Genomic DNA, 57,671 nt, shown 5'->3' with positions numbered 1-57,671 from the left:
GGTCAATACGCTTACCGTGACCGTCGTGCTAAGAAACGTACTTTCCGTCAACTATGGATTGCACGTATCAACGCAGCTTCACGTCAGAATGGTCTTTCTTACAGCCGTTTCATCAATGGCCTTAAAAAGTCATCTGTTGAGATCGATCGTAAGATCCTAGCTGATATCGCAGTATACGACCAAGTAGCTTTCGCAGCATTAGTTGCTAAAGCAAAAGAAGGTCTAGCTGCTTAATAAGTCTCGAACTTATTAATTTAAAAGGAGCCAATGGCTCCTTTTTTAGTTTTAACGATTCTTTATTAAAATTTTATCAAGTAATCTAGTACTTAATATTCTTCGCATCACGCCCATGAAATAGGTTGGGAATGTCACGTAGTAACGCGGCTTAGGTTTTACAGCATTCATTGCATGCAAAAGTTTTTCAAGAACAGCTTCAGGGCCTAGGGTAAATTTTTGTGGTGCAGTTTGACTTTCTAGTCTGTTTAGCTGTGCGCGATAATTATCACTATGTGCACTTTGTTCAATATCAATATTTTTTATAAACGCTTGTTTTGCATTATCTCTAAATTTAGAAGCAATCGGTCCTGGTTCAATTAAGCTAATGTGAATATTTGTATCTGCTAATTCCATTCGCAATGTATCTGTCAACCCTTCTAAAGCGAACTTGCTGGCATTGTAAGCACCTCGATAAGGTAGAGCTACAAAACCTAACACGGATGAATTGTGAATAATTCGACCATGTCCCGTTGAGCGCATATGTTTAATTGCTAAATTTGTGAGGTGGTGCCAAGCAAAAAAGTTGACTTCAAATTGTGCGCGTAAAGTATCTGTTGTTAAATCCTCTACTGCGCCGGGTTGTCCATAAGCACCATTGTTAAACAATATATCTAACTGTCCACCACACATATCAAGTGCTGTTTTAAAGCCTTGCTCTATACTAGTCTGGTCCGCTAGATCTAATTTAATACATGTTAAACCTTCTTCTGATAACCGCACAACATCTTCATTTTTACGGCAACTGGCTATAACTTTATAACCTGATTTATGTAGTTGTTTTGCACAGTGATAACCGATGCCGGTAGAGCAGCCCGTGATCAAGATTGATTTCATTTTGTTATTTCGCTGTATTAAAGTAGATAAAAAATGCCAAATATGTCATTTGCTGCATTTTTTTGTTGAATCACCGCACATTCTAAATTGGTTTGTAAAAGATTGATATAATTCATCTAACTTATAAATTATTAATGAGTCTTTTACATGTTTGCAAACGTTATAATGTTATCCACAGTGTTGAGTATGAATGGTCATTTACCACCATTAATACCTTGGCAAGGGAAGAGTTTGCAGCTAATTCAAAGTTCTGGCCCTTTAACAACAGACTTCGAACTAAGTGGTGGGGAAGTATCGCCAACTTATAAAGACACAATGAAATTCGTTGACAGATTAATTGCGGCAAACCCAACCCAGTTCAGCAGCATATCAATTGGTGAAAGTTTTGGTCAGCGTGAAATCAAAATGATTGTTGCCAGCGAAAATGGTCAATTTTCTTCAAACATGATCAAAAGTAATGGTAAGCCGACAATTTTAATTCAAGCTGGTATTCATTCTGGTGAAATTGACGGTAAAGATGCTGGCTTTATGTTGCTAAGAGATATCGCAACGGGCAAAAGAAGGGATCTGCTCACTAAAGTAAATATACTTTTTATACCAATTTTAAATGTTGATGGTCATGAGCGCCGAAGTGAGTTTAATCGTATTAACCAGCGTGGCCCAATTCAGATGGGGTTTAGAACGAATGGTAACAACCTAAACCTTAATCGTGATTACACTAAATTAGATACGCCAGAGGTAAAGGCTGTATTGAACGTAATAGACGAATTTGAGCCAGATTTGTACGTAGATGTTCATGTCACTGATGGTGCAGATTACCAATACGATGTCACTTATGGCTACACACCCGCATTCGCTAGTGAATCACCAAAAATTGCAACGGTGTTAGCTGAAAAGTTCCAGCCTCATATTGATAAAACATTAGCAAAATACGACCATATTCCTGGTCCGCTTGTATTTGTAATGGATAAAAGAGAGTTTAAGAGTGGCTTAGCAGGTTGGATTGCGGGACCACGCTTTTCAAATGGCTGGGGAGACCTTGCTAATGTACCAACGATTTTAGTAGAAAATCACTCACTTAAACCCTATAAGCAACGTGTACTTGGTACCTATGTATTTTTAGATGGCGTTATAGACGCTTTATCTATTCATTCTCAAGCCCTTGAAAGTGCAGTTAAAAAAGAGCAAGAAACGCCAGAGCGTCTGGTACTTAATAGAAAATATGCAACAGAGCCTGACTTTATCAGCTTCAAAGGGATTAAATATAAGAGATTTAACAGTGCGCTTTCTGGGCAACAAGAGGTTAAGTATCTTGGTGAGCCAGAGCACTACGAGAAGCTACCTATCTATTGGAAAAAAGAGGTTGTTTCTGAAGTTGATGTGCCTGAAGCATTTTATATACCTCAGTCATATAGTTTCATTGCAGATAAATTATCAATACACGGTATCAATGTTGAAACAGTCACCTCTACTGATTTAGTTTCTAACCTAAAACTAACAGAAGTTAATGATTATTCTTTCGACAAAATACCTTTTGAAGGACGTTTTAGAGTAACTGCACAGTTCACTTATAGCGAAATTGAACAAAAAAATTTAGCCGGGTGGTACAAAGTAACGACGCAACAAGCAAGAGGCAAGCTGGCAACTCATTTACTGCACCCTGAAGCCCCTGACTCTTTTTTCTCATGGGGAAGTTTTCATACAATATTCCAACGAACAGAATATGTTGAAAATTATGCATTAGTACCTTATGCCCGTTCAATGTTAAAAGATAATCCTAAACTTGCGCTAGAATTTGATAAGAAGTTAAGAGAAGACAAAAGCTTTGAATCAGATCCTAAAGCACGTTTAAATTGGTTGTATTCAAAAACGCCATATTATGATCAAGGCTACTTAAAATACCCAATTTTGATGCAATATAAACCAGAGCAAAAAGAAGTAGAGAAGTAATCAGTGAAAGTCGTTACCAAGCCTGTCACTGCATTTATGCAAAATACACGTTTCATTACTTGTGAAGAGACCGGCGATACAGCAATACTCGATCCCGGTGGAGATGCACATTTATTATTAGAGCACATAGCTAGTAATAATCTCACAGTTAAGTGTATTTTGTTAACCCATGGTCATCTAGATCATGTTGGTGCAAGTGTAGAAATAGCAAGCAAACTTGATATTCAAATTATTGGTCCAACCGAAGATGAGCGTTTTTGGTTTGATGCTTTGCCGATGCAATCGCAAATGTTTGGATTTGATCCTCATGAAGTGTTTTACCCCGACCGTTGGTTAGAACATGGTGAAGTTTTTAACTTAGGTAATTTAAACTTTGAAGTACGACATTGCCCAGGTCATACGCCTGGTCACATTGTTTTTTATGAGGCCAGTAAACAAGTTGTATTTGTAGGTGATGTTTTATTCAAAGGCTCAGTTGGCAGAACTGACTTTCCGAAAGGAAACAGTGACCAATTAAAAACATCAATCAAAACACAGCTTTTTACCTTACCAGATGACGTTGAAGTTTTTTCTGGGCATGGACCAAATACTTCAATTGGTTATGAGAAGGCACATAATCCTTTTATGAGTGGCCGATTCGGCTAAAACGCACTAAAATTTAATCTAAGAAAGAGAATAAAATTCTCATAATTTTAAGAGAACGTATTAAATATGTCTTTAAATCAAGTTGACAGGCAAATATTGGCCTTAATCCAACAGGATGCAAGTTTATCAACAGCAGAGATTGCAGATAAAGTAGGCCTTTCACAATCACCATGCTGGCGCAGAATTGCAAAGCTAGAGCAAGATGGCTATATCAAAGGTAAAGTCGCTTTGCTAGATGACAAAAAGTTGGGCTTTGATATGTTGGTTTACGCCAACGTTAGGTTGTCTAACCACGGGCGTAATAATCTTGCGGAGTTTGAAGAGCTAATTTTAAGCTATGACGAAGTGACAGAATGTTACACCATGGCTGGCACTATGGATTTCATGCTCAGAATCATTTCAAAAGGCATTGATGGCTACGAGCGCTTCGTCCGTGATAATTTATTGAATTTGGAATATGTTCAAGAAGTGCATTCAAATGTAACAATGACGTGTGTAAAGAGAACAACTGCTTTACCACTTTAAAACGCCTGTCACGTATTTCGACTATACTTAGCTGATGTAGTCAGTTTGTTAAAAGCGCTGGATTTCGCTATAATCCAGCGCTTTTCTGTTCATAATTATTATAAATACACATCTAACACATCGAGGAAATGAATGTTTAATCTGATGGGCAAAGCACCAAGCTCTGCTAAAAACGATATCCTTTCCGGCTTAACCGTTGCACTAGCACTGGTACCTGAAGCTGTAGCATTCGCATTTGTTGCGCATGTTGATCCCTTAGTTGGCCTATATGCGGCCTTTATCGTCGGCTTAATTACCTCTATTTTTGGTGGTCGTCCAGGCATGATTTCAGGTGCAACGGGTGCGTTAGCTGTTGTGATGGTCAGCTTGGTTATTGAGCATGGTGTCGAATATTTATTTGCTACCGTTTTATTAATGGGTGTGCTGCAAATATTGGCGGGCATATTTAAGCTTGGTAAATTCATTAGAATGGTTCCACACCCAGTGATGTTGGGTTTCGTTAATGGCTTGGCAATAGTTATCTTCTTAGCTCAATTAGGGCAGTTCAAAGTAATGGACGGCAATGGTCAGCTTCAATGGATGCAAGGCTCAGAGCTATATGTGATGGGTGGTCTCGTAGCTTTAACGATGGCAATCATTCATTTCTTACCGAAACTTACAACAGCCATTCCATCATCGCTTGCTGCTATATTGGTAGTGACAGGATTAGTGATTGGCTTAGATCTAGAATCTCGTACTGTACTTGATTACTTAAAAGATATGTCAGGCGATTTGAATGCAACAATTGCAGGCGGATTCCCTGAGTTCCATATTCCGGCTGTACCGTTCAATTTTGAGACTTTCAAAATCATCTTCCCTTATGCATTAGTTTTAGCTGCGATTGGCCTGATTGAATCGCTTCTAACTTTAACACTAATTGATGAAATCACTGAAACACGCGGTAACTCAAATAAAGAATGTATCGGCCAAGGTGCAGCTAACGTTACCTGTGGCGTATTTGGTGCAATGGGTGGTTGTGCCATGATTGGTCAATCAATGATCAACATTAATTCAGGTGGCCGTAGTCGTTTATCAGGGATTACAGCGGCTGTTTTATTACTTGGCTTTATCTTGTTTGCTGCAAGTCTAATTGAAATGATCCCTCTGGCGGCACTTGTTGGTGTGATGTTCATGGTTGTTTTAGGCACATTTGAATGGTCTAGCTTTAGATTAATGAAACGTATACCTAAGACGGATGCATTTGTGATTGTGCTAGTATCAGGCGTCACGGTAATAACCGATCTAGCAATAGCTGTGTGTGTTGGTGTGATTGTGTCTGCATTGGTATTTGCTTGGGAGCATGCAAAGCATATCTATACAAATAACTATATTGATGAACAGGGCTCAAAAGTGTATGAGCTTCATGGTCCATTATTCTTTGGTTCGGTTAAAAACTTTGCTGAATTGTTTGATATCAACAACGACCCAAATGATGTCATTATTGAGTTTAAATATAGTCGAGTTGCAGATCATAGTGCAATTGAAGCCATTGATAGCTTGGCGGAACGTTATAAAAAAGCAGGTAAAACAGTCCATTTACGTCACTTAAGTCCGGACTGCATTGAGTTACTTAATAAGGCAAAAGATTTAGTTGAAGTGAATGTTATCGAAGACCCTAATTATAAGGTTGCTTCAGATAAACTTGCATAAAAATCTAAGTTGATTGGATAAAGGGGCACATTTTTGTGCCCCTTTTCTTTGCGGTAAGCCGGTGAAATTATGAGATTGGTAGCAGTGCGATAAACAGATGCATTACGTATAATTTAGACATTAAATAGGAGTTATATAATCCATTGAAATGGCAAGCTTTAGTCGATAACCGACAACGATTCTTTTGGGTGCTTCAAATTGCAGGCTGGATTGGCTATGCGTTGGTCAATTATATTGGCTCAAAAGTTTTCGAAATGAGAGATATATATGTATTCGTCATTGTATTAAATGCCTATGCAGGGTGTTTAATGACAGTACCGTTACGTTACCTCTATAGAATTATATGGAACTCTAAACCTTGGGTTTTAATCGTTGTTGTTTTCAGTGCTTCATACATTACCGGTACCCTTTGGTCAGTCATTCAAAAGTTCAACTTGTGGGAGATATACCGTCATGGTTACAGGCCCACTGAGTGGTTTTATTATTTCCAACAAGGCTTAGATTCTGTCTATATCATTCTTTGTTGGAGCGGCCTGTACTTTGGTATTAAATACTATCAGTTATTGCAAAGTGAGCGTCAAAAAGCACTGAAAGCAAACACTATGGCGCATGAAGCGCAGTTAAAAATGCTTAGGTATCAATTAAACCCTCATTTTTTGTTCAACACACTTAATGCAATTTCTACACTTATACTTGTAGAAGAAAATAAAGATGCAAATCAGATGGTATCTAGGCTCAGTGACTTCCTTCGTTATACACTCAATACTGATCCCATAAAAAAAGTCCCATTAGAACAAGAAATTCATGCTTTAAACTTATACTTAGAAATTGAAAAAGTACGTTTTGATGAACGGCTATCAATTGATGTCAGCATGACAGAAGAAGCGAAGCATGCGTTAGTGCCAAGCTTGTTGTTGCAACCATTAATCGAAAACTCAATCAAATATGCCATCGCCCATATGACAGAAGGCGGCAAATTAGAGATAAAGGCGCAAGTCTTCGCCAATGAATTATTATTAGAAGTAGGGGACAATGGACCCGGTGCTGAAATAGAAAATGGCAAATTATTGAATGCATCAGGAGTGGGTATTGCCAACACTCAAGATAGGCTTAAAACTTTATACGAAAATAATTACTCGTTTGCTCTATCACATAACACACCAAACGGGCTAAAAGTAAATATTCGCGTTCCATACGAGAAGGCAGAAAGTAATGAGTAGAATTAAAACATTAATCGTTGATGACGAACCATTAGCAAGAAAAGGCCTTGCTGTACGTTTAAAAGAATTTGAACAATTAGAAGTAGTAGATTTATGCCCTACAGGCGAACAAGCTATTCAAGCTTGCAATGAAAACGACATTGATTTGCTATTTTTAGATATTCAAATGCCAGGAATGAATGGTTTTGAAGTTGCCAAAACGCTCAGTGAAAAGCCAGGCCCGATGCCTGCTGTTGTGTTTGTAACGGCGTTCGATCAATATGCGGTGCAAGCATTTGAGATCCACGCCCTCGATTATATTTTAAAACCCGTTGATGACAACCGATTAGAACAGGCGGTGGATAAAGTGCAAAGCTATTTAAAAACACAACAAGATAACGCCCATAAAAAGAAACTAGCTAGTTTCGTTGCTGGTATTACAGGTAATAACTGTGAGGAAATCTTGAAGAAATTAGCAACTGGTGATGCGTTAGAAGATAAAAAATATCCTGAATCTTTGGCTGTGAAAGAGCAGGGAGAGATAATTCGTGTCACTACATCATCAATACAATGGGTTGATGCTGCGGGAGATTATATGTGCCTGCACTGCAATGACGGAAAAACACATATTCTACGCAAAACAATGAAAGAACTTGAACAAGAACTGGACCCAGCATTATTTGTTCGTGTTCATCGTTCAGCTATCGTGAATACTAAACAGATTAGCAAATTAGTTACACAGACAAGTGGCGAGTATTTATTAGTACTAGACAACGGGCAAGAGTTAAAAGTGAGCCGTAGTTATAGAGATAAAGTAAAAGCAGCGCTGGCGAGTTAGTTTATTCTCTTTGCACGAAAAAAAGAGCAGCTTTTAAGCTGCTCCTTTTTTGCAATTAGTGCAGAGTTTATACAGTAATAATCTTCATTGTATTAGTCGCACCAACCGTTTCCATTTTGTCACCGTGTGTAAGAATAACGGTATCACCTTTCACTAGTGAGCCACGCTCAACGAGCGTATCTAGTGCGTCTTTAATCATGCATTCTTGATCATGCTTAGTTGAATCAAAGTATACTGGGTATACACCACGGTACAGCGCTGTTTGACCAAGTGTAGAAGCATGGCGAGAAAGTGAGTAAATAGGGTGACCTGAGCTAATACGTGACATTAGCTTTGCTGTTTTACCAGACTCTGTAAGCGTCACAATTGCTTTCACGCTGTCTAGATGATTTGCCGCATACATAGCAGAAAGTGCAAGTGTCTCTGAGGTATCTGAGAACATGCTATCTAGTCGATGCTTAGAAATATGTGCTTCTGGTTGTGACTCGGCGCCTAAACAAACTCGAGCCATTGTCGCGACCGTTTCTTCAGGATAATCACCAGCAGCGGTTTCTGCTGAAAGCATAACTGCATCTGTGCCATCTAATACCGCGTTAGCCACATCCATGACTTCTGCACGTGTAGGCATAGGGTTATCAATCATTGATTCCATCATTTGGGTCGCAGTTACAACAGTACGGTTTAAAGAGCGAGCACGACTGATAATTAACTTTTGCTTGCCAACTAAAGCAGCATCACCAATCTCAACACCTAAATCACCACGTGCAACCATCACTGCGTCAGAAGCAAGAACGATATCATCAATAGCTTCAACGGTTTCTACGGCTTCAGCACGCTCGATTTTTGCAAGAAGTTGAGCATTAGAACCAGCTTTTTCAGCTAGTGAACGCACATAACGCATATCGTCGCCACTGCGTGGGAACGAAACCGCAATATAGTCAACACCAATTTCAGCTGCAGTGATTAAGTCTTGTTCGTCTTTTTCAGTGAAAGCTGGTGCGGTTAAACCACCACCTAAACGGTTAATACCTTTATTATTTGATAACACACCACCAACTTTAACTGTGGTATGAACAAGTGCACCGTCTACCGAGTCTACTACAAGCTGAATTAAGCCGTCATTCAATAGAAGTAGGTCACCTTGTTTTACGTCTTGTGGTAGTTCTTTATAATCGATACCAACAGCTTCAACAGTACCTTCACCTTTCGGCATTTCAGCATCAAGAATAAATTTAGCGCCAACTTCAAGATTTACTTTACCATCTTTAAAAGTTGAAACACGGATCTTAGGGCCTTGAAGGTCAGCTAGGATTGCAACATGTTTGTTCAGTTTGGCTGCTATATCTCTAACAGCTTGCGCTCTGTCTTTATGATCTTGAGCAACGCCATGAGAAAAGTTTAGGCGAACTACATTTGCACCCGCTTTTATGATTTTTTCTAAGTTGTTATCGCGGTCAGTTGCAGGTCCAAGGGTTGCTACAATTTTTGTGCGTCTAAGCATCAGGTTCTCCTGTAGGCCTATTTAGATAGGTAGATATTAATGAATGCGAAGTTAAACAAACAAAATTAAGCAAAGATAGCTCAATATTTGATTAAAAACGCATTAGATGTTGAAAGAATTTGCATTAACTCTTTTTAACACCGTAATTAAGTTATATGATCTATATGACATCATTATGACACCGGTGTCAGGATGCGTCAATCACTAGATTCTGGTGTCTTTATATACAAATGAATCAAAAGAAACCGAGAGAATGGTGCTAAACCATTTTTCTTGGAGATTCTTTAACCCCATATAAAGTTTGTTTGTGTAAAAGATTTAAATAGTAGTAATTGGTATCTTACAAAGCTAAGACATATAATAGGCTACTGAAGTATTGCTCAAATTAGTTGTTACCGAGGAGGAACTTAATGCAAGTTGCATTAGTTGGTTTAGGTGTAATGGGTAAAAACCTTGCACTAAATCTCATTGAACAGGGTTTAACGTTAGTTGCCTACGATAGAAACCCGGACGCAGGTGCTGAGCTTTTAAGCTGTGCTCAGTCACTTGGCTTAGCTGAGCGCTTGCACATTGTTTCTGACCTTGGTGATATGATCCGCCGCTTAGAAACGCCTCGTTCAATTTTACTACTTGTTCCAGCCGGTGAGTTAGTAGATAGAGTGTGTTCTGATCTAGTAGAAGCGGGTGTAGATAAAGACGATATCATCATTGATTGCGGTAACAGTAATTATAAAGACGGTATTGCACGAAAACTTAAATATCAAAATAAATTTGAGTTCGCGACCATGGGGATCTCAGGCGGTGCAGAGGGTGCACGTCACGGCCCTGCGATGATGGCAAGTGGTTCAGAAGGAGGTTGGGAACGAATTATTCCTTGGTTCGAAAAAGTTGCTGCAAGCTATAACGGCGAATCTTGTTTTGCTCGTGTTGGTCAGTCTGCTTCTGGTCACTTTGTAAAAATGGTACACAACGGTATTGAGTATGCATTAATGCAACTGATTGCTGAAATGTACCAACTGCTTCGACATGGCACAGGTAGAACGCCAAAAGAAGTCGCAGAAGTATTCAAATCTTGGTCAGAAGGTCATTTAAATAGCTACTTATTATCGATTTCAAGTCATATTCTAGAGCTTGAAACGGATAATCAAGAGTCATTAGTTGATCTAATTGATAACAAAGTTGGTGCAAAAGGCACGGGTCTTTGGACTGCACAAAATGCATTAGAATTAGGTATTGCAGTACCTTCGTTAGTTGCTGCAGTTCAAGCGCGTCACTTAACCAATACCATCGATACACATGCAGCGAAAGAAATGACTTATGCATCGCAGCAGACGGCGAAAATCGATATTGATTTAGATGAGCTTAAATCAGCTTTCTATCTTGCAAGCCTACTATGTTACCGCCAAGGTTTAGCGTTAATCAAAGGTGCTTCACGTGCACATCAATGGAAGGTTGACCTTGGTAAAACACTACAAACTTGGCGTGCAGGCTGTATCATTAGAGCAGATTACCTTGATGATATTGCTGAAGGTGTCGAGTTTATCGATACGTTAAAAGCAGAATCGCTAGCACTTCGCAAGGTTACAGGTCTTGCAGTGTCTTCAGGCCTTGCTTTCCCAGTATTAAGTTCAACTCAAACTTACATTGCGACACTAAGCACACCTAGTAATGGTCACCTAGTTCAAGCGCAGCGTGATTACTTTGGTGAGCACGGTATTAAAACCCACTCTGGTGAAACGTGCCACCTAACCGACTTAGTCGAGATTGACGCAAAAGTCAGATAAAGCACGAGTCAAAGTTAAAAAGGTCAGCGTTGCTGACCTTTTTTGTATCCAAAAGAAAATAGCTTATTTTTATCGAGTTAATTCACCTCGTAAATTATCTTGCATAAGATGTCTAACAGTTTCTAGCTCTAAGTTTTGGCTAAATAAATAATGTAGCTTAGTTAGGCACGCCTCTAAGGTCATATCATAACCGCTCAACACTCCACAATTTAACAGCGCATTGCCTGTTGCATAGCCGCCCATATTCACTTGGCCTTGAATACATTGTGTAAGGTTTACAATCACGGTGCCATTGTCTGTGGCATTTTTAAGGATCTCAAGAAACTCATGTTGCTGTGGAGCATTACCAACACCAAAACTAAGCAATATTAAGCCCTTGACGTCTTCGGTGATGACATTTTTAACCATTTCAACCGAGATACCTGGGTACAAATATAAAATTGCTATTTTTTGAGACTGGATCGAAGTTACTTGCAGCGCTTGCTCAACATATGGGCTTAATTTTCCCTCAATTAACTGAATATTTATACCTGATTGTGCAAGAGGTGAAAGATTTGGAGAGGCAAAAGCATTGAAACCGTCCGCGTGTGCTTTTGTTGCTCTATTACCTCTGAAAAGCTGATTGTTAAAAAATAAGCTCACCTCAGCTATAGGGTAGTTTGCAGCTAAATACATTGCATTCAGTAAATTGACTTGACCGTCAGAGCGCAATTGTGAAAGTGGAATTTGTGAACCTGTGACAATGACAGGTTTTGTCAGGTTTTCAAACATGAATGATAAAGCTGAAGCCGTATAAGCCATGGTATCAGTGCCGTGAAGGACAACAAAACCATCGTATTGATCGTATTTAGACTTAATATCATCAGCGATTAATTGCCAATGATGAGGGGACATATCAGAAGAGTCTATTAACGGACAATATTCATGAATATCAAACAGGGGCATTTCTTCACGGGTAAACTCGGCATTGTTTTTAACGGTTTCTGTCAAATAACCAGCAACGGGTACATATCCACGAGACGACTGTTTCATACCGATTGTACCGCCAGTATAGGCGATGTAGATTTTTTTTCTTTTCATAAAAATAAGCCCAGATATCAATCTGGGCTTATTATATTCGTAAGCTTGAATTTATGACAGGGGATTAATAAGTCACTTCACACGATAAACAGCGTGTATAGATGTGATTTGGGTCATTAAACTCGTTAACAATATTTAGTTGCTCAACAACTTGCTCACCCATACCACCAAATAACTTTGACAGCTTAGCCATAATGTTGTCAGACGAGCCATCAGTTTCAATCAATGAACTGATCATTGCAGAGCCTAATAAGTCTCTTAATAGCTGGTCTTTCTCTGAGAGCGTTTGCTCAATTGTAATGACATCAAATTCTTCAAGTTGTGCAAGAGATGCAGCTGCGTTGATTGCATCTTGCTTGTTACCTAATTTATCCACTAAGCCAAAGGTTTGTGCTTGAGTAGCGGTCCAAACGCGACCTTGAGCAATCTCATCTACCGCGGATTTTTCTAATCCACGCTCTTGAGCAACTAAGGAAATAAATTTGTCATACGCATTTTCAACACCCAGCTGGAAAACTTGAGAGAGCTTGTCTGAAATACCTCTTGATAAAGAGATATTATTTAACTCAGTTGTTGAAACACCGTCAGAGTAGATCCCCATTGAATTTAACGAATTTTCAAATGTTAAAATAGTACCGAATACACCAATTGAGCCTGTTATAGTACTTGGTGCGGCCCATATTTCATCTGCAGACATTGCAATCCAATAACCGCCAGAAGCTGCAACAGAACCCATAGAAGCAATAATTGGTTTACCTGCTTCTTTAATAGCTAAGACTTCGTTTCGAATGATTTCAGAGGCGAACATACTGCCACCACCAGAATCAATTCTAAGTACTACCGCTTTAACCTTTTCGTTCAAGCGAGCCTTTTTTAGAAGGGCGGCTGTTGAATCACCACCAATACGTCCTGCTTTTTGTTTACCATCTACAATATTGCCTTTTGCGACAATCACAGCGACTTTATTATCTGAAGGCATTTCGAAACTAGGCTGGTTATTTAACGATTCAAGATATTTATTAAAACTGATGTTCTTAAATGTTTTTCCTGAAGCGTTTGTACCAACTTGCTCTATTAGTTTTGCCTGAAGCTGTTGATCTGTTTGTAATGTATCTACCCAGCTATTTTGCAATGCATATTGCGCATAATCACCATTTACAGCCTGGATTTTAGCTAAATATTGGTCTGCTTTTTCATCAAAATTACTGACTTCAAACTTACGCGCTGCGGCAATATCTGACTTGTATTGAGTCCATAACTCATCTAACCATAACTGGTTGGCTTCTTTTGCAGCAGGAGACATATCATTGCGTATAAAAGGCTCTACTGCAGACTTATAAGTCCCCACTCTAAATACATGCTGCGTTACTTTAAGTTTCTCGAGTGCTTCTTTAAAGTAAAGCGGGTAGTTTGCAAAGCCTCTTAATTCAACGCCACCATATGGGTGAAGAGAAATTTCGTCAGCAAATGAAGCTAAAAAATATTGGCTTTGCGAGTAATATGCACCATGCGCGATGACTTTTTTACCAGACTTTTTAAACCCAACGATTGCCTGAGCGATAGCATCAAGCTTGTTTAAATGAGCGCCATGTAAAGACTTCAGATTTAAGAGCAAAACTTGGATACGCGAATCTTGAGCTGCAGAGTTAATGACATTGACGACATCATCGACCAAAATTTCTTTTGGCTGATCATTGCTAGAAAATACTTCTCCAAAGGCAGCATCGACTGGGTCTACGTATGTTAGTTCTTCAACTAGCGAACCGTTAAGGTTTAAGTTTAAAACAGCGCCATCAGGTACATTTACCTGTGCCTCTTGTTGCGGGATTGATAAAATAATCACAGCAAGAAGGCCAAAGAAAACCAAGTTTAATACGAGTTTTCTCGAAAAATTTATTGCGGCCCACAGGCCCTTAAAGAATTTACCTATATAAATCAAAGCTCACCTTTATTATCTAAATCTAATCTTTTTCATTACTTTTATAATAACTGAGTTAATTTAAGAGTGTTATACCTAAAACGTAACTAAGTATTTATAAGCTTATAGAACGTACAGTTAGATCAAAATTAAGCTTTTTTAAAAGATAATCTTTGCTAATTTGTTAAAAATTGCTAAGGTCTCAGGAGGTACGACCAGTTTTGAGAAATTAATCCATGTTAGAAGCACCATTAGAATTAAAAAATACAAGGTTGCGAAATAGACTCGTTATGGGCTCGATGCATACGGGCTTAGAAGAAGGGTGGTCAAATAGAAAGAAATTGGCTGCTTTTTATGAAGAGCGAGCGAAAGGCGGAACAGGGCTGATAATAACAGGCGGCTATAGTCCAAATGTACGTGGCAAGTTGACACCATTTGCATCTTCATTTAACACGGCGTTTGATGTCATCAAACACAAAGCCTACACAGATGCAGTCCACAAGCATGACGGTAAGATATGTTTGCAATTACTACATGCAGGAAGGTATGCGTATCACCCTTTTAGTGTAGCTCCAAGCGCATTAAAGGCGCCAATTACACCATTCAAACCAAAAGCTATGTCAGCAGGGCAAATAAAAGCTACGGTGAAAAGCTTCGCTAAATCAGCAAAACTGGCTGAGAAGGCGGGTTATGATGGCGTTGAAATCATGGGCTCAGAGGGCTATCTCATCAATGAGTTTATGGCGCCACATACAAACAAACGTGAAGACAGTTATGGTGGTAGTCTTGAAAATAGAGTGAGACTTGCAAAAGAGATTGTTGAAGCTGTTAGAAGTCAAGTATCTGATAAATTCATGATCATTTTTAGACTTTCTGTCATGGATTTAATTCCAGATGGTTCCACTACAGATGAAGTCGAATATCAGGCTAAAGAACTAGTTAAAGCGGGTGTTGATATTATCAACACAGGGATCGGTTGGCATGAAGCACGAGTACCTACAATCGCAAGCATGGTACCGGCCGGTGCATTTAGAGAAGCATCACAAAGGTTAAAGGAATGGGTGAATGTGCCTGTTATTGCTGTTAATCGTATTAATACACCAGAAATAGCAAATGACATATTAAATGCAAACCAGTCTGACCTCATCTCTATGGCACGACCTTTGTTGGCTGATCCGGAATTCTTTAATAAGTACAAGCAGAATAAATCAGAACAAATTAATGTCTGTATAGGCTGCAACCAAGGGTGCTTAGATCATGTGTTTAAGGGCCAGCGTGCAACATGCTTGGTGAATCCTCAAGCTTGTTATGAGCTTGACTATCCATTAGAAAAAGCCTCTAAAGGAAAAAATGTTTTAGTCGTAGGTGCAGGTCCAGCAGGTTTATCAGCGGCGATATATTTAGCTAAAAAAGGTCATAAAGTAAAAATTATAGAGCGAAATAGCTATGCGGGTGGGCAGTTCAATTTGGCGATGCAAGTGCCTGGTAAAGAAGATTTTAAAAAGACATTAAAATATTTCTTGCAAGAGGTAGAACGTTTAAACATTAACCTTGAGTTAAACTGTGAATACTCGCCTGATATGGACAGTAACTTTGAAGATATTGTTTTTGCTTCAGGGGTTAAACCGCGTGTAGCAAGTTTCCCATGTAAAGATGGCAAGCGAGTATATCATTATGATGAAGTAATCCGTGGTGAAGTCGAAATCGGAGGCAAAGTTGCCATTCTAGGTGCTGGTGGTATTGGTTTTGATATGGTTGCATTTCTGCAGGAGAAACCTGAGCAATCAATTGAGGAATTTAAAGCTCAATGGGGCATAGAAACTGATCAGCAGCATACGGGTCCTCAAAGACAGCTTTACATGTTAAAGCGAAGTGAAGGGCGCTTTGGTTCAGAGCTGGGTAAAACAACAGGTTGGATCCACAGACAGGTTGCGAAACAGCATAATGTTAAACAATTATCAGAATGTGAATATTTAGGTTTTGATGCACAAGGCTTGAAGATTAAACATAAAGGTAAAGAGCAAACCCTAGATGTTGATACCGTGATAGCCTGTATCGGTCAGGTTTCAAATAGTGAAATATTCAATAAAGACGCGTTACCTGATAATCATCATGTGATTGGTGGTGCGAAACTCGCTGCAGCAATCGATGCTAAGCGAGCAATTTTTGAAGCGCTTCAGGTTGCTCGAAAAATATAGTCCTTTCTAAATCCCTTCAAATAAAGCCCGTCTTGAAAAAGATGGGCTTGTTCCTTTTATCGCCACTGACGAACACACAATCTTGATTATACTCAAAATGTAGACAGTATGAGCTGTTAATTTTTTCTTTGGCAATATGGCTGAGTGAAAAAGCTTTATATTTGGTACATATCTCCTTCTTAACAGGGTCTTCTTTATATTTAAATGTGCTTTAAGAAGGGAAGGCAGTATGAAAGTGAACTTGTTTGTATAATTGCCGTTTCAAACCTGCTTACTTTGATTCATAAACTTTTTAATAGTTAGGATCAATTATGTGGCGATACACTTTTTATTTATGTTTTTACATGTTTATTGGGTGTAGTTTTTCAGAAGCTTCATCAGAGCAGCCTCTTTTGAAGATATCATCAGCATTTAATAACCAAAAAACAGAAGAGGCATTTCGACTTGCTGAATTGTTTTTTGATGATTTAGCCGGCACACCAGAATTTGATGCTTTATATGGGAAAATTTGTCTTAAATTAAATAAAATTGATGAGGCCGTATTTGCGTTTGAGCGAGCCGTCTCTGAGAAGCCAAATGATTACACCGCTTACTACCTGTTAGCTTTAAGTTATGCCAAACAAAAGAACCTGAACCAATCAGAGCGAACACTTAGCACCTTACTTCTACTCCCAATACCTAATGATCTGAGAATAAATATTGAGGAGACATTGCGTTTTGTAAAAAGTAAAAGGCAAACTTTAGACTCGAATATAAGTCAGCGTATTTCGGTTAACTTGGGATATGATTCAAATGTAAACAGTGGTTCATTAGACGACCGGGTGGTTGTTTCGGGAATAGAAATTTTATTAGATGAAGCGAGTCTAGAATCGTCAGACAAGTTTGCTCGGTTTAGTTATGAGTTTAATGGAAAGTGGCAAAATACACAGTATGATGCTTGGCGATTAAATCTTAATTTGTCTCAGCAAGCACATCATAAGCTTTCTCAATTTAACAGAAATCAGGCAAATATCGGCTTTGGATATGAGTATGCCAAATTAAAATATCGGTTTAATTTGATGGGACTTGCTTCAGTCATGTCACTAGATGAGGCAACTTATCAACAACAAGTTGGAATAGCTTCCAGCATACAGTTTCAGTTGTTGAACAGCTGGGTGTTAGAATTAAATGGTAAAGCATCATCTATTAATAATGTTCAAAATGAAAATCTAGACAGTGATATTTTAGAGTTTGGTTTAGGTTTTCTATACTTTGAAAAGAGCGTCTTAGCAAAAGTCGCTTTTTTAAATGGTAAACAAAGTGCTGATTTACCGATTGCCAGGCATTATGGCCGTGACTACAAAGCTGCCTCTGTTTATTTTTCTTATAACTTATCTTCTTTCCATGAATTTGTATTTAGTAGTCAATTCAAAAAGGTTGAGCATCACGACACCCACCCATTCTTTCTGATTTTGCGCGATGAGAAAATACGAAATGCTTCATTTGAATGGCGCTATAACTTATCTACGCACTGGCAGTTACAAACACGTTTTAGTCATTACGGAAAGTCGAGCAATTTAGCAATTTATGAATTCGATCGAAATGAATTGTACTTAGGAGCTAGTTATGAGTTCTAAACAGCAAATACTTTATTTTTTTGGCATGATTAGTTTTGGGTTGTTCATTAATACCGTGGACGCACAACCACAGCACGCAGGAAAAACGTTGCTTGCAAAAGGGACTGTTGAGGCCATTTCTCTTGAAACGTCTGAGGTTAGGAGTTTAAAAAGAAGAACCCCAGTTTTTAAGGTTGATAAAGTTTCAACTTATCAAAAGAGCCAAGCGCAATTGAAAATGATTGATGGCGCTCTTTTGGCACTCAAAGAGAATACGGCACTTCATATTGAAGAGTATTTCTTAAGTGCTGAAGGCGACAGTGGCTCTGTGGTGATGGAATTAGTGTCAGGCGGTCTACGAACAATTACAGGCAAAATAAAAGGTAAGTCAGATAACTACAAATTAAAAACACCAGTAGGAAGTATTGGGATCAGAGGTACGCATTACGAAGTAGAATTAGTCAATGGTGAATTATTTTTGGCAGTTTGGGATGGAACGATAGAAGTATCAAGCATCATGCTTTCAGAGCCCCTTATTCTTGGCAGTGATGGAACTCACGCATTCGCAAAAATATCTGATAGTGGCGAGGTTAAGCCGCTATTAAAACCACCAGCAGAGCTGAGCTCACTGTCAGGGGAAGCCAAAAAAGACGAAGACGATGTGAAAGAGAAAATTACGGAATTAGTGAGCTCTGTTAATTCTGAAAAGCCAAGCCTTGGGCTCGCTACTCAAAACAATCAACAACCTTTAAACACAGAAGATATAAAAAAGGCCCTTGAAGATACCAGTTTTTTAACCGAAGAAGTGTTAGATACTTTCGCAACAGAGGATACAGAGTCTTTGTTGGCTGAGCGAACTGGTATTATCGAATACTCTGACGTAGAGCAATTTGCAATCACATCAAGTAATGGTGCTGTGAGCGACTTCTCAATGCGTATCAATGTAGATTTTGATAATGGCACAGTCCCCTTGGGGGAGATGTCATTCTCAGACAATGGCGGCGAATGGTTTGCAACTTTTAATGGCCTAATCAACACAAATGGCATGCAACTCGGTGTTAATTACGCGAGTCATGGGCAAAATTTGGCAGATGGAGATATCAAAGCACAATTCAGTGATGAACTAAGTAAAATAAGAGGAAATTTCAGCTTATATGAAATTGACAATATAGCGACCACCGCGGGTGGTTTATTCGTCATTAAAGAGAAGTAGGTTTATAAGATGAAAAAAATCACGCCCCTTTTTTATCTGTTACTAATAACTTTACTTCTTGGTTGCGGTAGTGAGAAGGGTTCAGAGCAACCCATAACTAATACAAGTAATTCTGATGACATTCAGGCCACCTCCTTACCCAATCAGATACTTCCTTTTTCTTACAAAAGAATGGTTAAAGGTAATGAGTTTAGGAAATCTCGACTTGTATCTGCAGACTTCATGAATTCGAAAGCACAAATAAATACCCCGCAAAGTGGCGATATCATAAAGGGAAATATAACTGTCACAGCAGATCAAATTGAAGATGAAGAGGGGATAAAAAAAGTTTGGTTAGGATTTTCACAAAGCGATAAAGCATTTCTACTATGTAGCGAGAATTGCTCATCGCCGTACCAATTTTTTGAAACAGGCGTTAATCCACACAATTTCAATCAATCACCGGGTTCAATACAGCTACAAATTTGGGTTGAAGATTTACAAGGGAATGTATCTATAGCACAAAGTCAACAGATCAACTGGTTACCTGAGAAAGTCATCATGCGTGAAAGCATAAGGGAAGATGACTCAGTCACATTAAATTGGTTAGCATCATCAAGCATATTACGATACAACGCTTATTTATCCGAGTCACCCATAGACGATCTATCTAATTTTATACTGACAGAGCCAAACCAACGTAACATATCCATCAGCAACAACTCTCATGTATTTGAGAAGCTATCAGCGAGAAAAAACTATTATGCGAGAGTGACAGGTATTGATGGTAGTGGTGAGAGTGCCTTTAGTGAAAATATACTGATTTCGGCACAAGAAGTTATTTTACCAATTGCTGTAAATGATGAATTTCAAATTGAACAATTTGAGTCATTAAGTGGAAATTTGCTAGCAAACGACCAAGATAATGGTCTGTCCCCAATTATATTAGAGCTTACGCCATTAATTGCCCCAGAGCATGGTGAGTTGAACTTATTTGAAAATGGTGATTTCACCTACACGCCACAAAATAATTTTTCTGGTATTGATAGTTTTAAATATAGAATCATAAACCCACAAGGTCTTACATCTGAGGCGATTGTAACAATTAAAATAAAGCAAATAAACACAGCGCCAGTTGCATTATTCAATGAGTTTCTAGTTTCTGCAAACAGGGAATTTCTTGTCACTACAAACGCTCTCATACTCAATGATATTGATTTTGATGGGGGGCAATTATCTATCGATACTTTGCCAGTTAAAGATGTTGAACATGGCACTTTGCTTTTAGATAGTTCAGGATCATTTAGCTACACACCTGAAAAAGGGTTTATTGGTGAAGATACGTTTACTTATCAACTTCAAGATGGGCAAGGGGGGGAAGACACTGCAGAGGTAAAACTTACTGTTGTTGAAGAAGTAAATCAACCTCTTCACGTGAGTGTTAATGATGTTTATCTACTAAATGAAGATGAGGTATTTATAATTGACGCGCCTGGTATATTAGGTAATGACATTGGAGAAAACTTAGAGGCATATAATTTATCTATATCTCAAACGACTATGAATGGCATTTTAGAGTTATCAGAATCTGGTTCATTTAGGTATTTCCCAGATGAAAATTTTTATGGCTCTGATTACTTTATTTATGAAGTTGAAAACGCAGAAGGTGTAAGAGCATCAGCGTTTGTATTGCTGAATATCAGTGCCGTTAATGATGCACCTATCACGCAAGATGATGATATTACAGTCAGTCAAAATCAGTCTATCTCCATAGCAGTTTTAGAAAACGACTATGATGTTGACAGTGAAATAGACAGATTAACCTTGCAGATTATCGAGCAAGCGACGCATGGCGATGTAACATTAAACTTAGAAGCAGGCACAATTGAATATAAAAGTGCGACAGATTTCAGAGGTCAAGACAACTTTAGTTATGTTGTTTCTGATACAGAGGGGTTAGAGTCAAACCAATCAACAGTCTATCTTGATGTAACGGGTCCAAACAAGACACCGATTGCTATGAATGATAGCGCCGTGACTCAACAAGACACGTCGATTGAAATAAATATTCTAGATAACGATACCGATATTGATGGCACTATTGATTTGAATACCATTAAGCTAGTGACAGAACCACAAAATGGTACAGCAAATTTCTCTGTTGAACTAAGTAAACTGATTTATATACCTAAAGACGGTTTTTATGGCACAGATGCTTTAGCTTATAGCTTCCAGGATAATGAAGGGGCTTCTTCAAATGAAGCCACAGTCGCTATTACTGTCACTAGAGTTAACAAACCGCCTATAGCCATTGACGATACTTTTGATGTGGATGAAGGTATGGCTCTTGAGCTGAACATATTACAAAATGATTCAGATACCGACGGCGCCATTAATATTTCAACAATAGAAGTAATAGACACTGCCCAATTTGGTGATCTAGAGGTTTTATCTACCGGGAATGTGTTATACACAAATACTGACCAAAGCACTTCAATAGATAGTTTCACATATAGGTTTAAAGATAATGAAGGTGTATTTTCTAATAGTGCGACTGTGACGATAAACATTATAGAAGTAGATACTTCTCCCATTACACAGAGCGATAGTACTGAAACATTCAAAAATCAATCTATAAGTTTAAATGTTTTAAATAATGATGATTTCAGAGGAATAGCCATCTCAGAATCACCTTTAATCATCGAAACTCAGCCAAGTCATGGTGAAGTTTCAATCGTGAACCAAACTGGCGAAATAAGTTACACACCTAATTTCAACTTTGTCGGTAACGACACATTGAGCTACAGTGCAATAAATAGTAAAGGTGAAAGTTCACTGCCAACATCTGTAACTATTTTAATTAATAATAAAAACTATGCTCCGACCATTGAAGCTTTAGTAGTCGATATTACAACAGAATTTAATCAAGGCGATATGATCGCAACGATTACAGCATCCGACCCCGACAATGATGACATTGTTTATATGTTGTCAGGAGAATCTGCAGCATTATTTACCGTAAATAACATGGGCCAAGTTTCTATTGGTGATATTGAGACAATCATTGCTAATGGAGATATGCAATATAGTGTAGTGACTAAGGTATGTGATGTGATTGATCCTCCGTTGTGTGCTGAATCAACATTGACAGTTAATGTTGAAGAGATCTTACCTATAGAAATAGCCGTCCTTAATAGCGAGTTTGCAAGAGCAGGTATTGCTTCAATTAATTTAAGAGCATCACTTGAGCATCATGAAGTGGGTAAAGCCGTTACAATTTCAGACGGTAGTATATTTATAGCCTCAGGCATTGGTCATTATGAAGAAGCTCAAGGAGGAAATATTCACAGAGCTGTTGTAACAAAAGTTACGCCATCTGGTGACATTGACAACGGCTTTGCTCACGAAGGGGTATTTGAAACGGATTTAGGTATTCAAGTTGATGGCTTACCTCAAAATGTTGTCGCACAAAATTTAGTATTTGATGATGTAAATAAATTTATTTATGTCTCGGGATATATAGACCAAGTTAGCTCTCAAGACTTCTTCATAATGAGATTGACTGAGCAAGGGGATTTGGATACAAGTTTTGCGAACACAGGTTATTTTATTGTAGCTTCTGACACGGATAAAAAAGCGTCTTCAGTAAGCTTGATACTTAATTCGAATGCACTCATTGCATTAATTAATGACACCACAAGTATCGATGGTGTTAATTTGACTGAGGCTAGACTCATTAGTTTTGATTTATCGAGTTTTTCTGTATCTCATAGTACAGTTCTCATCGCAGATGTAGGCAGTGAAGCCAGTGGATTGACTCTATTACCTGAAAATAAATTAATGGTGTTTGGCAACACTCAAAATTCGAGCAACAATTCAGATATATATTTAGCGAAAATTAATACCACAGATCTGTCATTAGACAGCAATTTTCAGAATGCTGGCTATCTTCAGTTAGACTTAGCTAATCAAAATGTAGACAACAGAGTTAAGTCACTGATTGTCTTACCTGATAATCAACTCATGCTGACTGGTGACCATTTAACCTTTGCAGGAGACTTCTCAACACCAAGTAAATATAGCCTCTTTTTGTTAAAAATTGCCCAAGACGGTAATCTAGACACGAGTTTTAATGAGCTAGGTTATCGCATTTATACTGAAGAAGAGTTACCTACTCATGACAGCGATGAGGATTTGTTGAGTTTAAGTGCTCAGGGAGTAGATTTAAAAGCAGCGTCGGACTCTTTATACATCACCATTAATCGCGAGATTTATAGTAGTAATAAAGCAGTGCAATTAATGAAGGTTGGACTTGACGGAGTAATAGATGCGAATTGGTCTGCACCTTACTCAGGTGTAACTGCTTATGATATAGGAGGCATAAGGAGCCATGGCACTTTATCAACCACTTCAGCGCTAGTCTTATATGGTCATAATCACGGAAATATTGGGTATAACTACTATGCGAGTCAGTGGCTTGCAAAAGTAAAATTAAACGGTGGATTAGACACTGAATTTGGTTTTCAAGGTCAAACGACTTTAAACTCTTCATCTTCTGATGAGATTGTTATTGCTAGTGCGAAACAAAGCAATGGCGATTTACTCCTTGCTGGGCATACTCTTAATTGGCAAAACGAACGTGTACCTTATATTTATAGCTTAGACTTTACTGGAAATGTAAATCAATCATTTGGCGAACAAGGTTTAAGTAGGCTGAACTTCTATTCTGATGCGAATACAACGTCTTTATCTGTTAACGATGATGATTCGCTGTTTTTAGTCGGTAACGAAAGTGAGAGCTCGGCATTTATTTCAAAATTAACCTCAACTGGTATACCAGACAGTTTTTATGCCCATGGAAATGACGTCAGTTATTTAGCGTCCTCAGATTTTACCGCTGAATCTATTAAGCCTTTGTACATTCACGAACTAGCAAGTCAGGAGCAATTATTATTAAGTGATATTTACGATGGTTGCATTACTAAATCAGTTGGCGTTTATTTATCATCAACAGGAGGTAAGTTATCTGATTTTAAGCTTGAACCACCATCAGGATACGAGTGCGCTAACACAGCGTTTAAATTAGATGAAATCAAAGTCACGGGTACTGGAATATTTGGTATAGGTACTGATGGACAATCTTATACTTCTCCCCGTATTGTGATAGTGAATGTAGATAGTGAGGGTAATTTAGTCCCTGAATTTGGAGAAGCAGGTATTGCTGTCATTGATGTGGGGGCATTGCTTGGTCAGAACTTATCAGTAAATGGTTATTTACTTGACTCATCTGGAAATTTTTATATTTATGGGCAATTAGCTTCAACAAACTTTATCGCAAAAGTGAATAGTTTAGGAGAGCTCGATACTGTTTTTGCGACAAATGGCATCTTTAATTTTAGTAATTATTTGGATGATTTAGTTGCAATTAAAAAAGTTGTTTTTGACTCGCAAAATAGATTGATGCTTTTCTCTCAGTCTCAAATAAGTAATGCAATGTATATATCAAGATTAAGGCTTGATGATCCGACTGGCCTATTAGATCTGCAGTTGAATGAGTCAGGTTTCCAATTATTAGATATTGATACCGCTGACGAACTTATTGATGTTCAATATCATAATAGTAATGACAGCTTCTTACTCGTATTACAAGATACGATTAACAAAAGAATCAGTGTGGCTGCTATTCAAATAACTGAACAGTAACAGGAGTTTTTGATGAAATTAACCTTTTATGGTGTAAGAGGCTCTGTGCCAACTCCTGGGCAAGACACAGTCAAGTATGGCGGTAATACGACCAGCATACTACTAGAAAATAAAGGCTCTGATTTTTTAATTTTAGATGCAGGAACGGGCATTAGGAACCTAGGTAAGGACATTCAAAAATACGCCAATGATATATATATTTTGCTTAGTCATAATCATTGGGATCATATTCAAGGTTTTCCTTATTTTATACCTGCTTATATGCCTGAAAAAAACATAAACATAATACCTGGCTTAACAGAAGAAGATGAGCCAAAGGCAATTCTTAAGCAAATGAAAGGCAGTTTTTTTCCAATAAATTCAAATGAGCTTTCAGCAACTATTTCTATTACTCCAATAAAAAACAATTCTTGGAAATATAAATCGTTTCAAATATCACGATGTAGAATGAATCATCCAGGAGGGGGAAGCGCTTATAAAATTATTGCAGATGACAAGTCGATTGTTTATGCAACTGACAATGAGTTATTTCCTCCTTACCCTGTTGCTACCACTTTTGAGCAGTGGGTTCAGTTTTGCAGCAAAGCAGACTACTTAATTCATGACGGGCAATACTTACCTGAAGATTACCCTTTTAAAAGAGGCTGGGGGCATAGTCAAATACAGCATGCGTTAGATCTTGCCATGCAAGCTCAAGTTAAGAATTTAGTCTTTGTAAGTCATGATCCTGATAGAACAGATGAACAAATTGATAAGTTACAATCTGAGTTAATGCAAGGTGAATACCCGTTTAATATACTATTTGCCTATGAAGGATTAACGCTCATATGAGTGTGATAGCAAGTTGGTCACAGTATAAGTATCAATGGCTTAGCGGCATTCTTATAATAATCTTAAGTATCTTCATACACATGTCTTTTTTAGTTCCGGGTAGTAAGCAGGGGGACTTCTTTAAGCGCCTAGAAGGCTTAGCTTATGATTTAAGACTTCAATCAACTTTAACAATGCACCCCAAACGTGCGTTCTTACCAATCATTATTGTTGATATAGATGAAAAGAGTATTAAAAAGCTTGGCAGATTCCCATGGAGTCGCTCTATCGTTGCACAGTTACATAAAAAACTGGTTGATGCCGGTGTATCAGTCATTGCTTACGATGTTTTGTTTTCTGAACCTGAAATAAACCCGATTGATAGAGTAATCAATAAAAGCAAAAACGTTATCCTTAATAACACGCTTAGCAAGATTAGAGACAACTATGACTCAGATAAAACATTTGCTACTGCTTTATCAGAAAGTGATTCTGTAATAGGTTTATTGTTAGAGCACAATCAAACTTTACAAGTTGGCAAGCTGCCAGAATCTGTTTTTCAAAGCGATGTTTCATTTGAAGCATTACCAGCCCCAGAATTCTCTGGTTATGTGGCTGGTCTTGACCTTTTACAACAAAGTGCACTTGGAAATGGTTTTATCAATAGTGCGCCTGATGAAGATGGATTCGTCCGATACGCTATGCTATTGGCAAAGCACAGTGGACAGTTTTATCCTTCTTTATCACTCGAAGTAGCCAGACTTTACACCTTATCGGACTATATCAAAGTTGAGTCAACAGAGTTTGGCGATGACTATACCATTACAGGGCTAAAACTTGGTATGGAAACAATTCCAACTGATGACTATGGCAGAGTGGCGATTCCATTTAGAGGTCCTGCATTTAGTTTTCCATATGTTTCAGCAAGTGATGTACTAGATAGTAAATTTGATGCAACTTTATTTGAACAATCTATTGTGTTTGTCGGTACATCCGCAGTCGGGCATGCTGATTTAAGAACAACCCCTGTCGGGGTTCAATATCCAGGTGTTGAGGTTCATGCAAATCTATTAGAAGGATTAATCTTTCCAGAGTTATTACCTAGTAGACCTGATTGGATAGACGGCGCAGTAGTTTTAGTACTTCTCGTTGTTGGGCTAGTCGGTGTTTTTGTTTTACCCACACTCGAACTGACAGGTATTGTTGTATATTCGTTTGTTTCTATCAGTTCGTTTTTATTATTAAGTATTTATGGTTGGAGTCAGCATTATTTAGATTTTCCTCAAGTCTCGATTTTAGCAATGTTGATCCTTCAAGTAGTCGTGTTAGGTAGTTTGAGTTTTCTAAACGAACATAAGCAAAAGGTTCAAATCAAGAGTATTTTTGATCAATATGTTCCGCCTGCCCATATTCAATCGATGTTAGATAACCCCAAATCGCTGTCTATGTCTGGAGAAAAAAGATATATGACGGTTTTATTTGCAGATATTCGGAATTTTACTGCTATTTCAGAGCAGTTAAATGCATCAGAACTGAAAGCGTTACTGAATCTTTATTTTACACCCATAACGCAAATCATTTTTGAGCATGAGGGCACGATTGATAAATATGTCGGTGATTTGGTCATGGCGTTTTGGAATGCCCCTCTAAAAGTGAATGAGCATGAACAACTCGCCGTGTTATGTGCACTTAAAATGCAGCGTCAAGTTCAAGCATTAGAAACCGAACTTGCAAAACAGAGTATGCCAAAACTAGAAATTGGCATTGGTATTAATTCTGGTGATATGAATGTCGGGGATATGGGGTCAGTTTATCGAAGAGCCTACACTGTGATAGGCGATTCTGTGAATTTAGGATCAAGATTAGAGGGTATAACTAAATATTACGGCGCAAAAATAATTGTCAGTGAAGTTACCTCCTCAAACTGTAAAGACATTACTTTTAGACCTATAGACAGAGTTAAAGTGAAAGGAAAAAAAACGGCGGTTTCTATCTATGAGCCTGTGGGCTTAACAGCGGAATTAGATTCTGAAAGAATTAAAAAAGTTAATTTACATAAAAAAGCATGGTCTTCATATTTAAAACAAAATTGGGATGAATCATTACAAGGATTTACTACACTTATGAATAATCACCCAGAAGAAAAACTGTATTCTATTTTTTGCGAGCGAATTAAAAATTTAAGAACGATTGAGCTGGGTGAGGATTGGGATGGTAGCTATAAACATGTTACTAAATAAGGTTTAAAAATGACCCAAGCGATTGCTGAAAATCCAAATACTATTGATGCAAGTAACAGTCAACTTGCATTAGAGCACCTACTAAAATTAGCAACTGATCTTGCTTCTGAGCGTTGTACTGAACGATTGCTAGAAAATATATTGTTAAGTGCCATGGCTCTGACAGGGTGTGACGGAGGGACAATATATTCAGTAATAGAGCATGAATACTTAGGGTTTGCGACATTAATTAATAAACCGCTAGAACTTCATTTAGGGGGGACTTCAGACAAAGACATTCCGTATGCACCCATCCCTATATTTATCAATAAAAAACCGAATGAAAAAGCACTCGTGGCAATATCTGCAGCGACTAGAAGACCCATTTGTATTGAAGATGTTTATGCGTGTGTTGAATATGATTTAACCGCGGCTAGGCAAATGGATGAAAAAACGGGTTATCACACGCAATCCGTATTAACTATCCCACTTGAAAACCACGAAGATGAACTTAACGGGGTTTTACAGCTTATTAACCCAAGAGTTAATGGGCAAGTTGTGCCATTTACTCATGCGCAAGTTAATTTAATCAGTTCAATTGGTGCTTTGGCGGCTGTGGCGCTCACCAACAGACAGCTTATTGATAATATGGAAGAGCTGTTTCAGTCTTTCACACGCTTAATTGCCAAAGCCATTGATGAAAAATCTCCGTACACTGGTGGTCACTGTAGGAGAGTGCCTATATTGACCATGATGATTGCTGAAGCCGTACATCAATATCAAAAAGGCCCTCTTAAAGACTTTACAATGACCGATGCAGATAAACATGAGTTGTCAGTGGCTGGCTGGTTACACGATTGTGGCAAAATTGCTATCCCAGAGTCTGTAATGGACAAATCAACTAAGCTGGAGTGTATTTTTGATAGAATCGTTCTCATAAAAAGTAAGATTGAGATAGCTAAAAGAGATGTAGAGATTAGTTATTTAAAAAATAAGCTTGATGCAAAAGGCCTTGGTATCGAAGAGCTTGAACAGTTAGAAGATGATTATCAGCAAGAAATTGATTATCTAGAATCTGAGCTGGCATTTTTAAAGCAAATAAACTTAGGTGGCGAGTTTATGTCTGATACTTTCAAACAACGTGTATTAGACCTTGCAGAGCGTTTTAAAGTAACAATTGACGGCGAAGTCCAACCAATCTTGTCAGACAATGAAGTCTATAATTTAAATATCACTAAAGGCACGTTAACCAACGAAGAAAGAGACATCATCAATAAGCACATGGATATTACCATATCTATGCTTGAGGCTTTGCCATTTCCTAAACATTTAAAACGTGTTCCAGAGTTTGCTGGTGGCCATCATGAAAAGATGGATGGTACCGGTTATCCAAAGGGGTTAACGAGAGATCAAATGTCAGTACCAGCAAGAATGATGGCGATTGCTGATATCTTTGAGGCGTTAACCGCCGCTGACAGGCCTTATAAAGAGGCAAAACCACTCAGTGAGTGTTTAATGATTATGTCGAAAATGACGCAGCATGATCATTTAGATCCAGACTTATTTGAGATATTTTTAAAGTCAGGTGTTTATCTCAATTATGCGAAGCAGTTTTTAAAGCCAGAGCAAATTGACCATATTGATTTAAGTAAATTCAAAATAAACTAATTTATTTTAGACATTCATGAGGAGGGAGTATGCTCAGATTAGGGGTTATGCCATTTTCCTATTATGTCATCACTGATTGAATTGATTTTCACAGTCATAAATCAATCAGTGCAGCAGTATTACTTAAACCAGTAAGGTTTACTGGTCTTTAGGCTATTACTAACGAATAAACCGAAAAAGCTATTAAAATAGAAACTCACCTAAAAACTAGATTTCAACCGTATAAGAAAATAAAAATTAACCAAAGTATGCGCGCGTTAATTGTTCAAACTGTTTTGACCCGCTGAAATTTTGCTGGATCGTTTGAAATGCATTTCGGGTTATTTGTTTCTTCTTATCTTTCTCTGCTTTAGACCAACTAACAAGAGTATCGCTTAATTCATCAATACAATTACTAGTGCATATAAATCCATTGATATTGTGAGAAATGACTTTGGCTACAGCGCCGACATCGAAACTAATAACACATTTAGATCTTGCCATCGCTTCTAATAGCACCATAGGTAAACCTTCAGCTCGGGAGCTGATAACAAGTACATCGATTTTCTTCCAAAAATCAGAGTTGGCTTGGTGGCCATGAAATTTAATATTGGTGGGCTTAGATGATTGTAAATCAGATGCCATTGGTCCATCTCCAAACACATTAAAACTTATGCTTGGATTTCTATCTAGCCTTCGAGCAAGCTCAACAAAATTGTCAGGACCTTTTTCGTGAGAGAGTCTGCCAACAAACCCGACTCTTAATTTTTCACTATATTCGAACGACTTTGAGTTTGTTATATCAACAAAGTTGTTTAGTACCTCGGCATTGTGCACTTGCGACAATAACCGATCAGACACAACAAAGTTTTTAGACAAGAAGCTGGTGAGTTTGTCTATATAATTATACAAATAGACTAAGCCTGTACCTGCTTCACCTGCATGATATGTTGAGATACAACGAGCATTTAATAATTTGCAGGTTAAACGCCCGATAATACCTGCTTTATAACCATGGGTATGAAGATTGAAAGGCGCTTCTTGTTTTTTTAAAAATTTATATAGTGAGGTGACTTTACCACCAAGAAAAGTATAAGCGCATTGGGCATTGTCTAAATTACGATAGAGTTGTGTATTGCCATGATCTTGGTAAAACAAGACTTCAACGACAAGTTTGTGGCTTTTTAAAAGCCTTACTAATTGCACTATATGTGTTTCAATACCCCCATAAAGGCTTGAATCTAAGAAAAGAATGGTCTTTACTGATTTCATAGTCACCTCATTTGGAGCGAATATATGTTTAACCCTAATACCATACAACAATTAAAAGATGATGTAGGTGTAGACGTTTTAGCTCAGTTGATGCAAGTTTTCCTTACTGAAAGTACGAAATTGGTTGAGCAACTTACTGCAAAATCAGTTCAACAAAACGAAATAGAACGGCTTGCACATAGCTTAAAGAGCTGTGCTCGGTCTTACGGAGCTGACCAACTAGCTGACATTGCTGCTGATATAGAGACTTCAGCAAAAAGCAGTCCAGAATTAATAAGCTTAGAGCCTAAAATTTCACTACTCAGTGAAGTTCATAAAAAAACACTTAATTCGTTACCTAAACTTAATTAACTTATTTAACAAAACAGACTTTGCTCAGCAATTTCTAATGTATAAGAGAGGGTAAATTCTCTTTTTTAGGTTGCGCAATCATGCTCTCGATCACAAACTTAAGTTGTTGTTTATTATGAGTACTTATTGATTTGTTATTTAAATTACTAAAATCGACTCTGGTGTCCATTGCACCAAGGGCATCGACACTCAAACATAAATCAAAAAACTTATAGCCAATTAAGTCAGCGAGCCAAGCGGCATGTTCGCACGGAGAAATACTCGACATTACACTATTTTCTTTACAAACATTTTCGATAAAAACACGGCATGCAGAGGTGTTCAACAACGCGTTTTTTATATCATTAACCAGCAGAGGGGGGGTAACGCTTGTTAAGGCACTGCCAGGGCCAATTAAGATCATGTCAGCATTGTAGATATCACGGACAGCCTCAGGGACTGCAGAAATCGTTTGATCACTTAGGTATAGTGCTTGAGGCAAATCACTTAATGCATCAACTTCACATTCGCCTTCGATACGAGTGCCGTTTTTTGCGGTTGCGATTAAATCTACTGGAGATTCGCTCATTGGATAAATTGCATGGTCTACGTTTAATAATCTAGCGTATTCTTGTATTGCTTTACACGGGCTTTGAGTAAGTTCGCATAAGGCACTTAGTATGAGATTACCAACGCTATGTCCTTTTACATCATGTTCGAAGCCAAAGCGATGTTGAGATAGCACAGACATGAGGTGACTCTTATTAGCAAGAGAGTCAATACATCGCCTTATGTCGCCTAGCGCAACCAGTCTTTTGTCAGCTCTAAGCCGTCCTGTACTGCCTCCATTATCAGTGGTCGCAATGATTGCACTTAAATGATGACTTCCAGAGTTCAAGGCTTCTAACACGGTTGATAAACCATGACCACCACCAATACACACGATTCTCATAACTGCCTCCTTCTAACACCAGTTATACCAATCAATAACTAGGCCAACATAATTGTGTGAATCAGGTTAAACTATAGTTTAATTTCTGTAACTTTCGCATTTTGCATTGCAAATAAGTTATTAATTATGAAGATTACTGATTTAGTGCTAGAAGCAATAGATATTATCAGGAATGAAAAAGCTGAGTTATTCTGGTAATTGGTCTAAATTAGAAGTATCAAGTTAAGGTATGAAGGAAAGTACATGGAGAGTGTCTTATCGTCAAAAGCACTTGAGTTTATTGATAGCATTAACAACTCTAAAAACCATCATGAAGCATTGTTAAGACTAAAAATTGGTTTGAGCGATTATCTCAATGTTTACCATATCGCTGCATTTATAAACGAGGCTAAGGGGTTTTATGAGTTAGCTTCAACCAGTGAATTAAGAGTTGTTAATTTCAATGACCTTGATGAATTATGGCATGATTTACAGACACAGTCTTTAATTGATAAAAAAGTAGATGCGCTTCCTGTTTCACTTTCGAATGTCACTTTCTCAAAACCTAATCAATTCGATTTAAAGGCATTTCTTGTATACACAAAAGTTAATGACACAAATGGCTTTATAATTTGTTATTACAAAAATAGGGCGTTATTAACACCAAAAGAATTAACGCTTGTTCATTCGCTTTTACCTATATTCCGCCATACATTTTTAAAGCTTGAATACATAGCGCACACATCCAGGCTTCTCAATGAAAAAACCGCTGCTTTAACTGTCAGTCAGGCTAGATTCCAAGCATTCGCAGAGCTCGCATCAGATTGGTTTTGGGAAACAGATAACCAACTTAGGTATGAATATATATCGAGTGCTGAAGATGAGTTTCAAGCTCATACGTATCAACACTTTATTGGAAAAACTCCCATTGAAATTCGCTCATACGACGAACAACAACAGCAAAAGAAATGGAATATGTTTCTTAATTTCGTCAATAACCACCAAGAAATACACAACTTTGAATATGAAGCCAAAGCGACCGACGGCAAAACTTTTTGGATAAGTATCAGTGGTAAAGCACAATTTGATGAAGAAGATAAGTATATTGGGTATATGGGCATAGGTAGAGACATCAGTTATGCCAAACAGCGGGAAATAGACTTACAAAAAGAAAAAGAACGGGCAGAAAAAGCCAATGCCGCAAAGTCAGATTTTTTGGCTGTTATGTCTCATGAAATCAGGACACCTATGAATGCCATTTTAGGCATGCTTGAGCTTCTTGAAGACACAAGTCCGAGTTCAAAACAACATGAGTTAATTGATTACATGCGCAGTAGTACACGATTATTGCAGGGTGTGATCTCAGACACGTTAGATTTTGCCAAAATAGAATCAGGTACCCTAAAACTCGAACTCGCAGACACTAACCTAATAAATTTAACCAAGAATCTGGTAAAGCAATTTGAAACTCAAGCCATCAAACATGGTATCGAGTTTGAGTGCACAATCGATCTTAGTGTACCCGAGCGAATAAACTGCGATGGTGTCAGGTTATCGCAAATACTGCTTAACCTCCTGAGTAATGCATTTAAGTTTACTCATGAAGGCAGTGTTAAGCTCTATCTTAATAAGAGCGATAATCAAATAATCTTCCGAGTGATTGATACAGGTATAGGGATAAGCGAAGAAGATATATCGAAACTGTTCGAACCCTTTACGCAGTTTCACTCAAGACAAAAAGGCCGGCAGCAGGGTGTTGGACTGGGTTTAAGTATAACGCGTAGGTTATTGAACCTAATGGGAGGCAGTATAACTTGCTATTCAACGGTGGGAGAAGGGACAGAGTTTATTATCAGAGTGCCATACACCTCAATTGAAGTATCGGATGATAAGAATGAATATTCAGAGTTCTCAAACTTGCCTAAAACGTCACTAAAAGTACTGGTTGCAGAAGATAACATTGCAAACCAATTTGTGATCAAAGCGATTCTCGAAAAGAGAGATTACCAAGTCACCATAGTCAATGATGGTCAAGAAGCCCTTACTGTACTTACAAATGAAAAATTTGATTTAGTCTTGATGGATATGATGATGCCAGTGATGGATGGAGTTACAGCTGCAAAAGCAATTAGGCAAGAGTTGTATTTAAATGAACTTCCAATTATCGCTTTGACCGCCAATGCTGGATTACAAGATAAAGAAAAATGTTTAGAAGCAGGTATGAACGATGTGCTGACGAAACCACTAGACAGTAAACTACTAGACAACAAAATTAAGCAGTTTTTATTTTAAGAATGAGAAATTAAATGTTGGTTACTTGGGTCTTATAGAAAAAAGCAGAGAGAACTCAAATGCAATTTAAAGATCCTAATTATGCTAAAACCATCAAGTCAAAGCTCGTGTCAATTGACTTTATATCACCCTTACTGTTTAGGATGATTCTTGCGCCAACAATGATCATTGCGGGCTTCAATAAATTAAATCTCGGTAATACAGATGTATCTTTGTTTTCTCGGTTGCTTGCTGATGAAAATGTAGTGTCTTGGTTTGGTAATACAGAGTGGGGGTTAGGACTACCTTTTCCTGATTTACTTGCTTTTTTAGCTGGGTGGACCGAGTTTTTAGGTGGCTGGCTATTATTATTTGGTTTGTTCACGCGTTTAGTTTCAATCCCATTGATCTTCACTATGCTAGTCGCAATTACCAGTGTTCATTGGCATAATGGTTGGTTTGCAATTGCCCCAAGCTCCGGTGATTCTAGTCCTGCAAAAGTGCTTAGCTGGTTCAACATTGAAGCTGCACAGCAAAGTCTAGAAAACTCTAATGAAGTATCGCAAAGGCTTTCTAAAATAAATGAAATTATTGAGACCCATGGCTTTCCAAGTTACCTGCTTGAAAAAGGCTCTGTTGCGATATTAAATAATGGTATTGAATTCGCAGTCATTTATTTAGCTATGTTATTAAGCCTTTTATTTACAGGAGCAGGTCGGTTTGTCAGTTTAGATTATTGGATATTTAAACGGTATCGTTAGTTTAGGGATGCGAATAAGTCTGATTTCTTGTTATTCTAGTAGTAAGTTTACTAAAGAGAATTATCATGGATGCATTAGAGCTTCTTACAACAAGGCAATCAGACAGCAACCTGTCTTTTCCTGGTCCAAACTTAGAGCAACTTGAAATAATTAAAAAAGCCGCTTTAAAAGTGCCAGATCATGGTGGTTTGGCGCCATGGAAATTTATTGTAGTCGAGGAAGATGGCCGAGATAAATTGGGTGAAATTTATTATCAAGCAGCTGTTGCTGAACAACAAGACGAAAGAACAATAAGCAGGGCAAAAGAGCTGCCGCAAAGAGCACCTATGCTTGTCATTGCTGTTAGCCCTTTCATGGAGCACCCTAAAGTGCCCAGAATAGAGCAAATTGAAAGCGCTGCGTGCAGTGTATTTGCAATGCAACAAGCAGCATTCGCACAAGGCCTTTCTGGCGTTTGGAGAACCGGTTATTTTGCACAAAGTGCAAAGGTCAAAGAGTTACTCGGGCTAGATAGCAAAGATGAAATAGTGGGCTATTTATATTTGGGCACGCCTACTGTGATGTGTACTAAACCTGTTCGACATAAACCAGAAAACTTCTTTTCAAGCTTATAGAGGCTCATTTTTTACAGTTAAGTTTTTGCTTGAATAATTGTGAGGGTGTTTAACCCTCACATATTTAAAACACTTTCCAATACACAAAAAGTACTGAGATACCTACTAAAAACATAAAGCCTAAGCCTGTCAGTATTTTTATAAGAAGAGATTCTGACTGAAATACTTCGCCCTTAACCAATTGATAATTCAACCATGCAAAGAAGGGGGTCGTTAAAAAAGACAGTGTCATCGCAAGCACCAGCATTTCTTTGATATTCGCTTTGAAAAATAAAATAACAATTAAACCTAAAATTGCTTGAGCGATCAAAATGAACCACATTAGGTTCTTAGGTGACTTAGTTACTAGGGTATAGGATTCGTTCAATGTTCGACTATACCCATCTAAAACAGTAATGGTTGTGCCAAACATACACAAGAATGCAACCGTTGCAATTAACCAACGCGACCATTCACCTATCGTAAGCGCATACATATCAATGAGTTGTTTAGAAAATGCAACGCCAGCTAGTTCAATTGGTTTATCTTGACCATATTGAAGCAGCACCCCAAGCGAAAAAAACAGCAAGGCGAGTAACAATGTCAGACCATATCCTAATTTGAAATCAAAAAGTGTTTGTTTTACGTCTATGTGTTTGTGTCGATTTTTCGCTTTTATCCATAGAGAATTTATTGCAGAAATTTCTATTGGTGCAGGCATCCAACCCATTAATGCCACCATAAAACCAAGCATTGCCATCGAGAAAGGAGAAATTTGCGTAGCAGGTTCAGGGTGTACTTGGCCATTTGATAAAGCCACAATAAAGGCGATAAGTGTTGATAAGGTTAGAAACCCCATAATGAACTTACTTGCCTTATCAAGTGCCTTGTAGTGCCCAAGCAGTAAAATCAATAAGCAAGAAAATAAAATACCAATAGATAAACTTGTCAAACTGACCTGGAATGGCATAACGTATTGCAGCAGAAGTGCCGTAAGCAATAGAACCCCCGCAGTGTTAACGACCGCAGAGATGACATTTAGCAAAGTGAACAAGTAAAATAATGCAGTGTTATGTTCTTTATAGCCTTCAACTAAACTTTTATTAGTCTTGGCCGTGTATGCAACTGCAAACTTAAAAAAAGGATATTTCAATAAGTTCACAATGATAATAAACGCGAAAAGCTGCCAACCAAATAATGCACCTGCTTGGGTTGAAGCTACTAAATGCGAACCACCAACTGCTGCCGTTGCCATCAAAATGCCAGGGCCTAAATGCTGGATTGTGTTTTTTAAATCAGATTTCATTTTTATTCTTATTTTTTGATAGCCTGTATGGCATAAATTTGCGGGATCAACTTCCCTTTATGGTGTTTGATAAATCCTTTTCCATCGATATGCTGCAAATTTTGCTCACAATCATAAGGGGAGTAAGGTGATTCAATATACTGCTTGATTTCAAGTCCAGCGTTAATCAGAGCTTGGATCACATCACTAACAGAGTGTGACCAAGTAACAATGGTAGACTCTTTACCATCGCAATTCTCAGTATAAGTACCTTCTTTTTCTATATCAGCAGACGATTTTTCAAAATAATCATAGCCTGCAAGCAGGTCATTGAATGGGTGAAACTCAACCAAGACAAATTTGCCACCAGATTTTAATGCATTTGAAATGGTTTTTGCCCATTGACTCAAATCTGGTAACCAACATAAAACGCCGTATGATGTATAAACAACATCAAATTGCTTGTCATTCTTTTCACCGAATTGAATTATGTCATCACAGATAAAATTGGCATCGAGACAAAGCTCTGAAGAAAGCCGTTTAGCAGCATCAATTGCTTTGGCTGATAAATCAACCCCAGTTGTTTTTGCTCCAAGTCGAGTAAGTGAAAGCGTGTCTTGGCCAAAGTGACATTGCAAATGAAGCAAATCAAGCGTTTCAACAGAGCCAAGTAATTCTTTCTCAAGCGGGTTGAGGCTACACTTACCATTTATAAAAGATTGAACATCATAGAATGAAGACTCAAGGTGAATATCCGTTCTTTTATCCCATGTTGCTTTGTTGATATTTAAATAGTCCATATCAGATACTTAACTTTTTGTTTTTAATATTCTAACACCACTACTTTATAAGTTTACAAGTTAAAAATAGGTTGATTTTTTAACCATTCATTAGAATAATAAAAAAGCTTGATAATGAGTTATCAAATTAACCCACCAAAAAACCAATAATTTATTTCATTCTATACTTAGTACAAGTGTACAAATCACATTTTTGCTACTTTTATTTATAGCTATGTAATGCTGCATAGCAGTACTGAGTTCAGTTGCCAAAACTGGTGTATTTACAAGGAACCCTAATGGCAAACTTATTTTTTAGAAAAAAACGACTGGCTAAGTCGCTCTTATTTTTATCGTTAATGTTTATCTCAAACGTCCATGCACAAGTGGTACGTTATAGCGAAGTAGTAGAGAAAGAAGAGCAAGAACAGATCCGAGTAGTCGGAACGCTAAAAGCCTACCAAACAGCTAATATTGCCATCAGTGAATCAGGTCTGGTGACACAAGTGTTGGTCAATGACGGCGATTACGTTAAAAAAGGTGATCAACTTCTAAAAATTGATGATAGACGCCTTAATGCGCAAGTTCACCAATTACGCGCAGAACATGCTGCTGCAAAAGAAAACTTAAAAGCCGCGGAAGCCGAATTTGAACGAGCACAAAGTGATTATGAAGCCTATTTAACTTCACAAAAAAATAATGCGGTGTCTAAACAACAGCTTGAAAGAAGCCGTGCAGAAGCTAACTCTGCGAAAGCGAATATGTTCGCAGCGAAACAGAACGTGGATGCAGTAAAGGCGAGCCTAACACTTGCCGAAGTAAAGCTATCTGATACGCAGTTAGTTGCGCCATTTAGTGGGCAAGTTGTAGCGCGTCATGCTGAACTAGGTCAATGGCTATCAGCAGGTGATACTGCTTTTAAAGTCACTTCTTTTGATAAACTAGAAGCATGGCTTGATGTACCTGAGAGGCTTTCTCACCTTAAGCATAGCGAGGCGTTATCAGTTCCATTACAAAGTGCTAGTGCGTTAGCGACCTCAAATAAAGTTAAAGTCATCAATCAAATTGACCCTAGAGCGCGTACTTTCAAAGTCATTGCTGAAATAAGCCATCCTGGATTTATGCCCGGTATGTCAGTCAGTGCTTGGCTTGCTACAAATGCCAAATCATCAACATTGATGGTACCCAAAGATGCCTTGATCCAACGCGGTGGCAGTTATTTTGTTTATAAGGTGAATACTGACGGAGACAAACAGTCTGCGCAATCAGTGCCGGTAAAAGTTAAGTTTCATAGATCTGGTTGGGTTGCTATTGATAGTGCCGTCTTAGTTAATGGCGATAAAGTCGTTACTGAGGGGAATGAGCGGTTAATGCCTGGCCCTGTAGTAGCAGTACCAGATACGCAAGTCAGTTCACAGTCTGTTTCGGAAAATGTGAACTAAAAGGATATTTATGAATGTAGTTAAAGCTGCGGTTAAACAACCAATTTCAGTGGTTGTTGCCGTTATTCTGTCAGTGCTTGCAGGCATATTGGCATTCACAAAAGTCCCTGTGCAAATGACCCCAACCGTCGACTCAGTTGTCGTTAGTGTGCGTACATTTTGGGAAAACGCCAGCCCAGAAGAAATTGAATCTGATGTTGTTATTGAACAAGAGAAAGTGCTATCTGATGTAACCGGTTTAGTTTCGTTAACCAGTATTAGTCAAAACTCAGCGGCACAACTTAGATTAGAGTTTGAAACTGGTACTGACATTAATAAAGCACAAGCTGAAGTGGTGCAAAAACTCAATGAAGTACCAGCATATCCAATGGGAGTCTCTCAGCCTACAGTTGAAGGCGTTGACCCTATGTCTGTTGATTACATTGCATGGGTAGGCTTGGCCGCAACTGATCCGAACTTTGACAATACAACATTGTATGACTTTATGGAAAGACGATTACGACCCCGTCTTGAAAATATCAAAGGCATATCTAAAGTCGGCATGATGGGCGCGCGTGAGCAGGAGCTTCAGATCAGAGTAGATCCAGTTAAACTGGCAAACTTCGGTGTGACTTACAGCCAACTTGTTGATGCCATACAACTGAGCAATACAAGCTACTCAGGAGGCAGACTTCCTGATGGTAAAAATGATATTCGTGTTAAAGCCCATGGTCGTTTCAGTAATGTCTCTGAAGTGAAAAACATTGTATTACGCAGAGATAACAATGGCCCTGTGTATATCAGTGATGTGGCTGAGGTAGTCATTGATTATAAAGACATGACTGATTGGGTGAGAGCCCGTGGCGTAAAAATGCCATTTTTTAATTTTCAGTTAACTCGCGGTGCGAACTTACTGGAAGCCATGAACGCCTTAAAAGCAGAAATGGCCGAACTTAATAAACCGGGGGGAATGCTTGAGCAACATGCCAGAAAACTAGGTATAAACGGCACATTTGAACTGGTTCTCACTTGGGATTCATCAACCTACGTAGAAAATGCCATCGAGCTTGTACAAAGCAATATTGTTGTTGGTGGTATGTTAGCCGTATTCACTTTATTGTTATTTTTACGCTCACTCAGAACCATAGGTGTAATTGCCATTGCTATTCCTATTTCTGTTATTGCATCTGTTGTGGTTTTAGTTGCACTTGGCCGATCTATCAATATTGTCTCTTTGGCTGGCATGGCTTTCGCGGTAGGCATGGTGGTTGATAACGCTATCGTTGTTATCGAAAATATATTTAGACACCTTGAAATGGGTAAGAGACCACTTAAGGCCAGTGTCGATGGTACTCAAGAAGTTGCTGGGGCGGTCTTTGCCTCGACTATGACAACGCTCGTTGTGTTTATTCCTATCTTAACTATCAGTGACAGTGCAGGTCAGTTATTTAGAGATATTTCGCTTGCCATTATGGCTGCGGTTTTTATCAGTTTTATTGTTTCAATCTTAGTTATTCCTGTCGCAGGGAGCTACTTCTTGAGAATGCGAACAGAGTCTAAGCAAGTGGACATCAACTTTAAATGGTTTAAAGCGGTTGAGACAAAAGCGGCAAAACTCCCTGAAACAATAGGGGCAATATTTACTTATCTGACAGAAACAACAAAACGTAAGTTAAATGTAATTTCAAGCTTTGCCGTTATTACTCTAGCTGGTATCGCAATTTTAATTCCGCCATTAGATTACTTGCCTAAAGGTAACCGTAACTTTGCATTTGGTTTTATGGTGCCACCACCAGGGTACAACTTAGATCAAATATCAGAAATTGGCGACCGAATCGAACAAAAGCTACGTCCTGCTTGGGAGCTAACAGAAGATAAATATCAAGCAGAGCAATATTTTAGACAAGGTGAACGCGCAACTGAAGCTGACAGGCCAAGCATTCAATTATTGGATGGCTCTATGATAGATGCGCCAAAAGTTGATCATTACTTCTTAGTTGCAATGGGTGGGCAAGTTTTGCACGGCCTTATTCCACAAGACCCGATTAAAACCGTAGATTCAGTTGATTTCCTTAACCAAACTTTGATGGGTGTAAACGCACCGGATGTTATCGGTTTTGCTTTTCAGTTCCCTCTGTTCAGCACTGGTGGTACAACGGGGTCAGCAATCCAAATTGACTTGGTAGGAGATGACTTAGAGCAAATAACGCAAAGCGCGACAGCTTTGTTGTTTAAATTGATTGGTACTTATGGTCCTTATGCAACCATACCTGAGCCAGCTAATTTCATTTTACCGACACCTGAATTAAGTATTAAACCATTAGATGAGCGTTTAGCTGAACTTAATATGACCCGAAGAGATTTGGGTTTAGCTGTGCAAACAAATGGTGATGGTGTGATACTAATGAACAGTTTTGCCATAGGTGGAGAGCTAAAAGATCTCAAAGTGGTCACGCAAGCTCAACAATCAGATTATCCAATTGAATCTTTAATGCAATTACCCATTGCTACTCCTGGAACCGCTGTTATCGATCTTCAATCTATTGCACTAGTAGAGCGAACTCAGACTGCAGATCAAATAAAGCACGTTGCTAGACAAAGGGCGATTACTTTGCAATTTACGCCACCAGCAGGTATGCCACTTGAACAAGCCATTAACTCGGTTAACGCTATGGTGAGTGAATTAAAAAGCCAAGGCGCGATGTCTCAGTATGTTGATGTAAATATGGCGGGCAGTGCGGGTAAACTAGCGGATCTAAAAAATGCGTTGTTAGGTGACGGCAGCTTATTTGGCACGTTAAGTTCGAGCATGTTCTTAGCTATGTTCGTGGTTTATTTGGTGATGGTAATTCTGTTTCAAAATTGGAAGTATCCTCTAGTTATTTTGGTTACGGTGCCGCTGGCAACATTAGGTGGTTTTATGGGCTTAAGTGCTGTGCATTGGGCTAGTGTATTTGACCGATATACGCCAATTCAAAACCTTGATGTACTCACATTACTTGGCTTTGTAATTTTGGCAGGTGTGGTCGTAAACAATGCGATTCTAATTGTGCACCAAGCATTAAATAACCAAAAAGAGCGCGGAATGAACGGGCATCTTGCAATACGTTCATCTGTTGAAAGCCGCGTAAGGCCAATTATGATGTCAACGCTTACCTCTGTCGGCGGCATGTTACCACTGGTATTAATGCCAGGTGCAGGGAGTGAATTGTATCGTGGGCTAGGGGCGGTCGTTGTTGGAGGACTGGTTGTCTCAACAATTTTTACACTAATATTAGTTCCTGTTTTGTTGAGCTTTTTAATGAAAGATGAAGTGAAGCATACAGAAAACAATTTAGCTTAATTACTAAGGCTCCATGCGGGGCCTTTTTTTATAGGCTTTTAAATATGAGCAATGAAAAATCCTCAAGCATAGAATCACCTTGCATAAGGCAATGCTGCTTGGATGAGAATGATCTCTGTATTGGTTGCTTTAGAACCTTAGACGAAATTTTAAAGTGGAATTCGTTGTCAGATAATGAAAAACAAGTAATTATGAATACTTGCGATGAAAGAAAACAACAAAAAAAGGAATCAAGATGATCACCCCAATTTACGTTGCCTTATTGGCGATATTATTTTTATTCTTAAGTTTTAAAACGATCAAAGTCAGAAAAAGATTACAAATCGGTGTTGGTACAGGAGACAACCCAGAGTTGCTAAGAGCCATGCGTGTGCATGCTAATTTCTCTGAATACGTGCCAATCACTTTGATATTAATTTTATCAGTTGAATTACTAAAAGGGCATTTTATTCTTGTGCATTGTCTCGGCGCAGCGCTTTTAATTGGACGAGTACTTCATGCTTATGGTGTTTCTCAAACCAAAGAAAATTTAAAGTTTCGTGTATCCGGTATGTTACTCACATTCTCAACTATGCTGGTCTCGATTATTTCAATTTTATACCTTTCAATTTTTTAACAGAAAAGCGCATCGCGCTTTTCTTACTCTTTTCTCAAAATTTACTCTACTATTTCTATAATTAAAGCATCAAAACTATCTTGTTGTTTATAACGTATTCAGCCTTAATGGGTTCAATGTAAGTCTTTGTAAAGATGATTGTTGACAGATTTTTTCAAATATAGACTTTAAAATGGACATGAATGAATAGGTTCAAAGATGCAAAAGAAATGCCTTGTGTTGATAATATGTGCAGCTTTAGCTGGATGTAATTCGACATTCGAATCAAATAAATTACCTCAAGACAACGTGCCGAATAATTGGTTCGAATATGAGTCTGGTGGGAAAGTCTCTGACAGCTGGCAAGAAATCAATAAAGATATGCACTTACACACGTTGATAGTGCAATCAATTTCCAATAATCGTTCAATTCGTAAAGCGCGATTAGAATTAGACATTGCCAAGCAACAACTCATTATTGCAGATGCAGACTTTTTACCAAGTCTTTCATCTAGTTTCGATTACAACAAAAGGAAACAAGCAAGCCAAGATAGTGCTTCATCAAGTTATGGTATTGGCTTTGATTTGAAGTATGAACTCGATATTTGGGGAAAGCTCAGTGCCAATAGCCGTCAAGCTAATCTCAATTATCTCTCAGCACTAGCAAGTTACGAACAACAACTTATCAATTTAGTCACAAGCGTATCTAAATCTTGGTTCTCTTTGATTGAATCAGAACAACAAATCAAATTGCAAAAAGAACGAGCAGAACTCACTAAACAAAGCGTTGATATTATAGAGAAGGGTTACAGACAAGGCTTAAACAGTGCACTTGACGTGTATTTGGCAAGAACAGAATTAAATAACGAGCAAGCTAAATTAATCGAATTGCTAAACAGTAATAAGGGTTTACAACGTGACCTCAAAACTTTATTGGCTGAATATCCGAATGCTAATGTAACTACTGACGCTGATTTTCCTGAATTGAGCTCACTTAATTCGCTTGGCCTGCCAAGCGAGGTGATAAAACAAAAGCCGGCTATTCAATCTGCTTGGTTCAAATTATTAGCCCAAGATGCAGCACTGGCTTATGCACACAAACAGCGCTTCCCAAGTTTTAATTTGTCTTTGAGTGTTAATTCATCGGATGAAAAGTTTTCTGATGTAATCCGATTCGATCAAATCGGTTGGAATTTCTTAGCTGGTATTACAGCGCCAATTTTTAATGCAGGGAGACTTGCTGCCAATGAAGAAAAACAAAGACTTACCTTAAAGAGCCTAGAGCTAAGTTATTTAGAAGATATTAATTCGACCTTTAAAGACATTGAAAACAGATTGGCTAACGAGCAAGCGCTTATTGCCAGACTTGAGAAAGTAAAACACTCATCTGAAAACGCAAAACTAGCCGCGACATTATCTTTTGAGCAATACCAAAAAGGGCTCGTCAGTTATACCACAGTACTAGATGCGCAGAAGCGTAGTTTTGACGCGCAAAGTAATTTCATTTCTCTTAATAACCAATTATTACAAAATCGTTTTTCTCTTTACCAAGCAATTGGTGGTAAATACCTAATCGATTCTCAGGAAGTACAATAATGAATGATCGTAAAACCAATTTAAAAAAGGCTGTACTACCGATATTGGTGGTTGTTATTAGCGCCATGATCATACTGCTTATTGTTAATAATAAACCAAGTAATGAAAGAGGCCGCCCTCAAGCAAGTGCAAAAATTCTTGTTGAAGGAAAAAAACTTAGAAACCAAGATTTTCAAGTATCAATCGCCAGTTTTGGTGTTGTGAAACCGCGTACTCAAAGTGTGCTTGTTTCTCAAGTCTCTGGGCAAGTCAGCTATATCAGTGACAGTTTCCGTGATGGCGGATTTTTCGAAAAAGGTGATTTACTGGTAAAAATAGACGAAAGGGATTACCAAGCTGAAGTCGATATCGCCAAAGCCGCATTACTGAATGCAGAACAATCTTTATTAGAAGAGCAGGCCAGAAGTAAACAAGCCTTAGCTGATTGGCAAAGACTCGGAGATGGTTCAGAAGCAAACGATCTGGTTTTAAGAAAACCTCAACTAGCTGCTCAGCAAGCTAATGTGTTATCGGCCAAAGCAAAATTAGATAAAGCAAAACTCTCTCTAGAACGTACAAAAATCATTGCACCTTATGCGGGACGAATTTTGTCGAAGAAAGTCGATGTTGGTCAGGTCGTCAATGGTAATACACAACTTGCTGATATCTATGCGACAGATTATGTTGAAGTGCGCTTACCAATCAATAACCGAGATCTCGCTTATATAGATTTACCTGAGCAAAATCGATTTGGGCAAAGTAATGCTGTAGACACAGAAGTGCTATTTACTTCTAACTTAATTGGTCAGCAAAAGTGGAGAGGCAAGTTAGTCAGAACAGAAAGCGCCATAGATAATAACTCTCAACAGCTCTATGTTGTGGCTCAAATCTTATCACCCTTCGATTCAACCAAAAATGCCATTAAAATTGGCCAATACGTTAATGCCACAATCAAAGGCAAGACGATTAATAATGCGCTTTTAATACCTAACGAAGCCATTTATCAAGGCACATATGTTTATGTGCTGCAAAAAGGCAATTTATTAAAGCGCGTTAATATTGACTACGACTGGCAAAACGAATCTGTCACTTTAGTGCAAAATGGCCTTAAGCTTGGAGATACCTTGATCACAACACCGCTTGGTCAGGTTAGTTCAGGCACACCTGTCACTCTAATTGGAGACGATAGAGGTCTTAATAAAGGTGAAAGAAAACGAGAAAGAAGAAAGAAGGAACGTGATGCTGATAATGGAGAAAACACATGATAGCTTGGTTTACGCGAAATCATGTGGCGGCAAACCTTTTAATGATTGCAATTTTGTTTGCAGGTTTGTTTTCACTCTCAAATAAAATTCCACTTGAGATCTTTCCGTCATTTGAAACCGATCGCATCAGCATTGCAATGAGCTTACGTGGTGCAACCCCTGAAGATGTCGAGCAGGGCATTGCTATTCGTATTGAAGAGTCGGTTCAAGATTTAGAAGGGATCAAACGTATCACGTCTCGCTCCTCTGAGAATTCAGCGAGTGTGACCGTTGAAGTCGATTCTGGCTATGACCCACGAGAAATGTTGGCAGACATAAAAAGCCGTGTAGATGCAATTAATACCTTTCCTGCTGATGCAGAAAAACCGATTGTATCGCTTGCCCAGCGCAGAAGAGATGTGATTAATGTCACAATCTCTTCGGACTACAGCGAGCTCGAAACCAGAGAATTTGCTGAGCAAGTCAGAGATGACATTTTGCGTATCCCTGGGGTCACGCAAGTTGAGCTAGACGGGGTACGTAATTACGAAATTGCCATCGAAATCAGCCAAGATAAACTCAGACAGTACAACTTAACTATCGCGCAGATCTCTAATTTAATTGCCAGTTCAAGTACGGATATTTCGGCAGGTAATCTTAAATCATCAGGTGGTGACATATTACTTCGCTCTAAAGGACAAGCTTATAGAAAGAACGAATTTGAAAACATCGCAATCAAAACCAACAGTGATGGGTCCATAATTCGTTTAAAAGACATTGCAACCATCCTTGATGGCTTTGAAGAAACACCGGTTAGAACTCGTTTCGATGGCAAACAAGCTGCATTTATCGAGGTTTACCGGATTGGCGATCAAAGTGCCATTGATGTCGCTGATAAAGTTAAAAGCTACATCAGCGATGCACAGGTAAATCTTCCGGTAGGCTTCGAAATGAGCTATTGGGATGACGATTCGGTGATAGTAAAAAATAGGATTGCAACCTTAACGTCTAATGCCATCCAAGGGGGGATCCTAGTCCTCGCGCTTCTTACTTTATTTTTACGTCCTTCGATTGCGTTTTGGGTATTCATTGGCATTCCGATTTCATTTATGGGGGCGTTCATCGCGATGCCGATATTTGGCATTAGCCTTAATATAATGAGCTTATTTGGTTTTATTCTTGTGCTCGGGATTGTCGTTGATGATGCCATTGTGACTGGAGAAAACGTCTATACCCATCTGAAAACCTCAGAAAGTGGAGAAATGGCAGCTATACGAGGTACACAAGAAGTGGCTACACCAGTTACATTTGGTGTTTTGACTACCGTTGCAGCTTTTTTACCTTTGGCCTTTATAGAGGGAAATAGAGGAGCGTTATTTGCTCAAATCCCCGTGGTTGTTATCCCTGTTTTATTAATGTCGCTTGTTGAGTCTAAATTCGTCTTACCTGCGCACCTTAAATATCTAAAACTGAGAAATGAGAAACAAAGCGTCAGTAAGTTCAGCTTATTTCAGCAACGATTTGCCGACGGTTTTGAGCAGTTTATTTTAAAGTACTATCAACCTGTGCTCAAAAAAGCTTTGAAATACAAGTTAGCGACACTAGCTGGCTTTATTGGCGTGTTTTTTGTGATTCTTACACTGATTATGACTGGTTGGACGAAGTTTATATTCTTTCCTCGTATTCCAAGTGAGACAGTCAGAGCAAATTTAACCATGCCTGCTGGTACCCCATTTGATGTGACAGCAAAATACATCGATTTAATGGCTGATAAGGCGCAAGTTTTAAAAGATAAATATATAGACCCTGATACAGGTAAAAGTATTGTTATTCATATACTAGCTACAACAGGTGGTAGAGGTGGCGCAAGCAATGTTGGCGGTGTGCGCTTTGAAATTACACCACCTGAGTCTAGAAATTTAGATATAGATTCACGACAACTTGTTAGAGAGTGGCGTCAACTGATTGGTGTGATACCGGGAGCAGAGTCTTTTACATTCAGAGCCGAAATCGGCCGTTCGGGCGATCCCATTGATGTGCAACTAACAGGCACCTCTTTAACTCAGTTAAAAGAGGCTGCTGAAAAGATCAAAACACATCTAGCAACTTATCCAACCATATTTGATATTTCAGATAGTCTCAGTGATGGTAAAGATGAATTAAGAGTTGAACTAACTGAGCAAGGCGAAGCTTTAGGCCTAACACGCACGGAAATCTCAAGACAAATTAGAAGCGCTTTTTTTGGTGCGCAAGTACAACGTATTCAACGCGGAAGAGATGATGTCAGAGTAATGGTGCGTTTGCCGCTTGAAGAAAGAAGCAAGCTGACAACGCTAAACGAGTTACTTATAAAAGTGCCTAATGGTGGAGTTGTACCGCTAAATCATGTCGCAGAGCTTATACCAGGACAGAGCCCTTCAACGATTTACCGTATTGATAGATACCGTACAGTGAATGTTGTGGCGGATGTCGAAAAGAATAACACCAATATGACGGTGTTACAGGGCGAACTAAAAGTCTATTTAGATAATCTTGTTGCACAGTATCCTGGGATTAATCACTCATTAGAAGGTGAAGCGAAAGAGCAAAGAGAATCTTTTGGTTCACTTGGCTGGGCGTTAATATTTGTGTTCTTCATTATCTATGCGCTATTAGCTATTCCTTTCAAATCTTACATACAACCACTCATTGTAATGAGCGTTATTCCATTTGGCATGATAGGCGCGGTAATAGGGCACTGGATCATGGGCATGGATTTAACCATTATGAGCTTATTGGGTATGCTGGCGCTTATCGGTGTAGTAGTAAATGACTCATTAGTGTTGGTCGATTATATCAATAAGCAAAAGCAGCAGGGCAAATCTGTCGATACAGCGGTATTGTATGCGGGCGTTGCCCGTTTCAGACCTGTAATGTTAACCAGCATCACAACATTTTTTGGTTTGATGCCTTTGTTATTTGAGCAGCAAACTCAAGCACAGTTTTTGATCCCTATGGCAGTATCACTAGGATTCGGGATTGTATTTGCTACCTTGATCACTTTGGTGTTGGTCCCAGTGAATTATATGCTTGTGGAAAGAGTTATGGGCAACAGTAGCAAACAAACTACAACGACTTAAAATCTAGATAAAATAGTAAGTAAAGTAATAAGCCCCTTTTTATAGGGGCTTATTTAATATTACGCGATTTGCGCTCTGAGCTGGGCTTTTAACTGATTATTTTCAATTTCAAGTTGTTGAGCTTTAAGCGTTATCTTTAGGATGTTTTTTAACTCAAAATTATCCCAAGGCTTAGTTAAAATAATACTTGCCACTTCATCTTCTATGGCTTTTTGACATGCATCCATATCCGAATAACCAGATAGTAAAACTCTGGCAATTTCAGGATTTGAACGCTTAATTTGAGTTAGTAACTCAATGCCGTCCATGTTAGGCATTCTTATATCTGACAAAATAATATCAAAATCATTGTCAGCTATGAGCTTGAGTGCTTCATGTGCACCATTGGCCTTACTGATTTTATAATCTTTTCTTAGTACTCGACTAATGGCGTTTAGTACTTCAGGCTCATCATCTACCAGTAATATGTGCGCCATAATAACTCCTTAGTGTTCAGATACCTGAGTATCTTAATAAATGCTAGAATAAAAAACCTAAACAGACAAACTTAGACTGTGCTTAAACAGCGCTTTTACATCATGGGCACATTGTTTTATATGTCTCATGTGCGGATATAGACGCCATGCTTTAAGAGAAAACTTCATTGAATTTAAGTAGTTTTGATTTTCACGATACATTTCACCGTATGACTCTAATAGCCAAGCCTGAGCATGCTCTTTGGCTTTTTCAGAGACTATTTCGTGTTGGCCAATACGGTTGATGATGTCTTCAATGGCATCTAAGCGTTTTTGTCTGTTTGATGTGATTGAATTTGGACGCATTAAATAGCCCATGGTGTTGTCGGCGGTATATGCAATGTCGCTAATAAGGGCTATTCTCAACCAGCAATCCCAATCACTGGCACTTCTGAGGCTTGGATCAAAACCACCGGCTTCTAAAATAGTGGACTTTCTCACTACAACGCACGACGTACCGATGACATTTGTTGTGAGTAGAAAATTTACGGCATCGTCTAAATCAACATAGTTACCTTGGCTCTTATTTTTATGTTTTGAAAACTCCGGCCAATAACCATAACAGTCAATGATATATTCATATTCCATGGTGAGATGGTCATAATTTGTAAAAGATAACCCGCAATTAGGGTTGGCTTTAAAATAGTTAATTTGCTTCTCTAATTTGTCTTTATACCAAAAGTCATCAGCGTCTAAAAAAGCGATGTATGGCGCGCTTGCAGCCTTAATGGCGCGATTTCTTGCTGCGATTACACCTTGATTAGCTTGTGTGATTAAACGGATCTGAGGATTTCTGACTTGTTGCTTTAATAGCCAGTCTACAGAACCATCTGTTGAACCATCATCGACAATAATGATTTCGCAATTAACACCTTTTTGCATCATTACAGAATCAATGGCTTTAGGTAAAAACTCTAAGCAATTGTAATTAGGAATTATCACACTGACATCAGGTTGCATAATCGTATCTCCAATTCATGTTTGCTTAGATACGGCAAGCTTTGTTCCAGCCTTTAAAGTGCCGATTTATAGTAAGATTTGTGAGATTGCGTTGCAAAATGCAAATTTTTTGCAAAATTAGGATGGTTTTTTGCAATTAGAGATACTTTTTAAGCGGCACAGAGTTTGCGATGCCAAACCATATCTTTATGGTGGAGTTTAAAAAATGAAACATATCGCAATTATGGTCCCAAGCTTTCCCGTACCTTCTGAGACATTTGTCATTACAGAGATCAAAGCATTACAAAAAGCAGGTCATAAAGTTTCTGTTATTACCTTTGAACAATGTGAAAATGACATTGAGTTACCTTGTGATGTTCATGTTTTAAAAAAAACACAGCTAATAGACACAGTATTTAGTCTCACTGAATTGCCTTTCGCTTTAATCTTTAAAGGCGTTAAAGCAGCAGTGAGACAAAGTGCAATAAGTACAACCTCGCTCTTATTCTTTGCGACGAAAGCAGCTCAAATAATAAAAGCTAACAAAATTGACCATATGCATTGTCATTTTATGCATAACAGTCTGGCATATGGCGTGGTTGCAGCAAAACTTGCCGATATCAGTGTGTCATCGATTGGCCATGGTCATGATATCTATGTAAACAGCGCGGATTTAGCCGCAAAAGTAAACGAATGTGACTTTTGCGTTGCAGTGTGCAAAGACATGCTCAAATTGTTACATCGTTTTTCTCCAACAAAAGCGAAGTTGTTGCACTGTGGTGTAGATACTGAAATATTCCAACCCGACACACTACAAGCCAATAAAGAAATTAAACTACTTTTTGTTGGGCGTTTAGTCGAAAAAAAAGGGCTCAGTTATGCGATTAGTGCACTTGCTAACCTACCAGTTGAGATCAGACCCAAATTAGACATTGTGGGAGATGGTCCGCTTAGAAGTGCATTAGAGTATCAAGTCGATGAAATGGGACTCAATGACTATATTCAGTTTTTAGGTGCAAAAACACCGCAAGATATTAGATGTATGGCAAAACACTATGATGGATTTCTAGCGCCATTTTGTATTGCTGAAAACGGTGACAAAGATACAGGTCCAGTCGTTCTAAAAGAAGCCATGGCTATGTCTTTGCCTGTGATCACCTGTGATGTGATGGGGTGTGCTGAGATAGTCGATGATTCAGTGGGTTACCTTGTGGAAAGTCGAAATACACAAGCTTTAACACACGCAATTAATCAATATGTGCATTTAACTAAAGAGCAAAGAGCACAAATGCGTCTTGCTGCTAGAGCGCGTGTACTCGAAAAATTCGATGCATTTAAACAAGCCAAGGAACTTTCTAATTGGATACAGCAGGCTTAATTATGAATAAGACGACAAACATTCTCTACTATGGATTGGCGATATTAAGCTTAAAAGGCATTAGTCTGATTATGATGCCGATCATGACTCGCTATCTCAGCGTATCTGATTACGGCATGCTGAATTTCCTTGTCAGCATTGCCAGTATGTTGAGTATTGTTTTGTCTCTTGGTTTAAGTGAACTGTTGTATAGATTCAATTCATCTCAAAACAACTCACAGCGCTTAGGGTTTTACAAATCATGCTTAAAGATAGCACTTACTAGTGCTTGTTTATGTTTTTTATTTGCAATTTTCTTTGTCGATATCTTAGTAACACTTCTACCAACTCAGGTGTCGTCTGAGGCATTACGACTGCTATTTATAAACTTAGGGGGCAGTGTGGTTTTAGCACTACCACTTGCAATCTTAAGGATCCACGGTAAAGCAAAAGCATTTATGGTGATCTCTGTATCACAAGGGGTGCTACAAGCCATGTTCACATTGCTATTACTAGAAGCTGGGTATGGCGTTGTTGGCGTGATGTTCTCGGGCGCTGCAGTTGTATGGTTTATTCTCTTTTCTCTCGCTTGGCATTATAGAGCATTTATGCCTACAAACGAAAAGAGTGGAACAAACATAACGAATGAGCATGGCCTTTATATCCTTTCAATTACTTTATCTTCTTTATTTGCTTATGGTTTAAATGGCGCGGAAAACTGGTTTCTAGTGTCATTTCAGGGCAAAGAAACACTCGCTATGTATTTTGTTGCTACACAATTTGCGCTTGTAACTTCTATCGCATTCGAGCCATTCAGATTATGGTGGTTTCCACAGCGTTTCAATACTTTTCAAAATAATGAGCAAAAAGCAGCTGATATCCCACTCTATGGTTTAGCGTATGCGCTTCTCATAGTGATCACCATGATGACACTAGGGCCATTTATGATTGATTTACTGCTGCCTAACGAATATGCAGAATCTAAAAAAATACTTCCTTGGTTATGTGTTGTTTTCTTCATAAAAACCATATCTGAATTACTGAATCTAGGTTGTTACTACAAAAATAACGCACAAGCGGCACCCATCATAAATGGGCTTTGTGCTGTGCTTGCCATTTTAGGCTGCTACTTGAGTTTAAAATATTATGATTTATACATGATGCTCTATGTACTCATTGCAGTTCATACAATTCGAAGTTTGATGTTCTTAATTCGTAGTCAAATACTGGTGACCTTACCTTATAAATACAAATACCTTATTTATATGATCAGCCTGTTAGTGGCGCAGACATTGCTAGTATCCCATTATCAGTTGTATGCATTGATACTTTTTGCAAGTGCTTGCCTGATTGTTTTAAGTGTTGGCTTTATTCAACGTAAACAAGTCATGCATCTTCTAAGAGGGTAGCAATATGGATATAAACCAAAGTAAGAATCAAAAATTACAGTATTGGTCTGCTGCAGCCATGTTGTGTATGTTGACGTATGTTTTGTACACCACATTTGGGGTTATATCTGTTTTTGCCTTGCTACTTTTACCCTTTGCACTTTACAGCACAATAAAAGCCAGTACGGCTTTTGTTATTCTGTTTATCTTATTTAGTTATTTCAGACTTCACGAAGCGTTTCCTGTCTTATATAACTTTAAAATTCCTAAGATGCTTGCTCTAGCATCTATGCTTGGGATTTTCTGGCACTTATTCATAAGCCTAAAGCTTAAGCCGTTCTGGCACACATGCCACGGTATGTTTGTAATATTTTTTTTCTGGATAACAGTATGTGTATTTATGGCATCTAATAGAGGTGAAGCGATGTCTATGTATACAGGTACTTTATCAAAAGTATTTTTAATGGTCTTTGTAATAAGCTGGTTGATAAACACCGCTAAACTGATGACTTACACTCGCTTAGGTATCATGATATCGGGTGCACTTTTAGCCTGTGTTGCAATTTCTAACAAACTCAATGGTATAGGTTTAGTTGAGGGCAGTCGTGTAACGATTTCAAGAGAATACCGTTCTCAAATAGGTGACCCAAATGACTTATCGCTTGTACTGCTTTTCCCTGTTGCTTTTTTTGCTGGAGAAATCTTCAATTCAAATAATAAAACCTTCTTCAGAGTGCTTTCATTTTTAGGTTTATTACTTATGTGTTGGGCAATAATAGCTACACAAAGCCGCGGTGGGTTACTGGGTATTTTAACTATCATGGGTTTCTTTATTTCAAAAAGAATTAAAAACCCCATTGTGCTTGGTGGTATCGGCGCTGTAGCAGGCCTGTTTTTATTAGCGGTTGCTGGTATAAGTGATAGGCAAAGTGGTGGTGCAGCTGAAGAGGGGGTTGATGCCTCAGCAATGGGTCGTATTTATGCTTGGCAGGCTGCAATTAACATGGCTTTATCTAACCCATTTACTGGAGTAGGTATAAATAATTTCTACGTGAATTATTTTTTCTATAGTCCGCATTGGGATGGCAAGAATCATGCAGTACACAGTACATGGTTTCAGGTATTAGGTGAAATGGGGTTTGTCGGTCTTGTACTCTTTGCGATGCTCATAGTATCCATATTTAAAAGTTTAAGACGTAGTAATTTGTACTGCAAAAGTAAGAACAAAGAATCGCTGCTTGTTAATGTTCATATTCTTCAAGCTGGACTATTTGGTTTTATGGTGTCAGGTACATTTTTAACTCAAGCCTTCACTTGGCCTTTATACATAGTACTTTCGTTAACAATTGCACTAGAGCGTTTATTAACGAAAGAGGAAGATGACAAGGGGTAAGTTATGTATATTGCATTGAAAAATTGGGTTAAAACAGATAATTCTCAACTCGGAAAATTAGTCCGAAAACTTGTATTTGGTATTAGACATATCGAGTTTCCAGTGATCCCTCTGTTTCACAAAGGCCTTTATGCTACCCATCGCTTTATGCAAAACTTTTTGCATTCTGCAACGCAATTCTTTTATTTCACACCCATGTTTAAATCTCGAGTAAGTGGTAGTAAAAAAAGACTCTCATTATTTTGCGGTATGCCACAAATTTTTGGACCACTAGAGATTACTGTTGGTGACGATGTACGTATGTCTGGTATTACAACATTTTGCGGTCGTGCAGTATCGAAACAAACACCAGAGCTGCGTATTGGTAACAATGTCGACATAGGGTGGCAAAATGCGATTTCGGTTGGCAGCAAAGTTATTATTGAAGACGATGTTCGTTTTGCTGGGAAGATTTTTCTTGCCGGATTTCCAGGCCATCCCGTTGATTGTGAGCTTCGTGCACAAGGTTTACCAGACACCGACGATCAAGTAGGTGACATCATCGTTAAAAAAGGTGCATGGGTTGGAACAGGCTCAACCATCATCGCCGGTGTGACAATTGGTGAAGGGGCCATTATTGCTGCTAACTCAGTGGTCACAAAGGATGTACCACCATTCACTTTAGCGGGTGGGAATCCAGCTAAAGTGATCAGAGCTTTATAGGAGGTTATCATGCGTTTTGTCGTTTTCGCTGAAGATTGGGGTAGTCACCCAAGTAGCACACAGCATCTTTTTATGCGTATTGCAAAAGAGCATGATGTCATTTGGTTTAATTCAATTGGTATGAGAAAGCCAAATTTAAACTTAAAAGACATGAATCGTATAGTTACTAAGCTTTCCTTGATGATAAAAGATAAGTTTACTAATAAACGCAAAACACATGATAAAACCAATGAAATCGTTACATCGCATTCTCCCAAAGTGAAGAACCCATTGGTCATGCCATGGCATGATAATTCACTGTGTGCAGCGTACAACTCATTTAAGATAAATCAATTAATCGACACAAAAAACGAAGAGCCAATAATTTATTGGTTAAGTGTCGCCACCGCCATCAATGCAATAAAGTTAAGACCGCAAGACAAACTTATTTATTACTGTGGTGATGACTTTTCATCCCTTGCAGGTGTTGATCACAAAATGGTTGAAGCGTTTGAAAAGGCTTTAATTACTAAAGCTGATAGGATTTTTGTTATCAGTGATAAGTTGATGCGTAAGATGCCGGCACATAAAACACAGCTACTTGAACATGGTGTCGATTTTGATTTATTTAATCAGCCAAAACCCAAAGCAGATGAATTATCAGGGAAGAATAATGTCATTGGCTTTTATGGTTCTATTTCAAGTTGGCTAGATATAGATTTACTAGAGTACTGCGCGAGACAAAGGCCTGAATACCAGTTTGTATTGGTTGGCAAAGCTGAGGTAGATATTTCGCAGTTACTTTGCCTTAATAATGTAACTCACCATCAAGCAATTGATCACAAAAAATTAGCTGGTTTTTCTCAGCACTGGCAAGCTTCAATTTTGCCTTTTAAAGACAACGGTCAAATTCAGTCATGCGATCCATTAAAGCTTAAAGAGTATTTAGCGGCCGGAGTGCCGATTGTGGCAACTGACTTTCCTGCAGTAAGACGATTTCAAGATGCGGTTTTAATATCCAATTCTGAAGAAGGCTTTTTAAACCGCCTTGATATTGCCGTTGCCATACATCATTTTCCACAAATCGCTTGGAAATCTCATTCAAGTGATTTAGTTAAACGCCATAGTTGGGATCATAAAGCCCAATTTGTTTTATCTGAGTGCAAAAACTTTCATACCAACCCACTGAATTAATACGTATTAATTATTAGTGGGAAGGTATGCAATATTTAGCATCTTTCAAATCTAAAATTCCACTCTATTTTTAAAGTTGGTTCTTTTCTTGCGACTGTTTTAACAAAGATATGAAATCTTTGTTTTATCACTGAAATTTTGCAAGCTGATTCAATTTTGCTTTGCAAAATGCAAAACGGATGAATTGTATGATATTGGCACAAGCTCAAATTAAAAGACTACTGTATTTAGCGTTATACGCCGTGTATGAACGCTATCAGTTAGTTTTGCTGCCATTTATCATAGTACCAATCATTGTCATAGGCTTGAGTGCAACGGCTGAAAAGCAATATACCAATCATGCCAGTATCCTAATTGAAGAATCGGCGCTATTAAATCCTTACCTAGATGAATTGTCTTTTTCATTCGAACTATCAGAGCGTATAGATGCACTCCGTACTTTGGTGTTAAGTAGAAACAATTTAGCTGAAATTGTTGAAGAAATGCAATTGGTCCCTGAGGGGGCGCCGATTAGAGAAAGTGAGCAAATGCGTCAGAAGTTAGGACAAGCAATTTCTATCTCAGTCGTTGGTGATGAATTGGTCAAAATAAGTTTTAAATGGAATAACCAAGCGCAAATGAAACCAATTCTTGAGCTTGTAGTAGAAAAGTTTATAGAGCGGCTTCTAGCACCGACTAAATCGTCTCTAGATACTTCAGAGCAATTCTTTTTGGATCAACTCGAGTTAATGAGAACCGAACTTGAAAAGTCAGAAGATCAATTAGCGCAATTTAAAGCAGATAACCGAGATGCATTACCCGAGCTGATGAGCGTGAACCAGGAAACCATGTCACGCCTTGAACAACAAAAGCAAATGAAAACCGTGGTGCTCAGTGGGGCGCAAGCCAAGTTTAATACCCTTGCAAAGAAAATGAGTAAAGCAAATCCGATTTTAGGTCATATTGAAGATAAAATTCTACGTACCGAGGCTGAAATTGCTCTTTTAAGAACACGCTATACCGATAAGCACAGTAAATTGAAGGCTAAATTGAAAGAACTTGAAAATCTTAAAGCGCATAAGCAAACCATCAGTGAAAAGCAT

General features: G+C 38.4%; 42 protein-coding genes (2 of these 42 cut by a window edge). 32 read left to right on the top strand and 10 right to left on the bottom strand.

The window, feature by feature from the left end; all coding sequences use genetic code 11:
- Positions 1-234, top strand: the 3' portion of a protein-coding gene (gene rplT, locus AC1HJP_RS05215) for a 50S ribosomal protein L20 (protein WP_058029851.1). The gene continues 126 nt to the left of window position 1, outside the view; the window shows 234 of its 360 coding nt (coding positions 127-360); its start codon lies beyond the left edge, outside the window; its stop codon occupies positions 232-234.
- Positions 235-285: 51 nt separating this feature from the next.
- Here the strand turns inward: rplT and AC1HJP_RS05210 are convergent, their stop codons facing one another.
- Complete coding sequence (locus tag AC1HJP_RS05210; protein ID WP_480360775.1) at positions 286-1,110, bottom strand: SDR family oxidoreductase; 825 nt, start codon at positions 1,108-1,110, stop codon at positions 286-288.
- A 147-nt stretch (positions 1,111-1,257) separates the two neighbouring features.
- Here AC1HJP_RS05210 and AC1HJP_RS05205 point away from each other — a divergent pair, with 147 nt between their 5' ends.
- The 6 genes from AC1HJP_RS05205 (at position 1,258) to AC1HJP_RS05180 (ending at position 7,956) form a co-directional block, all read left to right on the top strand.
- Positions 1,258-3,060 (top strand): M14 family metallopeptidase, encoded by a 1,803-nt coding sequence (locus AC1HJP_RS05205; RefSeq protein ID WP_480360773.1) that lies wholly within the window; start codon positions 1,258-1,260, stop codon positions 3,058-3,060.
- Positions 3,061-3,063: 3 nt separating this feature from the next.
- A complete protein-coding gene (locus tag AC1HJP_RS05200; protein ID WP_480360771.1) occupies positions 3,064-3,705 on the top strand; it encodes an MBL fold metallo-hydrolase in 642 nt (213 codons plus the stop codon).
- Positions 3,706-3,771: 66 nt separating this feature from the next.
- Positions 3,772-4,230, top strand: a complete 459-nt coding sequence (locus AC1HJP_RS05195; protein ID WP_058029847.1) for an Lrp/AsnC family transcriptional regulator — start codon at positions 3,772-3,774, stop codon at positions 4,228-4,230.
- A gap of 132 nt (positions 4,231-4,362) precedes the next feature.
- A complete protein-coding gene (locus AC1HJP_RS05190) occupies positions 4,363-5,919 on the top strand; it encodes a SulP family inorganic anion transporter (protein ID WP_480360768.1) in 1,557 nt (518 codons plus the stop codon).
- 143 nt (positions 5,920-6,062) lie between these two features.
- On the top strand, positions 6,063-7,139 hold the full coding sequence (locus tag AC1HJP_RS05185) for a sensor histidine kinase (protein WP_138478749.1): 1,077 nt from the start codon (positions 6,063-6,065) through the stop codon (positions 7,137-7,139).
- Positions 7,132-7,956, top strand: coding sequence for a LytR/AlgR family response regulator transcription factor (locus tag AC1HJP_RS05180; protein WP_421962615.1), 825 nt, complete (start codon positions 7,132-7,134; stop codon positions 7,954-7,956). The genes AC1HJP_RS05185 and AC1HJP_RS05180 overlap by 8 nt, the downstream gene beginning before the upstream one ends.
- 67 nt (positions 7,957-8,023) lie before the next feature.
- Here AC1HJP_RS05180 and pyk read toward each other — a convergent pair whose 3' ends face one another.
- Positions 8,024-9,457 (bottom strand): pyruvate kinase, encoded by a 1,434-nt coding sequence (pyk, locus tag AC1HJP_RS05175; protein ID WP_480360765.1) that lies wholly within the window; start codon positions 9,455-9,457, stop codon positions 8,024-8,026.
- 410 nt (positions 9,458-9,867) lie between these two features.
- On the opposite strand from pyk, the gene gndA reads away from it, so the two are divergent.
- Positions 9,868-11,241: an NADP-dependent phosphogluconate dehydrogenase gene (gene gndA, locus AC1HJP_RS05170; RefSeq protein WP_480360763.1), complete on the top strand. Its 1,374-nt coding sequence runs from the start codon at positions 9,868-9,870 to the stop codon at positions 11,239-11,241.
- 69 nt (positions 11,242-11,310) lie between these two features.
- Here gndA and ansA read toward each other — a convergent pair whose 3' ends face one another.
- A complete protein-coding gene (ansA, locus tag AC1HJP_RS05165) occupies positions 11,311-12,321 on the bottom strand; it encodes an asparaginase (protein ID WP_480360761.1) in 1,011 nt (336 codons plus the stop codon).
- A gap of 64 nt (positions 12,322-12,385) precedes the next feature.
- On the bottom strand, positions 12,386-14,260 hold the full coding sequence (gene sppA / locus AC1HJP_RS05160) for a signal peptide peptidase SppA (RefSeq protein ID WP_480360759.1): 1,875 nt from the start codon (positions 14,258-14,260) through the stop codon (positions 12,386-12,388).
- A 215-nt stretch (positions 14,261-14,475) separates the two neighbouring features.
- On the opposite strand from sppA, the gene AC1HJP_RS05155 reads away from it, so the two are divergent.
- From AC1HJP_RS05155 to AC1HJP_RS05125, 7 genes are all read left to right on the top strand, one after another.
- Positions 14,476-16,437: an FAD-dependent oxidoreductase gene (locus tag AC1HJP_RS05155; protein ID WP_480360757.1), complete on the top strand. Its 1,962-nt coding sequence runs from the start codon at positions 14,476-14,478 to the stop codon at positions 16,435-16,437.
- 311 nt (positions 16,438-16,748) lie between these two features.
- Positions 16,749-18,053, top strand: a complete 1,305-nt coding sequence (locus tag AC1HJP_RS05150; RefSeq protein ID WP_480360756.1) for a tetratricopeptide repeat protein — start codon at positions 16,749-16,751, stop codon at positions 18,051-18,053.
- Positions 18,043-19,245, top strand: coding sequence for a FecR family protein (locus AC1HJP_RS05145; protein ID WP_480360755.1), 1,203 nt, complete (start codon positions 18,043-18,045; stop codon positions 19,243-19,245). Before AC1HJP_RS05150 ends, AC1HJP_RS05145 begins: the two co-directional genes overlap by 11 nt.
- A 9-nt stretch (positions 19,246-19,254) precedes the next feature.
- A complete protein-coding gene (locus AC1HJP_RS05140; RefSeq protein ID WP_480360753.1) occupies positions 19,255-24,927 on the top strand; it encodes an Ig-like domain-containing protein in 5,673 nt (1,890 codons plus the stop codon).
- A 12-nt stretch (positions 24,928-24,939) separates the two neighbouring features.
- Positions 24,940-25,758 (top strand): MBL fold metallo-hydrolase, encoded by an 819-nt coding sequence (locus AC1HJP_RS05135; RefSeq protein ID WP_480360751.1) that lies wholly within the window; start codon positions 24,940-24,942, stop codon positions 25,756-25,758.
- Positions 25,755-27,977, top strand: coding sequence for a CHASE2 domain-containing protein (locus tag AC1HJP_RS05130; RefSeq protein ID WP_480360749.1), 2,223 nt, complete (start codon positions 25,755-25,757; stop codon positions 27,975-27,977). The genes AC1HJP_RS05135 and AC1HJP_RS05130 overlap by 4 nt, the downstream gene beginning before the upstream one ends.
- Before the next feature lie 9 nt (positions 27,978-27,986).
- A complete protein-coding gene (locus AC1HJP_RS05125) occupies positions 27,987-29,624 on the top strand; it encodes an HD domain-containing phosphohydrolase (protein WP_480360748.1) in 1,638 nt (545 codons plus the stop codon).
- Positions 29,625-29,861: 237 nt separating this feature from the next.
- On the opposite strand, the gene AC1HJP_RS05120 is transcribed toward AC1HJP_RS05125, so the two are convergent.
- Entirely contained in the window at positions 29,862-30,875 is a 1,014-nt protein-coding gene (locus AC1HJP_RS05120) for a glycosyltransferase family 4 protein (RefSeq protein WP_480360746.1), read from the bottom strand.
- 24 nt (positions 30,876-30,899) lie between these two features.
- Between AC1HJP_RS05120 and AC1HJP_RS05115 the strand changes: the two genes are divergently transcribed.
- Positions 30,900-31,226 carry an Hpt domain-containing protein gene (locus AC1HJP_RS05115; RefSeq protein ID WP_480360744.1) on the top strand — a complete coding sequence of 109 codons (327 nt, stop codon included), beginning with the start codon at positions 30,900-30,902 and terminating at the stop codon, positions 31,224-31,226.
- A 34-nt stretch (positions 31,227-31,260) separates the two neighbouring features.
- On the opposite strand, the gene AC1HJP_RS05110 is transcribed toward AC1HJP_RS05115, so the two are convergent.
- Positions 31,261-32,157, bottom strand: coding sequence for a gluconeogenesis factor YvcK family protein (locus AC1HJP_RS05110; RefSeq protein WP_480360742.1), 897 nt, complete (start codon positions 32,155-32,157; stop codon positions 31,261-31,263).
- A gap of 243 nt (positions 32,158-32,400) precedes the next feature.
- Between AC1HJP_RS05110 and AC1HJP_RS05105 the strand changes: the two genes are divergently transcribed.
- The 3 genes from AC1HJP_RS05105 to AC1HJP_RS05095 all read left to right on the top strand — a co-directional run bounded on the left by AC1HJP_RS05105 (position 32,401) and on the right by AC1HJP_RS05095 (position 35,782).
- Positions 32,401-34,428, top strand: coding sequence for an ATP-binding protein (locus tag AC1HJP_RS05105; RefSeq protein WP_480360740.1), 2,028 nt, complete (start codon positions 32,401-32,403; stop codon positions 34,426-34,428).
- A gap of 59 nt (positions 34,429-34,487) precedes the next feature.
- Entirely contained in the window at positions 34,488-35,168 is a 681-nt protein-coding gene (locus tag AC1HJP_RS05100; protein ID WP_480360738.1) for an HvfX family Cu-binding RiPP maturation protein, read from the top strand.
- 65 nt (positions 35,169-35,233) lie between these two features.
- Complete coding sequence (locus AC1HJP_RS05095) at positions 35,234-35,782, top strand: NAD(P)H nitroreductase (RefSeq protein WP_480360736.1); 549 nt, start codon at positions 35,234-35,236, stop codon at positions 35,780-35,782.
- 64 nt (positions 35,783-35,846) lie between these two features.
- Here AC1HJP_RS05095 and AC1HJP_RS05090 read toward each other — a convergent pair whose 3' ends face one another.
- Positions 35,847-37,067: an NRAMP family divalent metal transporter gene (locus AC1HJP_RS05090; RefSeq protein WP_480360734.1), complete on the bottom strand. Its 1,221-nt coding sequence runs from the start codon at positions 37,065-37,067 to the stop codon at positions 35,847-35,849.
- Between the two features lie 8 nt (positions 37,068-37,075).
- A complete protein-coding gene (locus AC1HJP_RS05085) occupies positions 37,076-37,846 on the bottom strand; it encodes a class I SAM-dependent methyltransferase (RefSeq protein ID WP_480360732.1) in 771 nt (256 codons plus the stop codon).
- Positions 37,847-38,124: 278 nt separating this feature from the next.
- Here AC1HJP_RS05085 and AC1HJP_RS05080 point away from each other — a divergent pair, with 278 nt between their 5' ends.
- The 7 genes from AC1HJP_RS05080 (at position 38,125) to AC1HJP_RS05050 (ending at position 49,122) form a co-directional block, all read left to right on the top strand.
- Positions 38,125-39,267 (top strand): efflux RND transporter periplasmic adaptor subunit, encoded by a 1,143-nt coding sequence (locus tag AC1HJP_RS05080; RefSeq protein WP_480360730.1) that lies wholly within the window; start codon positions 38,125-38,127, stop codon positions 39,265-39,267.
- A 10-nt stretch (positions 39,268-39,277) separates the two neighbouring features.
- Complete coding sequence (locus tag AC1HJP_RS05075; RefSeq protein WP_480360729.1) at positions 39,278-42,589, top strand: efflux RND transporter permease subunit; 3,312 nt, start codon at positions 39,278-39,280, stop codon at positions 42,587-42,589.
- Between the two features lie 44 nt (positions 42,590-42,633).
- Positions 42,634-42,828: a DUF1289 domain-containing protein gene (locus tag AC1HJP_RS05070; protein WP_480360727.1), complete on the top strand. Its 195-nt coding sequence runs from the start codon at positions 42,634-42,636 to the stop codon at positions 42,826-42,828.
- Entirely contained in the window at positions 42,825-43,205 is a 381-nt protein-coding gene (locus tag AC1HJP_RS05065; protein WP_480360725.1) for an MAPEG family protein, read from the top strand. The genes AC1HJP_RS05070 and AC1HJP_RS05065 overlap by 4 nt, the downstream gene beginning before the upstream one ends.
- A gap of 198 nt (positions 43,206-43,403) precedes the next feature.
- Entirely contained in the window at positions 43,404-44,780 is a 1,377-nt protein-coding gene (locus tag AC1HJP_RS05060) for a TolC family protein (RefSeq protein ID WP_480360723.1), read from the top strand.
- A complete protein-coding gene (locus tag AC1HJP_RS05055) occupies positions 44,780-46,024 on the top strand; it encodes an efflux RND transporter periplasmic adaptor subunit (protein ID WP_480360721.1) in 1,245 nt (414 codons plus the stop codon). The genes AC1HJP_RS05060 and AC1HJP_RS05055 overlap by 1 nt, the downstream gene beginning before the upstream one ends.
- Positions 46,021-49,122 carry an efflux RND transporter permease subunit gene (locus AC1HJP_RS05050; protein WP_480360719.1) on the top strand — a complete coding sequence of 1,034 codons (3,102 nt, stop codon included), beginning with the start codon at positions 46,021-46,023 and terminating at the stop codon, positions 49,120-49,122. The genes AC1HJP_RS05055 and AC1HJP_RS05050 overlap by 4 nt, the downstream gene beginning before the upstream one ends.
- A gap of 59 nt (positions 49,123-49,181) precedes the next feature.
- On the opposite strand, the gene AC1HJP_RS05045 is transcribed toward AC1HJP_RS05050, so the two are convergent.
- Together AC1HJP_RS05045 and AC1HJP_RS05040 are read right to left on the bottom strand one after the other, a co-directional pair.
- A complete protein-coding gene (locus AC1HJP_RS05045) occupies positions 49,182-49,598 on the bottom strand; it encodes a response regulator (RefSeq protein WP_480360717.1) in 417 nt (138 codons plus the stop codon).
- 57 nt (positions 49,599-49,655) lie between these two features.
- Positions 49,656-50,597, bottom strand: coding sequence for a glycosyltransferase family 2 protein (locus AC1HJP_RS05040; protein ID WP_480360715.1), 942 nt, complete (start codon positions 50,595-50,597; stop codon positions 49,656-49,658).
- A 205-nt stretch (positions 50,598-50,802) separates the two neighbouring features.
- Here AC1HJP_RS05040 and AC1HJP_RS05035 point away from each other — a divergent pair, with 205 nt between their 5' ends.
- The 6 genes from AC1HJP_RS05035 to AC1HJP_RS05010 form a co-directional block, all read left to right on the top strand.
- Positions 50,803-51,954, top strand: coding sequence for a glycosyltransferase (locus AC1HJP_RS05035; RefSeq protein WP_480360713.1), 1,152 nt, complete (start codon positions 50,803-50,805; stop codon positions 51,952-51,954).
- Between the two features lie 2 nt (positions 51,955-51,956).
- Positions 51,957-53,342 (top strand): lipopolysaccharide biosynthesis protein, encoded by a 1,386-nt coding sequence (locus AC1HJP_RS05030; RefSeq protein WP_480360711.1) that lies wholly within the window; start codon positions 51,957-51,959, stop codon positions 53,340-53,342.
- Between the two features lie 4 nt (positions 53,343-53,346).
- A complete protein-coding gene (locus AC1HJP_RS05025; RefSeq protein WP_480360709.1) occupies positions 53,347-54,714 on the top strand; it encodes an O-antigen ligase family protein in 1,368 nt (455 codons plus the stop codon).
- Positions 54,715-54,717: 3 nt separating this feature from the next.
- Positions 54,718-55,416 carry an acyltransferase gene (locus AC1HJP_RS05020; RefSeq protein ID WP_480360707.1) on the top strand — a complete coding sequence of 233 codons (699 nt, stop codon included), beginning with the start codon at positions 54,718-54,720 and terminating at the stop codon, positions 55,414-55,416.
- 9 nt (positions 55,417-55,425) lie between these two features.
- Positions 55,426-56,589 (top strand): glycosyltransferase family protein, encoded by a 1,164-nt coding sequence (locus AC1HJP_RS05015; protein ID WP_480360705.1) that lies wholly within the window; start codon positions 55,426-55,428, stop codon positions 56,587-56,589.
- A 188-nt stretch (positions 56,590-56,777) separates the two neighbouring features.
- Positions 56,778-57,671, top strand: the 5' portion of a protein-coding gene (locus AC1HJP_RS05010; protein ID WP_480360703.1) for a GumC family protein. The gene runs 600 nt beyond the window's last position; only the first 894 of its 1,494 coding nucleotides appear in the window; its start codon is at positions 56,778-56,780; its stop codon lies beyond the right edge, outside the window.

The organism is Pseudoalteromonas sp. NFXS53 (genome assembly GCF_056629255.1).
The sequence above is the reverse complement of the archived record's forward strand: the minus strand, read 5'-3'. Positions and strand labels throughout refer to the sequence as shown.

What these genes read in the sequence shown, in the direction of transcription:
- AC1HJP_RS05195 (WP_058029847.1), top strand. Translation starts at nt 3,772, where the DNA reads ATGTCTTTAAATCAAGTTGACAGGCAAATATTGGCCTTAATCCAACAG.
- AC1HJP_RS05070 (WP_480360727.1), top strand. Translation starts at nt 42,634, where the DNA reads ATGAGCAATGAAAAATCCTCAAGCATAGAATCACCTTGCATAAGGCAA.
- AC1HJP_RS05040 (WP_480360715.1), bottom strand. Translation starts at nt 50,597, where the DNA reads ATGCAACCTGATGTCAGTGTGATAATTCCTAATTACAATTGCTTAGAG.
- AC1HJP_RS05015 (WP_480360705.1), top strand. Translation starts at nt 55,426, where the DNA reads ATGCGTTTTGTCGTTTTCGCTGAAGATTGGGGTAGTCACCCAAGTAGC.
- AC1HJP_RS05020 (WP_480360707.1), top strand. Translation starts at nt 54,718, where the DNA reads ATGTATATTGCATTGAAAAATTGGGTTAAAACAGATAATTCTCAACTC.
- AC1HJP_RS05115 (WP_480360744.1), top strand. Translation starts at nt 30,900, where the DNA reads ATGTTTAACCCTAATACCATACAACAATTAAAAGATGATGTAGGTGTA.
- AC1HJP_RS05030 (WP_480360711.1), top strand. Translation starts at nt 51,957, where the DNA reads ATGAATAAGACGACAAACATTCTCTACTATGGATTGGCGATATTAAGC.
- AC1HJP_RS05210 (WP_480360775.1), bottom strand. Translation starts at nt 1,110, where the DNA reads ATGAAATCAATCTTGATCACGGGCTGCTCTACCGGCATCGGTTATCAC.
- AC1HJP_RS05130 (WP_480360749.1), top strand. Translation starts at nt 25,755, where the DNA reads ATGAGTGTGATAGCAAGTTGGTCACAGTATAAGTATCAATGGCTTAGC.
- AC1HJP_RS05095 (WP_480360736.1), top strand. Translation starts at nt 35,234, where the DNA reads ATGGATGCATTAGAGCTTCTTACAACAAGGCAATCAGACAGCAACCTG.
- AC1HJP_RS05120 (WP_480360746.1), bottom strand. Translation starts at nt 30,875, where the DNA reads ATGAAATCAGTAAAGACCATTCTTTTCTTAGATTCAAGCCTTTATGGG.
- AC1HJP_RS05140 (WP_480360753.1), top strand. Translation starts at nt 19,255, where the DNA reads ATGAAAAAAATCACGCCCCTTTTTTATCTGTTACTAATAACTTTACTT.
- AC1HJP_RS05080 (WP_480360730.1), top strand. Translation starts at nt 38,125, where the DNA reads ATGGCAAACTTATTTTTTAGAAAAAAACGACTGGCTAAGTCGCTCTTA.
- AC1HJP_RS05060 (WP_480360723.1), top strand. Translation starts at nt 43,404, where the DNA reads ATGCAAAAGAAATGCCTTGTGTTGATAATATGTGCAGCTTTAGCTGGA.
- AC1HJP_RS05145 (WP_480360755.1), top strand. Translation starts at nt 18,043, where the DNA reads ATGAGTTCTAAACAGCAAATACTTTATTTTTTTGGCATGATTAGTTTT.
- pyk (WP_480360765.1), bottom strand. Translation starts at nt 9,457, where the DNA reads ATGCTTAGACGCACAAAAATTGTAGCAACCCTTGGACCTGCAACTGAC.
- AC1HJP_RS05085 (WP_480360732.1), bottom strand. Translation starts at nt 37,846, where the DNA reads ATGGACTATTTAAATATCAACAAAGCAACATGGGATAAAAGAACGGAT.
- AC1HJP_RS05045 (WP_480360717.1), bottom strand. Translation starts at nt 49,598, where the DNA reads ATGGCGCACATATTACTGGTAGATGATGAGCCTGAAGTACTAAACGCC.
- AC1HJP_RS05055 (WP_480360721.1), top strand. Translation starts at nt 44,780, where the DNA reads ATGAATGATCGTAAAACCAATTTAAAAAAGGCTGTACTACCGATATTG.
- AC1HJP_RS05190 (WP_480360768.1), top strand. Translation starts at nt 4,363, where the DNA reads ATGTTTAATCTGATGGGCAAAGCACCAAGCTCTGCTAAAAACGATATC.
- AC1HJP_RS05135 (WP_480360751.1), top strand. Translation starts at nt 24,940, where the DNA reads ATGAAATTAACCTTTTATGGTGTAAGAGGCTCTGTGCCAACTCCTGGG.
- AC1HJP_RS05025 (WP_480360709.1), top strand. Translation starts at nt 53,347, where the DNA reads ATGGATATAAACCAAAGTAAGAATCAAAAATTACAGTATTGGTCTGCT.
- AC1HJP_RS05065 (WP_480360725.1), top strand. Translation starts at nt 42,825, where the DNA reads ATGATCACCCCAATTTACGTTGCCTTATTGGCGATATTATTTTTATTC.
- AC1HJP_RS05110 (WP_480360742.1), bottom strand. Translation starts at nt 32,157, where the DNA reads ATGAGAATCGTGTGTATTGGTGGTGGTCATGGTTTATCAACCGTGTTA.
- AC1HJP_RS05050 (WP_480360719.1), top strand. Translation starts at nt 46,021, where the DNA reads ATGATAGCTTGGTTTACGCGAAATCATGTGGCGGCAAACCTTTTAATG.
- AC1HJP_RS05075 (WP_480360729.1), top strand. Translation starts at nt 39,278, where the DNA reads ATGAATGTAGTTAAAGCTGCGGTTAAACAACCAATTTCAGTGGTTGTT.
- gndA (WP_480360763.1), top strand. Translation starts at nt 9,868, where the DNA reads ATGCAAGTTGCATTAGTTGGTTTAGGTGTAATGGGTAAAAACCTTGCA.
- AC1HJP_RS05090 (WP_480360734.1), bottom strand. Translation starts at nt 37,067, where the DNA reads ATGAAATCTGATTTAAAAAACACAATCCAGCATTTAGGCCCTGGCATT.
- AC1HJP_RS05155 (WP_480360757.1), top strand. Translation starts at nt 14,476, where the DNA reads ATGTTAGAAGCACCATTAGAATTAAAAAATACAAGGTTGCGAAATAGA.
- AC1HJP_RS05180 (WP_421962615.1), top strand. Translation starts at nt 7,132, where the DNA reads ATGAGTAGAATTAAAACATTAATCGTTGATGACGAACCATTAGCAAGA.
- AC1HJP_RS05105 (WP_480360740.1), top strand. Translation starts at nt 32,401, where the DNA reads ATGGAGAGTGTCTTATCGTCAAAAGCACTTGAGTTTATTGATAGCATT.
- AC1HJP_RS05035 (WP_480360713.1), top strand. Translation starts at nt 50,803, where the DNA reads ATGAAACATATCGCAATTATGGTCCCAAGCTTTCCCGTACCTTCTGAG.
- AC1HJP_RS05150 (WP_480360756.1), top strand. Translation starts at nt 16,749, where the DNA reads ATGTGGCGATACACTTTTTATTTATGTTTTTACATGTTTATTGGGTGT.
- AC1HJP_RS05125 (WP_480360748.1), top strand. Translation starts at nt 27,987, where the DNA reads ATGACCCAAGCGATTGCTGAAAATCCAAATACTATTGATGCAAGTAAC.
- AC1HJP_RS05100 (WP_480360738.1), top strand. Translation starts at nt 34,488, where the DNA reads ATGCAATTTAAAGATCCTAATTATGCTAAAACCATCAAGTCAAAGCTC.
- ansA (WP_480360761.1), bottom strand. Translation starts at nt 12,321, where the DNA reads ATGAAAAGAAAAAAAATCTACATCGCCTATACTGGCGGTACAATCGGT.
- AC1HJP_RS05205 (WP_480360773.1), top strand. Translation starts at nt 1,258, where the DNA reads ATGTTTGCAAACGTTATAATGTTATCCACAGTGTTGAGTATGAATGGT.